The sequence below is a fragment of the Cognataquiflexum nitidum genome, assembly GCF_022538055.1.
Lineage (GTDB): Bacteria > Bacteroidota > Bacteroidia > Cytophagales > Cyclobacteriaceae > Cognataquiflexum > Cognataquiflexum nitidum.
The window spans coordinates 1-57,671 of record NZ_JAKZAM010000032.1 but is presented as its reverse complement, the minus strand read 5'-3'; the positions used below and the strand labels follow the sequence as shown (position 1 = coordinate 57,671).

The 57,671-nt window shown below is 40.5% G+C and carries 51 protein-coding genes and 1 pseudogene (1 of these 52 running past the window's edge); 21 read left to right on the top strand and 31 right to left on the bottom strand.

Annotated features, from left to right (window positions below; all coding sequences use genetic code 11):
• The 6 genes and pseudogenes from MMU07_RS18275 to MMU07_RS18250 all read right to left on the bottom strand — a co-directional run.
• Window positions 1-27 carry the 5' end (the start) of a hypothetical protein gene (locus MMU07_RS18275; protein WP_241128045.1) on the bottom strand. It extends 414 nt beyond the left edge of the window, so only the first 27 of its 441 coding nucleotides appear in the window; the start codon lies at window positions 25-27; its stop codon lies beyond the left edge, outside the window.
• Between the two features lie 7 nt (window positions 28-34).
• Window positions 35-325, bottom strand: a complete 291-nt coding sequence (locus MMU07_RS18270; protein ID WP_241128044.1) for a hypothetical protein — start codon at window positions 323-325, stop codon at window positions 35-37.
• A gap of 84 nt (window positions 326-409) precedes the next feature.
• Window positions 410-865, bottom strand: a pseudogene (locus tag MMU07_RS18265) (RHS repeat-associated core domain-containing protein); the annotation flags it as partial.
• A 326-nt stretch (window positions 866-1,191) separates the two neighbouring features.
• Window positions 1,192-1,557: a hypothetical protein gene (locus MMU07_RS18260; protein ID WP_241128042.1), complete on the bottom strand. Its 366-nt coding sequence runs from the start codon at window positions 1,555-1,557 to the stop codon at window positions 1,192-1,194.
• Between the two features lie 914 nt (window positions 1,558-2,471).
• Window positions 2,472-2,786, bottom strand: a complete 315-nt coding sequence (locus tag MMU07_RS18255; protein WP_241128041.1) for a type II toxin-antitoxin system RelE/ParE family toxin — start codon at window positions 2,784-2,786, stop codon at window positions 2,472-2,474.
• Window positions 2,780-3,016, bottom strand: a complete 237-nt coding sequence (locus MMU07_RS18250; protein ID WP_241128040.1) for a hypothetical protein — start codon at window positions 3,014-3,016, stop codon at window positions 2,780-2,782. The genes MMU07_RS18255 and MMU07_RS18250 overlap by 7 nt, the downstream gene beginning before the upstream one ends.
• Window positions 3,017-3,137: 121 nt before the next feature.
• On the opposite strand from MMU07_RS18250, the gene MMU07_RS18245 reads away from it, so the two are divergent.
• On the top strand, window positions 3,138-3,662 hold the full coding sequence (locus MMU07_RS18245) for an NADPH-dependent FMN reductase (RefSeq protein ID WP_113924064.1): 525 nt from the start codon (window positions 3,138-3,140) through the stop codon (window positions 3,660-3,662).
• A gap of 2 nt (window positions 3,663-3,664) precedes the next feature.
• Here MMU07_RS18245 and ftsZ read toward each other — a convergent pair whose 3' ends face one another.
• The 13 genes from ftsZ to mraZ all read right to left on the bottom strand — a co-directional run bounded on the left by ftsZ (window position 3,665) and on the right by mraZ (window position 19,045).
• Window positions 3,665-5,299, bottom strand: a complete 1,635-nt coding sequence (ftsZ, locus tag MMU07_RS18240; RefSeq protein WP_241128039.1) for a cell division protein FtsZ — start codon at window positions 5,297-5,299, stop codon at window positions 3,665-3,667.
• Between the two features lie 111 nt (window positions 5,300-5,410).
• Window positions 5,411-6,733, bottom strand: a complete 1,323-nt coding sequence (gene ftsA, locus MMU07_RS18235; RefSeq protein WP_241128038.1) for a cell division protein FtsA — start codon at window positions 6,731-6,733, stop codon at window positions 5,411-5,413.
• 11 nt (window positions 6,734-6,744) lie between these two features.
• Window positions 6,745-7,503 (bottom strand): cell division protein FtsQ/DivIB, encoded by a 759-nt coding sequence (locus tag MMU07_RS18230; protein WP_241128037.1) that lies wholly within the window; start codon window positions 7,501-7,503, stop codon window positions 6,745-6,747.
• A complete protein-coding gene (gene murC, locus MMU07_RS18225) occupies window positions 7,500-8,891 on the bottom strand; it encodes a UDP-N-acetylmuramate--L-alanine ligase (protein WP_241128036.1) in 1,392 nt (463 codons plus the stop codon). The genes MMU07_RS18230 and murC overlap by 4 nt, the downstream gene beginning before the upstream one ends.
• Complete coding sequence (murG, locus tag MMU07_RS18220; RefSeq protein ID WP_241128053.1) at window positions 8,888-9,970, bottom strand: undecaprenyldiphospho-muramoylpentapeptide beta-N-acetylglucosaminyltransferase; 1,083 nt, start codon at window positions 9,968-9,970, stop codon at window positions 8,888-8,890. The genes murC and murG overlap by 4 nt, the downstream gene beginning before the upstream one ends.
• Before the next feature lie 33 nt (window positions 9,971-10,003).
• A complete protein-coding gene (locus MMU07_RS18215; protein ID WP_241128052.1) occupies window positions 10,004-11,176 on the bottom strand; it encodes an FtsW/RodA/SpoVE family cell cycle protein in 1,173 nt (390 codons plus the stop codon).
• Window positions 11,176-12,528: a UDP-N-acetylmuramoyl-L-alanine--D-glutamate ligase gene (gene murD / locus MMU07_RS18210; protein ID WP_241128035.1), complete on the bottom strand. Its 1,353-nt coding sequence runs from the start codon at window positions 12,526-12,528 to the stop codon at window positions 11,176-11,178. The genes MMU07_RS18215 and murD overlap by 1 nt, the downstream gene beginning before the upstream one ends.
• Window positions 12,529-13,740 carry a phospho-N-acetylmuramoyl-pentapeptide-transferase gene (gene mraY, locus MMU07_RS18205; RefSeq protein ID WP_241128034.1) on the bottom strand — a complete coding sequence of 404 codons (1,212 nt, stop codon included), beginning with the start codon at window positions 13,738-13,740 and terminating at the stop codon, window positions 12,529-12,531. It abuts the gene before it with no gap.
• Window position 13,741: 1 nt separating this feature from the next.
• The gene (locus MMU07_RS18200; RefSeq protein WP_241128033.1) at window positions 13,742-15,205 is read right to left on the bottom strand and encodes a UDP-N-acetylmuramoyl-L-alanyl-D-glutamate--2,6-diaminopimelate ligase; all 1,464 of its coding nucleotides are present in this window, start codon (window positions 15,203-15,205) and stop codon (window positions 13,742-13,744) included.
• Window positions 15,206-17,317, bottom strand: coding sequence for a penicillin-binding protein (locus MMU07_RS18195; protein ID WP_241128032.1), 2,112 nt, complete (start codon window positions 17,315-17,317; stop codon window positions 15,206-15,208). It lies immediately after the preceding gene.
• Window positions 17,318-17,695 (bottom strand): FtsL-like putative cell division protein, encoded by a 378-nt coding sequence (locus MMU07_RS18190; protein ID WP_241128031.1) that lies wholly within the window; start codon window positions 17,693-17,695, stop codon window positions 17,318-17,320.
• A 1-nt stretch (window position 17,696) separates the two neighbouring features.
• A complete protein-coding gene (rsmH, locus tag MMU07_RS18185) occupies window positions 17,697-18,602 on the bottom strand; it encodes a 16S rRNA (cytosine(1402)-N(4))-methyltransferase RsmH (protein WP_241128030.1) in 906 nt (301 codons plus the stop codon).
• Window positions 18,603-18,604: 2 nt separating this feature from the next.
• The gene (gene mraZ, locus MMU07_RS18180) at window positions 18,605-19,045 is read right to left on the bottom strand and encodes a division/cell wall cluster transcriptional repressor MraZ (RefSeq protein WP_241128029.1); all 441 of its coding nucleotides are present in this window, start codon (window positions 19,043-19,045) and stop codon (window positions 18,605-18,607) included.
• A gap of 446 nt (window positions 19,046-19,491) precedes the next feature.
• Here mraZ and MMU07_RS18175 point away from each other — a divergent pair, with 446 nt between their 5' ends.
• Window positions 19,492-20,721, top strand: coding sequence for a peroxiredoxin family protein (locus MMU07_RS18175; protein ID WP_241128028.1), 1,230 nt, complete (start codon window positions 19,492-19,494; stop codon window positions 20,719-20,721).
• Between the two features lie 123 nt (window positions 20,722-20,844).
• Entirely contained in the window at window positions 20,845-21,105 is a 261-nt protein-coding gene (locus tag MMU07_RS18170) for a hypothetical protein (protein ID WP_241128027.1), read from the top strand.
• A 124-nt stretch (window positions 21,106-21,229) separates the two neighbouring features.
• Here MMU07_RS18170 and MMU07_RS18165 read toward each other — a convergent pair whose 3' ends face one another.
• A complete protein-coding gene (locus tag MMU07_RS18165) occupies window positions 21,230-22,204 on the bottom strand; it encodes a polyprenyl synthetase family protein (protein WP_241128026.1) in 975 nt (324 codons plus the stop codon).
• Window positions 22,205-22,416: 212 nt separating this feature from the next.
• On the opposite strand from MMU07_RS18165, the gene MMU07_RS18160 reads away from it, so the two are divergent.
• The 4 genes from MMU07_RS18160 to MMU07_RS18145 all read left to right on the top strand — a co-directional run bounded on the left by MMU07_RS18160 (window position 22,417) and on the right by MMU07_RS18145 (window position 27,656).
• Window positions 22,417-24,114: a 1-acyl-sn-glycerol-3-phosphate acyltransferase gene (locus MMU07_RS18160; protein WP_241128025.1), complete on the top strand. Its 1,698-nt coding sequence runs from the start codon at window positions 22,417-22,419 to the stop codon at window positions 24,112-24,114.
• Entirely contained in the window at window positions 24,092-25,150 is a 1,059-nt protein-coding gene (locus MMU07_RS18155) for an NAD(P)H-dependent glycerol-3-phosphate dehydrogenase (protein WP_241128024.1), read from the top strand. The genes MMU07_RS18160 and MMU07_RS18155 overlap by 23 nt, the downstream gene beginning before the upstream one ends.
• Before the next feature lie 454 nt (window positions 25,151-25,604).
• The gene (locus tag MMU07_RS18150) at window positions 25,605-26,891 is read left to right on the top strand and encodes an APC family permease (RefSeq protein ID WP_241128023.1); all 1,287 of its coding nucleotides are present in this window, start codon (window positions 25,605-25,607) and stop codon (window positions 26,889-26,891) included.
• A gap of 84 nt (window positions 26,892-26,975) precedes the next feature.
• A complete protein-coding gene (locus MMU07_RS18145) occupies window positions 26,976-27,656 on the top strand; it encodes a hypothetical protein (protein WP_241128022.1) in 681 nt (226 codons plus the stop codon).
• Between the two features lie 159 nt (window positions 27,657-27,815).
• On the opposite strand, the gene MMU07_RS18140 is transcribed toward MMU07_RS18145, so the two are convergent.
• On the bottom strand, window positions 27,816-28,973 hold the full coding sequence (locus tag MMU07_RS18140; RefSeq protein ID WP_241128021.1) for a PQQ-dependent sugar dehydrogenase: 1,158 nt from the start codon (window positions 28,971-28,973) through the stop codon (window positions 27,816-27,818).
• A 129-nt stretch (window positions 28,974-29,102) separates the two neighbouring features.
• Here MMU07_RS18140 and MMU07_RS18135 point away from each other — a divergent pair, with 129 nt between their 5' ends.
• On the top strand, window positions 29,103-30,227 hold the full coding sequence (locus MMU07_RS18135) for a sugar phosphate isomerase/epimerase family protein (protein WP_241128020.1): 1,125 nt from the start codon (window positions 29,103-29,105) through the stop codon (window positions 30,225-30,227).
• Between the two features lie 499 nt (window positions 30,228-30,726).
• Here MMU07_RS18135 and MMU07_RS18130 read toward each other — a convergent pair whose 3' ends face one another.
• A complete protein-coding gene (locus MMU07_RS18130; protein ID WP_241128019.1) occupies window positions 30,727-31,968 on the bottom strand; it encodes a dipeptidase in 1,242 nt (413 codons plus the stop codon).
• Between the two features lie 401 nt (window positions 31,969-32,369).
• On the opposite strand from MMU07_RS18130, the gene MMU07_RS18125 reads away from it, so the two are divergent.
• The 3 genes from MMU07_RS18125 to MMU07_RS18115 all read left to right on the top strand — a co-directional run bounded on the left by MMU07_RS18125 (window position 32,370) and on the right by MMU07_RS18115 (window position 36,342).
• Entirely contained in the window at window positions 32,370-34,085 is a 1,716-nt protein-coding gene (locus MMU07_RS18125; protein WP_241128018.1) for a hypothetical protein, read from the top strand.
• A gap of 168 nt (window positions 34,086-34,253) precedes the next feature.
• The gene (locus tag MMU07_RS18120) at window positions 34,254-35,255 is read left to right on the top strand and encodes an acyl-ACP desaturase (RefSeq protein ID WP_241128017.1); all 1,002 of its coding nucleotides are present in this window, start codon (window positions 34,254-34,256) and stop codon (window positions 35,253-35,255) included.
• Window positions 35,256-35,466: 211 nt separating this feature from the next.
• On the top strand, window positions 35,467-36,342 hold the full coding sequence (locus tag MMU07_RS18115) for a pirin family protein (RefSeq protein ID WP_241128016.1): 876 nt from the start codon (window positions 35,467-35,469) through the stop codon (window positions 36,340-36,342).
• A 160-nt stretch (window positions 36,343-36,502) separates the two neighbouring features.
• Here MMU07_RS18115 and MMU07_RS18110 read toward each other — a convergent pair whose 3' ends face one another.
• The 9 genes from MMU07_RS18110 to MMU07_RS18070 form a co-directional block, all read right to left on the bottom strand.
• The gene (locus MMU07_RS18110; protein WP_241128015.1) at window positions 36,503-37,279 is read right to left on the bottom strand and encodes a Rossmann-like and DUF2520 domain-containing protein; all 777 of its coding nucleotides are present in this window, start codon (window positions 37,277-37,279) and stop codon (window positions 36,503-36,505) included.
• 96 nt (window positions 37,280-37,375) lie between these two features.
• Window positions 37,376-39,907 carry a cytochrome c biogenesis protein CcsA gene (ccsA, locus tag MMU07_RS18105; protein ID WP_241128014.1) on the bottom strand — a complete coding sequence of 844 codons (2,532 nt, stop codon included), beginning with the start codon at window positions 39,905-39,907 and terminating at the stop codon, window positions 37,376-37,378.
• A gap of 28 nt (window positions 39,908-39,935) precedes the next feature.
• A complete protein-coding gene (locus tag MMU07_RS18100) occupies window positions 39,936-40,352 on the bottom strand; it encodes a cytochrome c maturation protein CcmE domain-containing protein (protein WP_241128013.1) in 417 nt (138 codons plus the stop codon).
• 68 nt (window positions 40,353-40,420) lie between these two features.
• The gene (locus tag MMU07_RS18095; protein WP_241128012.1) at window positions 40,421-40,666 is read right to left on the bottom strand and encodes a CcmD family protein; all 246 of its coding nucleotides are present in this window, start codon (window positions 40,664-40,666) and stop codon (window positions 40,421-40,423) included.
• Complete coding sequence (gene ccsA, locus MMU07_RS18090; protein ID WP_241128011.1) at window positions 40,663-41,343, bottom strand: cytochrome c biogenesis protein CcsA; 681 nt, start codon at window positions 41,341-41,343, stop codon at window positions 40,663-40,665. The genes MMU07_RS18095 and ccsA (MMU07_RS18090) overlap by 4 nt, the downstream gene beginning before the upstream one ends.
• A gap of 526 nt (window positions 41,344-41,869) precedes the next feature.
• On the bottom strand, window positions 41,870-42,658 hold the full coding sequence (locus MMU07_RS18085) for a hypothetical protein (RefSeq protein ID WP_241128010.1): 789 nt from the start codon (window positions 42,656-42,658) through the stop codon (window positions 41,870-41,872).
• A 461-nt stretch (window positions 42,659-43,119) separates the two neighbouring features.
• Window positions 43,120-43,365: a hypothetical protein gene (locus MMU07_RS18080; RefSeq protein ID WP_241128009.1), complete on the bottom strand. Its 246-nt coding sequence runs from the start codon at window positions 43,363-43,365 to the stop codon at window positions 43,120-43,122.
• 351 nt (window positions 43,366-43,716) lie between these two features.
• Window positions 43,717-44,382: a heme exporter protein CcmB gene (locus MMU07_RS18075; protein ID WP_241128008.1), complete on the bottom strand. Its 666-nt coding sequence runs from the start codon at window positions 44,380-44,382 to the stop codon at window positions 43,717-43,719.
• Window positions 44,383-44,461: 79 nt separating this feature from the next.
• Complete coding sequence (locus MMU07_RS18070; protein ID WP_241128007.1) at window positions 44,462-45,277, bottom strand: formyltransferase family protein; 816 nt, start codon at window positions 45,275-45,277, stop codon at window positions 44,462-44,464.
• A gap of 218 nt (window positions 45,278-45,495) precedes the next feature.
• On the opposite strand from MMU07_RS18070, the gene htpG reads away from it, so the two are divergent.
• From htpG to MMU07_RS18020, 10 genes are all read left to right on the top strand, one after another.
• A complete protein-coding gene (gene htpG / locus MMU07_RS18065; protein WP_241128006.1) occupies window positions 45,496-47,379 on the top strand; it encodes a molecular chaperone HtpG in 1,884 nt (627 codons plus the stop codon).
• A 457-nt stretch (window positions 47,380-47,836) separates the two neighbouring features.
• Window positions 47,837-48,976, top strand: coding sequence for a 6-bladed beta-propeller (locus tag MMU07_RS18060; protein ID WP_241128005.1), 1,140 nt, complete (start codon window positions 47,837-47,839; stop codon window positions 48,974-48,976).
• A 564-nt stretch (window positions 48,977-49,540) separates the two neighbouring features.
• A complete protein-coding gene (locus tag MMU07_RS18055; protein WP_241128004.1) occupies window positions 49,541-50,701 on the top strand; it encodes a 6-bladed beta-propeller in 1,161 nt (386 codons plus the stop codon).
• 544 nt (window positions 50,702-51,245) lie between these two features.
• Window positions 51,246-52,388, top strand: coding sequence for a 6-bladed beta-propeller (locus MMU07_RS18050; protein WP_241128003.1), 1,143 nt, complete (start codon window positions 51,246-51,248; stop codon window positions 52,386-52,388).
• A gap of 297 nt (window positions 52,389-52,685) precedes the next feature.
• Window positions 52,686-52,898: a hypothetical protein gene (locus tag MMU07_RS18045; RefSeq protein WP_241128002.1), complete on the top strand. Its 213-nt coding sequence runs from the start codon at window positions 52,686-52,688 to the stop codon at window positions 52,896-52,898.
• Window positions 52,899-53,023: 125 nt separating this feature from the next.
• Window positions 53,024-54,097, top strand: a complete 1,074-nt coding sequence (locus tag MMU07_RS18040; RefSeq protein ID WP_241128001.1) for a DUF4221 family protein — start codon at window positions 53,024-53,026, stop codon at window positions 54,095-54,097.
• Entirely contained in the window at window positions 54,094-54,483 is a 390-nt protein-coding gene (locus MMU07_RS18035; protein ID WP_241128000.1) for a hypothetical protein, read from the top strand. Before MMU07_RS18040 ends, MMU07_RS18035 begins: the two co-directional genes overlap by 4 nt.
• A 664-nt stretch (window positions 54,484-55,147) precedes the next feature.
• Window positions 55,148-55,546 carry a hypothetical protein gene (locus MMU07_RS18030; RefSeq protein WP_241127999.1) on the top strand — a complete coding sequence of 133 codons (399 nt, stop codon included), beginning with the start codon at window positions 55,148-55,150 and terminating at the stop codon, window positions 55,544-55,546.
• 315 nt (window positions 55,547-55,861) lie between these two features.
• The gene (locus tag MMU07_RS18025; protein ID WP_241127997.1) at window positions 55,862-56,044 is read left to right on the top strand and encodes a hypothetical protein; all 183 of its coding nucleotides are present in this window, start codon (window positions 55,862-55,864) and stop codon (window positions 56,042-56,044) included.
• A gap of 62 nt (window positions 56,045-56,106) precedes the next feature.
• Window positions 56,107-57,153: a BF3164 family lipoprotein gene (locus MMU07_RS18020; protein WP_241127995.1), complete on the top strand. Its 1,047-nt coding sequence runs from the start codon at window positions 56,107-56,109 to the stop codon at window positions 57,151-57,153.
• The last annotated feature ends 518 nt before the right edge of the window (window positions 57,154-57,671 follow it).

The following is a 57,671-nucleotide window of genomic DNA, read 5'->3' as shown; positions in this document are numbered from 1 at the left end:
GATGTGTTTTATAAAATTCTGTTCCATTTCAATATTATTTTTTAATCATTCTTGAAAAATCGTCAGTCCATGAATATCCATATCTTTGCAAATACCTGATCTCTTGTGCAAGTACAGAATTAGGATCAAGTTTTAATGGATTGTATTTCCCTGAGAATATCACATCATCTCCTCTTTTTACTACCCCTTGTAAAAACTCTACGTTCTTACGCATCGTCCATGCTTCATCAGTCACATTAAGAAAATTGGCTCCTATCTTTTTAGCAAATTCTCTGTAAGTTGCTCTTGGTCCAATCACGATTACCCCCTTAGCGGCATTAAACAAGTTTCTTAAATTTTTAAATGCTCCGAAAAAATTCCTAAGATTGCTCCAGCTACCAAATCCTCCAGGAAGAAATGGGAGAGTTCCTCAAACAACACGAGGTTCATAATTTACAATTACATCTAAGTCATTTGGATTCGTATTTCCTCCTCCCCAGCCCGACATCGACCTTTGATTCTGACCGTTTATGTCCGAAAGTGAAGGGTAGTTTCCAGAACCAAAAGTAAATACAACTTCATCAAGTCCTAATACATCTGTATCAGTTTTAAAGTTTTTCCAATCGACATTATTATAATTGACAGTATCCATTCCTGTCGGATCAATAATACTAATCGGATTATTTGCCCCCCAACTATAAGGTGATAAATCTAAATAATTCTCGGCATGTGGATCCATCTGCATGGTCCTGCCGATAGCAGGATCATATCCACGGGCATGAAAATCATAAATATTTAAGTTTAAACCATCTTTGAACTCTTTTTCTTGATAGAGATACTTATTCGCCTTTATCCCTGCCTGCTGATATCCCAAGCCCTGCAGCTCTACGCCCCAAGGCTTCCCGAATCGCTACGCTTTCGGGACAGGCGCCGTGCGTCTCCTGAAGGATGACCGGAGTGGTAGTCTCTATCCTGAACTGATCGAACCAGACGTTTTCTGATGTTTCGTTGACGAGGAAGGACTATTAACGAAAGGTAATTCTTGGTAATTTGAATTACAAATTCTAAATATAAAAAAGTGTAGATACAATCTACACCTAGCGGTTACGCCTAGCGGTTACGCCAGGCTATTCCCAGATGGGGTTACTCCATTCTATACCCAGAAGAGGAATTTTTTACTCAGTCTATAAATATAGACAATTCACAATCTTTCTATTTACATCCATAGTTTAAAAAAAATACCTTATTTTCAGAATCCTTGTTTACAACTACCTCCAAATTATTTTTTTCTTTATTAAGTATATCGCCCTCCTTAAGCTGATCGAAAATGAGATTAATTTCTCCATTGAAAATCAAACTTTTACGAACCTTATCATTAAAAAGATATTCGATAGTTTCATTGTTGTGATTTTCAGAATCCCTATATACTCTGACTAAGACCCACTGGTTCATTTCAACTTGAAGTGCAGATTTTTCTTTTCTACAAGCTGTCTTTAAATTAAAATTAGAAAGCATATAAAGAGATAGGCAAAAAAACAAAATAAAGAAGAACGCAAAGTAAATTTTCTTATTTTTCATTTCATTCTTTCATTTTTTCCAAGATGAGATTTAGTTTACATTTTCTTAGAAGTATAAATTGCTAAACTAATTATTACGAAAACAAGAATCATGATATAAAGAATCACTTTTAATTCAAAAACAAAAATACTTAAAGTGGAAGTTACTAAAGTGCCGGAAACCATAATAAACAATCTACTAGGTCGTATTTGCTTCTTAAAAACTGCGAAGATTAATATTTCCGCAATTGTTTTCGAAAGAAAAAAAACAGTTCCGAAGAATAGTAAAATCCAAAATAAGCCGTTGATACCATGAAAAAATAAAATTACCATTGCGGAAATCATATAAATAATCAAACTCGAAAAATTTTCAGTTAAGAAAATTTTCAAATTTTTCGATTCAGAAATCTTCATCAAATTTATCAGTTGTTTATGTAATTCCCGGAATTGTGATATTAATAACAATTATTAAGAATTTGTGTGATTTGAAATTAAGCCCTTGTATCTTTTTCTTCCAAAATATAGCCATCGGGAGGAAATTTGAATTCAAATCAGAATACTCCACTTGAAAGGTAATTCTTGGTAATTTGAATTACAAATTCTACTAAATAAAAAGGTGGAGATACATCCCGATGATAGTTGTGGATACACCTATCTGATGATGCATGACCCTTTTCTTTGCGTCTTTGCGTCTTTGCGAGAGATATTCTTTATCCGTCTTTGCTGTCTTCGCAACTTTGCGGGACCAATCAACGACAAGACTTTGTCGTCTTTGTGCCTTCGTGGGAAATTATCGATTTTTGCGTCTTTACGAGAGATATTTTTATCGGTCTTTGCTGACTTTGCGATTTTGCGGGACCATCCAAAAATCAAACTTTTGCCTTCGTGAGACATATCCGATCCTGTCCAAATCTTACTTTTCTCATCCGCTTATTTTTACTTTTTAATTTCGGATGGGTCTCTACTGGTATGGAAAATATCCAGGATAAAAATTGATTCTTCTGTTACCTCATAGATGATTTTATAGCTCCATATCACCTTGTAGCGAAAGTTTCCGACTTCATCTTCAAGATGGTGTTCTCTTTCAAATTTTTCAGGAAAGTCATGGAGGGATTTCGCTTGGGTGAATATTTTATTTCGGACCTTTTTTGCCACTTCAATAGATTCCCTCCCCTTGATGTAATTATAAATATTTTGTAAGGACTTTTTTGCTTCATTATCCCAAATGATCTTCAACTTCCTTTTTACCATATTTCAAACTCTTTCTCCAGGTCTTCATGAGTGGTAAATTGACCAGACTTGATTCTTGACTTGGCATTGAGGATTCTCTTTTTAAGGGCTTCTTCACTCAAAGGCTCTCCCGGTTTTGTAAAATCCTCTTGCTTATATTCTTTAGCAACGGCATAAAGCAATTTTAAGAGTCTTTCATCAGCTTCGTCTATAAATTGATAAAGTTCATGTCTGATTTGTGTTTCTCCCATAATTATTTCTCATTTTATCAAAGTTAACGAATTCAAACAATAATTTGATTTTTAAACATTCCTGAAACTTATTGACTTTCTAGATTGTATTTACCTCAAACCCACAGAAAGCACCCTTTGCATGATCAAGATCATCGTCGGTACCAACCGCAGAAATTCCGTCTCAGAAAAAATAGCATTGATATATCAGGATCTTTTGGCCAAAATGGATACGCCATCGGAGATTTTATTATTGGAAGATTTGCCGCATGATTTTATTTTTTCGGCCCTTTACCATAACAACGGCAAAAATGAGGGCTACAACAGCTTTCACCAAAAAGTCAAAGAAGGGACAAAGTTTGTCTTCGTAGTACCGGAATACAACGGTTCTTTCCCCGGCATATTGAAAGGATTTATAGACGGGATGACTTATCCCAACTCTTTCCGCAATAAAAAATGTGCCTTGGTCGGCATTTCATCCGGAATAGGCGGGGGTGGCATCGCTTTGAGCCACCTCACCGACATCTTCCACTACGTGGGTATGCATGTACTTGCCCTCAAGCCCAAACTAGCCAAGATCGAGGACAATATGTCAGATAACCTGCTCACCAACAGGCTGTACATGGAATTACTCCATACCCAGGCAGAAATGTTGATCAACTTTTAGAGTTAATCGACATTGTCATGCAAAAACCTGTTGTTCTTCAGAAATTCATTTTCATCAGTCAGGTTGTACCTTGAAATGTTCCTTTCGGAGCTGTGCTGTACATCTGATAACTTCACTTCTTTTCTGAGATAAGCGGGGGTCTCTAATTTATCTTTGAATTCCTCAGGATGCTGGTTGTAGGTTTTGATGCTTTTCAGCTTTTCAAAACGCTCGTGTGCCCTTTGGATTGCTTTCAATTTTAATTGCTCATAATAATCATTGCTATGAGAAGGTTTTGTTTCTTCGGGAGTTGTTGCAGTTGCTTTTGGTGCTTCCTCTGTGATTTCTTCCTCAGTATCTAGGGTAAAAAACACCTTGTTGCTTTCAGGCTTGGCTGGAACAAATTCAAACTGAGGCTCCAATCCAGGTTCTTCCTTATTTTCCATTGCAGGCACAGGAACCTCCACTTTTGGCTTGATTTCTTCAGGCTTGCTTTCATTGGCCGGAGTAAACAAGGGCTTGTTGAAAGTAAAGGTGAAAGTCTGACCCGGGGCCGAAGTAGTATCTTCCTCTACTTTGGAAGTTTTGCCTGATTCGAGGTCTATCACTTTTTTGCTATTGTCCTCCTCCATGGCAGCGGCAACAACCACCTCTTCTTTCTTACCTGAAGGGGAAGCTGTAGTCAGTCTGTCCATTTCAAAACCTGTGGCAATGACGGTAACACGGATACCTTTGCTCAGTTCAGAGTCTATACCCTGACCGAAGATCACCTCGGCATCGTCACCGGCCCTTTCCTGTATGTACTCAGTGATTTCGCTCAATTCGTCCATGGAGAGTTCGTCGTCTTCACCGGACATGATCGAAAGCAATATTTTCTGGGCGCCTTTGATGTCGACATTGTTCAATAACGGAGAGGCAATGGCTTTCTCGGCTGCACGGATGGCACGTCCCTCACCTTCTTCGGTAGCAGAACCCATTACTGCAGCGCCGGCATTTTTCATGACTGTTTTCACATCTTCGAAATCCACGTTGACATCCTGATGGATGGTGATGATTTCGGCGATAGACTTGGCAGCAGTTGTCAATACGTTATCGGCTTTGGCAAATGCCGAACGAATAGCAAGGTTGCCATAGATTTCTCTCAGTTTGTCATTGAGGATGACCAAAACAGTATCACAGCTTTCTTTCAGAGCTTCGATGCCTTGCTGTGCGGCGATCATTTTCTTTCTTCCTTCAAATACAAAAGGGGCGGTAACAATACCCACGGTAAGGATGTCCATGTCCTTGGCGATTTTGGCGATCACCGGTGCAGCACCTGTACCTGTACCACCACCCATGCCGGCAGTGATAAATACCATCTTGGTATTGTCCGAAAGCAATTCTCTGATGTCTTCTTTGCTTTCCAATGCCGCACTTCTTCCTTTTTCAGGATTGGCACCGGCACCTAGTCCTTCGGTTAGGTTTGCACCTAATTGAAGCCTCAAAGGAACCGGGCTGCTTTTCAAAGCCTGGGCGTCGGTGTTGACCACGACAAACTCCACGTCCTTGATTCCTTGGTTGTACATATGGTTCACAGCATTGGAACCACCTCCTCCAACACCAATCACCTTGATGATTGATTTATGGTTTTTTGGAAGATCAAATTTGTAATCTTTCATGTTATCTGACATTTTTTATCTATTGGTGAACTTGTTTTCCTTTTTAGTATGGTTTTTGTAAATGAAGGGAAGTAGAAGACATGGTCATCTACCTCCCTAGTATGATAAGCCCTAGTAATTATTGTCATCATGAATATCATTGGTGATGATATCCTTCAATTTCTTACCGATGCTGGAGAAAATGTTTGGGCCAAATTCTGTTTTTACAGGTTTGGCCTGTACTTTTTGTGTGTTATTGTTTACGCTTTCCTTTCTGAGTCTGTAAAGGTTTTCCCTCTCGTCAAGAGACTTGAATCCCGCCAATACCAATCCTACAGAAGTGGCGTACATCGGACTTTTCACTTCTTCGATTTTGGATTTGCCTAAGTGCTCATTTGGATAGCCGATCCTGGTATCGAGTCCTGTCATGTATTCAAACAGCTGGGAAACTCCCTGCAGCTGTGAACCACCTCCGGTGAGGACAATTCCTCCTGTAAGTTTTTTATAATGGCCACTTGCTACCAATTCATTCTGTACATATTCGATGATTTCTTCCATCCTTGCCTGAATGATGGCCGCGAGGTTTTTGATAGAAATTTCTTTTGGCTGTCTGTTGCGAAGCCCGGGAATAGATACGATTTCATTAGGATTGGCTTCTTCGGCGATGGCTTTACCAAATTTGGTCTTGAGCAATTCGGCCTGATGGTGAAGGACCATGCAGCCTTCTTTGATATCAGCTGTAATGATATTTCCTCCCAAAGGAATGACCGCGGTGTGGCGTATGATATTGTCGTAGAATATGGCAATGTCTGTCGTACCGCCTCCGATATCCACCAAGCAAACTCCGGCTTCTTTGTCCTGCTCGCTAAGTACAGACAGAGAACTCGCCAAAGGTTCCAAGATCAGGTCTTGAGACACGAGATTGGCACGCTTTACACAGCGGTTGATGTTGTTGATGGCAGTTGTTTGTGCGGTGATGATGTGGAAATCAGCCTCAAGCCTGGAACCGGACATCCCGACGGGATCTTTGATCCCATCTTCATAATCCACTATGTAATCCTGTGGCATGACATGGATGATGGTATTTCCGGGAGGCACGACGATGTTTTCCATGTCATTGGAAAGTCTCCTGACATCCTCTACGGTGATTTCATCTTGATTGGGCTGACGGATGATGACGCCATGGTGGATGGTGCTACGGATATGCTGTCCGGCAATCCCGACGATCACTTCGACAATATCCACGTCAGCCATGTCTGACGCATCCTGCATCGCCTTTTGGATGGCGTTGACAGTCTTGTCGATATTGGTCACAATACCGCGGATGACCCCGTCGGATACAGCCTTGCCCATGCCGAGAACCTCCAACTTTCCAAATTCGTTTTTGCGACCGATGATCGCGCAGATTTTGGTGGTTCCGATGTCAAGTCCTACAATCAATTTGTTATTTTCCATAGCGATTTCAATTATTCACAAACAATCTGGCCCTTATATTTTACATTCACTCTGCTGTATGCATTCCATCCTTTTGCAGGGATGATTTCTTCATAAAACAGGTTTATCTTCTCAAATTTTTCTTCTAAATCCTTGGCTTCCCCAAACTCAATTACCTGCTTGCCTACCTGCTGGTAGAGTTTGATATCCGACTTTCGGGAAATATCCATCCCGGAGATCTGCGCTTTCCAAAACTCGTCGGCATTGATAAAATTGATCATTGCCATGAGGTCGCTGTGGCTTTCGGAAATATCCTGAAGCTTCAAAAGACTTTCAGCATAAGCCCCCTCAAGCGTCATTACCCTTGTGGTGTATGAATTGGATGTAGGTAATATTTTTCCTTCCGAAGAAATGTAGCCGTCTGCTGCACTTGGTCTCACTATCCTCGCAATGGGAATGTGCTGGGTAATTTCGACCATCACACGTCCCTTGAGGTCAGCGAACACTTCGGCATTGCGGACAAAAGCATAGGTCTCCACCTTCTTTTCTATTTTATTCAAATCCACTTCCTGCATGGACACACCATTTTTCAGGATTGGAAATTCAGTCTGTATGTTTTTCAAAATGTCTTTTTCATTCACGAAATAGACATCTGCAATTCCTTTTACCCTGATCTCAATACCTGTGAAGACTCTTTCGGAATCCTTCTTCTCAATGAATCCGATAAAACCGATCAGAACCAAGGTCAAAGCGGTGAAAATCAACGATTTTTTGATCCTGAATTTTTTCATAGCGATTTCATCCAGTTTGCAATAGGTGATACCAATCTGTCAATGTCTCCTGCACCGATGGTCACCAATACCTCAGGCTTAGCTGATTTGAGGTAATCCAACAATCCTTCTTTGGATTGGAGGGATTTTTTGGCGGAAGTGATTCCTTCCAACAGCATCGTTGCATTTACTCCCTCGATGGGGAGTTCCCTTGCCGGATAAATCTCCAGCAATACCACTTCGTCAGCAATAGAAAGGCTCTCTGAAAATCCTGCGGCAAAATCCCTAGTCCTTGTGAAAAGATGTGGCTGGAAAATCGCCGTCAACTTTTTGTAAGGATACATGGCTTTGACCGACGACAGAAATGCGCGGATCTCTTCAGGATGGTGGGCATAGTCATCGATAAATACCCTATCCTGTTCCTGAATCCAGATTTCAAACCTTCTTTTTACTCCTTTATAGCTTGCCAACCCTTCTCGAACGGCTTCTTCTTCGATCCCATAATCCAAAGCGACCGTAATAGCCGGCAGGGCATTTTCCACATTGTGAAATCCCGGCATGTATATATTCAATCCCTTGATTTCTTTGTCTCCACTGACATAATCAAATGTGAAAGCCGCAGGCCCTGCTACAATATTTTTGGCTTGGATCTCTCCGATGTTGATTCCGTATTGCTTTACAGTAACCGATTTGGATTTCGGAGCTCCGAGTTTTTGGAAGGCCTTTGCATGGATATACAATGACCCGTCGGCAGCAATCAGGTCAATAAATGCCCTGAAGCCATCCATCATCTGTGCGTCATCTCCATAGATATCCAAATGGTCGGGATCCGCACTCGTCACTACAGCTAGATTGGGATGAAGGTGCAGGAAAGAACGGTCAAACTCATCCGCCTCTACGACCACCATTGCGTCTCCACTTTCCTCGTCATGGAGGATGAGGTTGGAATTGTAATTTTGTGTCAAGCCTCCCAAAAAGGCAGCGATGTTTTTTCCTCCTGATTTCAATAGGTGGGCGACCATGGAAGAAGTTGTCGTCTTGCCATGTGTTCCCGCTACGGCTATCGTCGGAAGGTCAGCAGTAATCATCCCAAGAACAGCAGCTCTTTTTTTGATGCTGTAGCCGTTGTTTTGGAAGAAGTTCAGTTGGATAGAATCCTTTGGCATCGCCGGAGTCCAAATGACCAAAGTATGGACTTTGTCATAGCGGATCCTGGAGGGGATATTTTCCAAAGTATCTTCAAACACAATCTCCATTCCCTCTGCCACCAATGCATCTGTCAATGGAGAAGGGGTACGGTCATAGCCGGAGACTTTGATGCCGACATGGTTAAACCACCTCGCCAAAGCACTCATACCGATGCCACCTATTCCAAGGAAATGGACGCTATGTAGGTTTTTCAGATTCATTGAATGATGCTTTCCAATACTTTTACAATTTCTTCGGCTGCTTTTGGCTTGGCCAGTTTCTTTATATTTTCACCCAATGACCGGACTTTGTTACCGTCTGCCATGAGTTGGTTTACTGTTGATTTCAATTTTCCGACTGCTTCGCTGTCCTTCAAAAGGACCGCTGCATCTGCCTGTACAAAGGCCATGGCATTTTTGGTCTGATGGTCTTCAGCCACATTGGGAGAAGGGATAAATACCACCGGTTTGCCTACAAGGCTGAGTTCGGAAACCGAAAGCGCTCCGGCCCTCGATACCACGACATCTGCGGCTGCATAAGCCAAGTCCATTTCCCTGATAAATTCAAGGACATGGATGTGTTTCAGTCCGGAAGCCTTTACTTTTTCCGACATTTCGGAGAAGTAGAACTTTCCGCTTTGCCAGAGAACTTGGTAGCCATCTTTTTCGAGACCTTCCATGTCAGCCAATACCGCCTGATTGATGGTGCGGGCGCCAAGACTTCCTCCCAATACCAACAGGACTTTCTTGCCTTCTTCCAATCCAAAGTGTCGGAAAGTCCGTTCCTTTTTTCCATCCAAGTGAAGGATGTCCTTGCGGACAGGATTACCGGTGTATTGGATTTTATCAGCGGGGAAAAACTTCTCCATACCCGGATAAGCCACACAGATCTTTTTGGCTTTTTTTGCCAAAATCTTGTTGGTCAATCCTGCATAGGAATTTTGCTCCTGAATCATAGTGGGGATTCCTTTTCCTTGGGCAGAATACAAGAGTGGACCGCTTGCATAGCCACCGACTCCGACCACGGCATTGGGTTTGAATGTTCTGAGAAGTTCTTTGGACTTGTTCAGACTTGCCAATAATTTGAAAGGAAAGCTGAGGTTGGAAAGGCTGAGACTCCGCTGTAATCCTGCTACTTTGAGTCCTTCGATGCGGTATCCGGCTTCAGGCACTTTTTGCATTTCCATTTTTCCTTCTGCACCGACAAATAGAATCTCCGTATTAGGATGCTTCTCCATCCAGGCATTTGCGATCGCAAGTGCCGGATAGATATGGCCTCCTGTGCCTCCTCCGCTGATCATGATTCTATATGGTCTGTTATTTCCCAATTTCTCTTAAGCTGTTTGAAATGTCTTCCTCACTTTATTGCTTCCCTCAGAGGGGCTGTCCAAATGTTCCTGATGATCGCCCCTGCTTACACTCAATATGATTCCCAATGAAAATCCTGTAAATACCAATGATGTCCCCCCCATACTCAGCAATGGCAATGGCAAACCGGTAATCGGGCCCAATCCCACGGCAACCGCCATGTTGACCATGGCCTGCAGCACCAGCGCAAAACTCAGTCCTGCCGAAAGCAATCCTCCAAACGGCTTGGTCGAGGAGGCGACAATCCGCATTCCCCTGAACAAGAGCGCGAGATAAAGGAACAATACCACCGCACCCCCTACCATTCCGTATTCTTCGATGATGATCGCATAGATGAAATCAGAATAGGGATGCGGAAGTGTATTTCTCTGTTCGGATTTGCCAGGGCCCTTGCCTGTGATTCCTCCTGTGGAAATGGCGATAAATGATTGCTCTGCCTGGAAAGGAATTTCATCCCCTGACACAAATTTTTCTATCCTGGAAAAGAAAGTTCCGCCTCTCTGTCCCAAGAAAACCGAAGTAGTCAGAAACAATCCACCTACCAAAACCACCATCAGGATATATTTCATCGGCACTCGGCCAATGAAAAGCAGCAACAAACAAGTCGACAGCAACAAGACTGCGGTGGACATATTGGCCAATCCGATCAATCCGGAAACCAAGCCAATGACCACAATCATCGGAAGGAAAGCGTTTCTGAAGTCGTCAATATTTTTTTGCTTTCTGGCGAGTAAAGAAGCCAAGGTTGCTATCAATGCCAATTTTGCGATATCCGAAGGTTGGAATGCCTTGTTGATGACAGGAATGGTGATCCACCTGTTGGCTTCATTGACAGTCGAGCCAAACAAGAAGGTGAACAACAGCAACGGAATGGAAACCACCAACAAAAACCTTCCGATAAGACCATAAGTCTTGTATGGGATTTTGTGGGCAACCCACATCACCAATAGACCTGCAAGCACCATCATAGAATGGTCGATCAGGTATTTTTCCGTATTGCCACCGGTGTATTTGTACGCCAAAGAACCCGTAGCAGAATACACTACCACGATGCTGATGACAGAAAGAATGATCACGATGCCCCAAATAATCGGGTCACCCTTCAGATTTCTGTCAAACCATATTTTTATGTTCTCCATCATGATGCTGTAGCGGTTAATGCTGCCACTGCGGCTTTAAACTGATTTCCTCTGTCCTCATAATTCTTGAACAAGTCGAAACTTGCGCAAGCCGGGGAAAGCAAAACCACATCGCCTTCCTTCCCAAATTCCAATCCCAAGGCCACTGCCTCAGCGATACTCTGCGTTTCTTTGATTTCAGGAACCCTGCCTGAAAATGCTTTTTTCAACTTCTCATTGTCCACGCCCAGACAGACCAGCATTTTTACTTTTCCATCTGTCAAATGATACAATGCTGAATAATCATTGCCCTTATCAACCCCACCGGCAATCCAAATCAAGGGTTGTTTGAAGCTGTCAAGCGCATAGGCTGTGGCATCGACATTGGTTCCCTTGCTGTCATTGATAAAGGCGATTCCATTGATCGTAGCCACCGGTTCCATCCTGTGGGCTGCATTTTGGAAATCCTTCAATCCTTCCCTGATGGCTTCCTCGGACACGCCTGCCAATGTTGCGGCCAAAGAGGCGCACATGGTGTTGAGCATGTTGTGGGTTCCTTTCAGGATAATATCTTTTGGGTTTATTGTTAATTTCTTTCCGATAGCTTGTACTGTGATGGCATTTCCATCAAAATACCCGCCTTTGTTCTGTGCTTCTTTGAGTGAAAATGGAAAGCGATCCGCTTTCAGATTCACTTTATCAAAACCTGATTGGATCAGTTGGTCGTCAAGCCAATAAATCGCCGCATCCTTTTCATCCATGTTTTTGAACAGAGAAACTTTGGAAGCGATATAATTTTCAATTTTATAATTGTACCTGTCCAAATGGTCAGGAGTGATATTGGTCAATACTGCCACGGAGGGTTTCAGAGATTTGAAGCCGTCAATCTGGAAACTGCTGACTTCCAATACCCACCAATCTTTGTCTCCGTCCACCAATTGGGCGGCCCAACTTTCACCGACATTTCCTCCCAATCCGACATTCAACCCTCCTTTTTGGAGCAGGTGATAAGTCAGGAGCGTAGTCGTGGTCTTGCCGTTTGTACCGGTGATCGCGATTACTTTTCCTTTGGAATACCTGAAAGCAAATTCCAATTCATCAATTACCGGAATTCCTTTTTCCAAAGCCTTTTGGACAATGGCTACTTTCTCCGGAATCCCGGGACTCTTTATGATTTCGCCGGCAGAAAGGATTTTTTCCTCAGAATGCATTCCTTCTTCAAAGCCAATCCCGTTTTCGGTCAAGGTTTGTTTTCTGGATGCGCTGATGGTTCCGGCATCAGATACCCATACTGCATAGCCATGCTTCTTGGCAAGCAATGCTGCTCCCAATCCGCTTTCACCTGCACCCAATATGGCTATCTGTTTTTCCATTTATCTCAGTTTCAATGTTGCCAAAGTGATGATGGCCAGAAGGATTCCTGTAATCCAAAAACGGGTTACGATTTTGGCTTCATGGATATTTTTCTTCTGGTAATGGTGGTGCAAAGGAGACATCAGGAATATCCTGCGGCCTTCTCCATATTTTCTTTTGGTGTATTTGAAATAGCTCACCTGCATGATCACAGAGAGGTTTTCGACCAAGAAAATCCCACAAAGAATCGGGATCAACAGTTCTTTTCTTAAGGTCAAAGACAGGACAGCGATCACGCCACCCAACATCAAGCTTCCTGTATCTCCCATAAAAACCTGAGCAGGAAAGGCATTGTACCAAAGGAATCCAACACAGGCACCCACAAAAGCAGCACAGAAAATCACCAACTCGCCCGAGTTGGGAATGAACATGACATTGAGGTATTGGGAGAAAATGGCGTTACCGGATACGTACGCAAAGATGGCAATCGTCAGTCCGATGATCGCGGATGTCCCAGCTGCCAATCCATCAATCCCGTCGGTAATATTGGCACCGTTGGAAACTGCCGTGATGATGAAAATCACCAATAGGATGTACAGCGCAGGAGTGATACTTTCCCCCATAAAACCCAGGAAAGTCTCGTAGTTCAGTTCGTTGTTTTTGACAAAAGGAATGGTGGTCTTTGCGACTTTGACATCTTTGAAAGCCGGGGTTTCGACTACACCTTCCTCGATGGAAACAGGATTGGTAAATTCACGGATCACGACATCTTCATGAAAGTAAAGGGTAGCACCCACGATAATCCCGATGGTAACCTGACCTACGATTTTGAACCTTCCTGCGAGGCCGTCTTTGTTCTTTTTGAATACTTTGATATAATCATCCACAAATCCAATAGTCCCTAACCAAACTGTAGTGATCAGCAGAAGGATGATGTAGACGTTGTTGATGTTGGCAAAAAGCAAAGTCGGAATAATGATACCGGCCATGATCATCAATCCGCCCATAGTCGGCGTTCCTTTTTTGGCGGCTTGTCCTTCGAGACCCAAGTCGCGGACTGTTTCCCCGATTTGTTTGTTTCTGATCCAATTGATAATTCTATGCCCAAAGGTGATGGTGATGATCAATGAAAAAAGTGCCGCCATCCCTGCCCTGAAGGAGATATAGCGGAAGACACCCGTTCCCGGGATGTCCAATACTGAGTCCAAATAATCAAAAATCGGATATAGCATATCAGTCTTTATTCAACAGATTAAGTAATTCGGTCACAACCTGACGGTCATCAAAAGGATATTTCACCCCTTTGATTTCCTGATAGGTTTCATGTCCTTTACCGGCAACCAGGATGATATCTCCTTTTTTTGCCATGATAGCAGCTGTCTTGATGGCTTCTCTTCTATCTTCTATCACCAGTGTTTTTTTGAAATCCACCGGATTGATTCCTGCTTCCATTTCCCGCAGAATAGTCATAGGTTCTTCATCCCGGGGATTGTCCGAAGTCAGGATCACTTTGTCAGAATATTGGGTTGCGATCTTGGCCATTACAGGTCTTTTGGTTTTGTCCCTATTGCCGCCACAGCCGACGACCGTGATCACTTGTTCGCCGCCGGTCCTTACACCTTGTATGGTTTTGAGGACATTTTCGAGTGCGTCAGGTGTATGGGCATAATCTACGATGGCAGTAATGCCATACATGGCGATTTTGTCAAACCTACCCTGCGCTCCGGGAACTTTGGATAGCTGCATCAGCACTTCCTCCTCATCTTCACCCAAGAGTACCGCGATGGCAAATACCCCAAGTAGGTTATAAGCATTGAACTGACCGATCATCCTAAACCAAACCTGTCTGTTGTCAATATCCAACTCCAGTCCTTCAAGGGTATTGGAAATGATTTTGGCTTTGAAGTCAGCGGGGAATTTCAGTCCGAAAGTATGGCCTGAACCTTTGAAGTTTTGAAGCATGACCATTCCTCGCTTGTCATCGGCATTGACTAGTGCAAAAGCATCTTTTGGAAGTTCATCAAATAGCTTTTTCTTGGCTTTGATGTATTCGTCAAAAGAACCATGGTAATCAAGGTGGTCATGGGTGATGTTGGTAAACAAGGCTCCGGCAAATGTCAGACCCGCGGTCCTTTCCTGCACGATGGCATGGGAACTTGCCTCCATAAAACAATGGGTGCAACCAGTGTCTACCATTTGACGGAGGAGTTTCTGAATACTCAGCGCATCAGGAGTTGTATGTGTGGAAGGGATGGTCAGCTCGTTGATTTTGTTTTCCACGGTGGAAAGCAAACCTGTCTGATATCCCATTTCCATAAATAACTGATAGAGAAGCGTGACGGTAGTGGTTTTCCCATTGGTACCTGTTACCGCCACGAGCTTCAACTTTTCAGATGGATTTTCGAAATAATTGGATGCCATGATTCCCAATGCTTTGGAGGAATTGACTACCTGAACATAGGTGACATTTCCTTGGAGCTTTTTAGGCATCGTTTCACAAACTATGGCTACAGCTCCTTTTTCTATGGCTGTTTCGATGAAAGCATGGCCGTCAACCTGCGTGCCTGAAATGGCAACAAAGCAGGTTCCCGGCAGGACTTTGCGGCTGTCAAAGACAATATCGCCAACTTCCACTTCCATGTTTCCAATGGTAGAAGTCAGGGAGACTTTATACAATATGTCTTTCAGTACTTTCATTTATCCCAATACTAAATTGATTACATAAGCATTATTGACTGGCGTACCGGGATTGATGGATTGGCCCCTGACCCTTCCTTTACCCTGATAGACCACGCGTATTCCTTTGTTTTCCAATACATACAAGGCATCCCTTAAGGACATGCCCGTCACATCAGGCACAGTAGGCGAATCCACTTTATTGGCTTTCCAGATGACAGCTTTGTTGACCGGGGTAGATTTTACCCATTCTTCTTCCGTCTCACCTGATATGTGGTTGGAGATTCCAAACTTGTTGCAAATCATCTGAAGCTCGTCTATTTTGCCTGCCTGTATCAGTGGAAAAGTCCCTGAATTGGAAGCCAAATAGGTTTTGTCATTTCTCTTTTCATTCAATTCAAGATCCTGCGCATAGATCTTGTCGGCAATTTCCTTAAACACAGGAGCTGAAACATCTCCACCGTAGGCAGCAAAACCTTTGGGACTGTCAATCACTACAATGGCTGAATATTTTGGATTGTCTGCAGGAAAGTATCCGGCAAAAGAAGTGTAGTACCGCTGAGTATATCGGCCCCCGATGAGCTTTTGGGCAGTACCAGTTTTGCCGGCGATCTTGTACTCTTGGGTGTAGACATTCTTGGCGGTTCCGTTTTCTACCACCCCTTCCAACAATATCTTCAATTGGCCAATGGTTTTGGAGGAAGCAATGCTCCTACGTACCACTTCTGTTTCGTATTTTTCTTCGATCTGATTGCCTCTAGCTACTGCCTTCACGATCATGGGTTTGACCATTTTACCGTCATTGGCCACAGCATTGTACAGCATGAGGGTATGCAAAGGCGTCAACTTGGCCTCATATCCGATAGACATCCAAGGAAGCGTGGTGCCATACCAATTCTTCTCTCCGGGTTTTTTGAAGTAGGGTACTCCTTCGCCTTTCAATTGGAAATCAATTGGCTTGTCGAGTCCTGCTTTTTCGATGTAAGCGACAAACTTGCTTGGATTATGTCCAAAATTGTCTTCCACAAGTCTGGAGATGGCCACATTGGAGGATTTTTCAAATGCTTCTTTGATCGTGATTTTGCCATAGCCACCTTCTTTGGAATCATTCATATTCCTGTCATAGAATTTGAAAGTACCTTTGCCGGTATCTATAGAATCTTTGAGGTTGATTTTGCCTTCTTCAAGCAAGGCAAGCATGGAAAGCAATTTGAAGGTCGAACCAGGTTCTGTCAAACCCTGGTCACCGATGGCAAAATTGTAGTTCTCTCCATATCCCAATCCGTCCCTATTTTTTTGGAGATTGATCAATGCTTTGATTTGGCCGGTAGCTACTTCCATCACGATGACGCACCCAAATTCGGCATCTTTGTTTGTCATTTGTCTCAAAAGTGCAGATTCTGCCACATCTTGGATATTGACATCCAAGGTGGTAAGGATATCATACCCGTCGTCCGGTTTGATATCTTCCGCATCAAAAACAGGCTTCCAAGAACCGCCGGCAATTCTTTGAAAAAGGGCTTTGCCATTTTTTCCTTCCAAAAAATTATTGAAGCTGTATTCTATTCCGGCGCCGTTTTTGTCTTCATTGACAAATCCCACTGTCCTGCTAGCAAGGTTATTGAAGGGTCTGTATCTTTTTTCTACTTTCTCGAAGATAACTCCGCCGCCTGAACGTCCGTTTCTGAAAATCGGCCATTTCGCCATTTTTTGCATGGCCTGATAGCCGATTTGGGTACGGTTGAGGATGACATATCTTTTCTTATCTGAGCGCGCATCCCTGATCATTCTTTTGTAAGAATTGGCAGATTTGTCTTTGAAGTGGGAAGACAGAAAGTAGGACAAAGAGTCAATTCCTTTTGAAAACACGTCTTCTTTGGCCACCATCGGATCGATGACAACCCTATAAAAAGGAAGGCTGGTCGCCAATAAACTGCCGTCAGCTGCATAGATATTTCCCCTTGTAGCGGTAACCTGCTTGTATTGGAAATTGAGCGTCTCAGACTTTGCCTGCCATTTTTCACCCTCCATAAACTGCAAATGGACAATCCTGTAGAAGATTGCCCCTGCAAACAAAGCCACCAAAATGAAGGCTATCCTTACACGCAGTACTATGGAACGTTTTATATTCACTTATTCGACTATGATTTTAATCGGTGGTTCTTCTATTTCTACGATGCCCAAAGGCGCAATTTTCTTTGCTACTTCGGATTGCTTGCTACTCAGCATAAATTCCGCTTCGAGTGTGGTGACATCTGCCCTGACGTCTTCGACTTCCTGTTGCAGTTTTTCGATCTTGCGGATCATGTTGTCTGCACGGTGGTTGCTCCATATATAAATGAGCGCCAAGAAAGCCGCAAAGAAGAAAGGCGGTGCAAAATGGACCGGAACACCTTCTCCGAGAATACCGGTCACGTTGAGCTTCTCTTCGATCATGGTAAAGATGTTTTTACCATTCCCTTTTGGAGAAGAACCTTGTTGGATTTTCTTCTTGAAAGTATTTTGGCTCATCTTATTTCTTTTCAGCTATTCTCAGTTTGGCACTGCGTGCCCTGTTGTTTCTCTGTATTTCTTCCTCATCAGCGATGAGTGCCTTTCTATGTATCGGTTCCAAAGGCCTGAGTAGGTTGCCGTAGAAATCTTTTTCAACCTCACCCTGGAATTTTCCTTTGTTGATGAAGTTCTTGACCAACCTGTCCTCCAATGAATGGTAGCTCATCACGACCAACCTTCCTCCGGGTTTCAATGCCTCCACAGTTTGTTTCAGCATGTCTTCCAAAGCTCCCATCTCATCGTTGACTTCAATCCTCAATGCCTGAAACACCTGGGCGAAGTATTTGAACTCTTTGCCTCGCGGCGCATATTTTTGGAGCAAAGCCTTAAAATCTGCTGTTGTTTCAAATTGCGCTGCGGCTCTTTGGGAGACGACCGCCTGTGCAAGGGTCTTGGCATTTTTGATTTCACCGTAAATGCCAAAAATCTTGTGAAGCTTTCCTTCTTCGTAAGTATTCAGGACATCCTTTGCCGAAATGTCCATCCCGCTACTCATCCTCATATCAAGTTCGCCTTCGAAACGCGTCGAAAAACCCCTTTTGGGTTCGTCTATCTGATGGGAAGAAATCCCCAGGTCAGCAAGAATTCCGTCCACTTGGCTGACACCATAGAGGCGGAGGTATTTCCTAAAATCCCTAAAATTGGCCTGAATAAATGTGAAGCGCACATCCTCAGGAATATTGGCTTCAGCATCCAGGTCTTGGTCAAATCCATACAAATGCCCTTTATCCAGGTGTTTGAGGATTTCCCTCGAATGCCCGCCACCACCAAAAGTCAGGTCTATATAAATCCCATTGGGGTCAATAGCCATGCCTTCAATGCAAGGGCCAAGCATCACGGGGATATGATAAGGAAGTGCTGTCATGGTCAGGAAAGGTATTTATCCATCAGGTTAGACAGCTCATCCTGGTCTTTTATTGAATTTTGACCGTATTTCTCAGGATTCCATATTTCGATAAATGAGCCATATCCCAAGACAGTAGCGTCTTTATCAATGCCTGCTTTTTGGAGAAAAGTTTTGGGGATCAAAAAACGGCCCGCGCTATCCAGCTCCACTTCAGTCATGCTTTCAAAAAAACCTCTCTTGATCCTCCTTTGGATTGGATCACGGTCTGAGAGCGCATTGATCTGATGTAAAAGTTTTTTAAACTCTACTTGGGTGTACAACGCAAGACATCCATCGTCTCCATGCCTCAAAATGAGGGTATCACCGTTGGACTCAGGTATTGCTGCCTTCATTTTGGCAGGCAATGCCAGACGACCTTTCGGATCCACCTTGCATTCATACAGACCGTTGAACATTCCCATGGGCTTATCTTGGATTTACTACAAAGACAAAAGTAAGAAAAGCAATCACACAATCCACCACTTTTCCCCACTTTTCTCCACTTTTTCTTAAAACTATTTAAAAGTTTGATTTATTACAATAATTCTTGAAAAAAATAGCCCTTTTTTTATTTGGTGCTCAATGACTTGAGGAAAATCATCCTTAGAAAAAAACATTGAAAACAATTCAAATTTGAGGTTTTTTGATAAAATGAACTGAAAAAAAAATGAAACCAAATACTCTTTTCCCATTTTTGGAGAAAAGTGGGGCAATTTCCCAAGGATTTTGGCATTTTTGGAGGATTTTGGAGAGCCTGTTTATTTTCTGAAAGACTTTTGAACCTTTTGGCCAAAAAAATTCTTACCACACAAAACCAGTAGATTTATAGTTAATCAGTTTTCATCCAGAAAAACCGCCACAACCCATCATGAAAATTAACCCAGTTTTAGCCCTCTTTATTTCGATTCTTTTTATTACTTCATGCGGAAATAAAAAAACAGAAAAACCGGATCTTCAGGGTAGGTGGCATGCCGAACTGAACCTCACCGGAGACCTTCTCCCATTTGAAATCGGTTTTGTAAAAAATGGTGAAAACTGGATCATGGAAGCTTACCATGGAGAAGAGGTTTTGAGCTTTGATGAGGTGGTAGCCGCAGGTGATTCTATTGTAGTGACCATGGGAACATTTGACGCTGAAATCCGGGCAAAAATCATTGGTAACAATCTGATTGAAGGGGTTTTCACAAAAAATTATGCAAAAGATTACTTCGTGCCGTTCAAAGCTGAAAAGGGCGAAATCAGCAGGTTTGAAGTGACTGAAAAACCATCGACAGATTTCTCAGGAAAGTGGAAAACAGAGTTTCTCGAGGAAGATGGAGATACCTATTCTGCTGTTGGGATTTTTACCCAAAACGGAGATAAGATCACCGGGACATTCCTTACCAAACTCGGAGATTACCGCTACCTCGAAGGCAACGTATCGGGCAATTCTTTTTACTTGAGTACTTTCGACGGCAACCATTTATTTTTGTTTTTGGGAGAACTTCAGGCTGACGGCACCATGGCAGGACGCTTCCGTAGCGGTCCCAAAGTGAAAGAAACTTTTCAGGCTATCCGCGATGAAAATTTTGAACTTCCCGATGCTTTTTCTCTCAATTACCTCAAAGAAGGTTACGATACTTTTTCATTCACATTTCCGGATGTGAATGGAAAAATGGTTTCTCTCGAAGACGAAAAATTCAAAGACAAAGTGGTATTGGTGCAGATTTTTGGGACTTGGTGTCCAAATTGCGTGGATGAAACCAAGTTTTTGGCTCCATGGTTTGAGAAGAACAATAGCAGAGGGGTAGAAATTATCGGCTTGGCATTCGAAAGCAAGCCCGAATTTGACTATGCAAGCACACGGGTAAAAAAGACAATTGACAGGCTCAAAGCCAATTATACATTCCTAATCGCCGGGGTCAGTGACAAGGAAAAAGCTTCAGAGGCCTTGCCTGCTTTGAATGAGGTTTTGGCATTTCCGACTTTGATTTATATTGACAAAAAAGGTAAAGTAAGAAAGATCCACACGGGATTTACCGGTCCTGGCACGGGAGATTATTATGACCGCTGGGTAGCGGAACATGAAGCGTTGGTGAGTGAATTACTTTCAGAGTGAGGTTTTCTTTTTCGTGATCTTAAATTGATGGCATAAACAAAGTAGATAGGTTTAAATTTATCGAAAGAGTAATTTTGCCTATAAAAATCTTTTTAGGAAATTGACATTATAAACTTCCTTGAGATGCAAAGATCAATTAACATGGCATATTACAGAAAAGAAGACCGGAACATGTTCATCGCGTCTATTGATGACAGGGCAAAAATGCATGATAAATGGGAAGATTGGCATGCTGAATATTTAAAGGCAAAAACCAGGTTTATTTTACATGGATTTACAGTTAAAGATGTAATTGTCGATATCAATGAGTTGAAAGAGTATTGCAAAAAAAGAGGAATTAAAAATGATGGAAGTGCCCGTTCGCAGTTTGTGATTGGGAAATGATTTGATTGTGAAGAAACAGGGGTTTGGGTGGAAATAATGCTTCTTCAAACTTTGCAATATAAAACTAAGATTGAAAATCCTTTGCACCGGCTATGGACTGTCGACCGTGGACCATGGACTGAATCTACTTCTTCCGCTCGATGGTGTACCTGACGAGGCCTTCTAGAGAGCTCTTGTATTCAGAATCAGGGAATTCTGTCAAAAGCGCCATTGCTTCGTCAAAATACCTGTTCATGGCTTCATTTGCATAAGCCAAGCCGCCTGACTTCTTTACAAAAGTAATGACTTCATTGACGGATTTTTTGTCCTCGTTTTTGTTGCGGACGAGATAGATTATTTTCCTTTTGTCCAGCCAAGAGGCATTATTGAGGGCATAGATAAGGGGAAGGGTCATCTTCTTTTCTTTGATGTCAATACCCAAAGGTTTTCCGATCTCATCTTCACCATAGTCAAAAAGGTCATCTTTGATCTGAAAAGCCATTCCGATCTTCTCTCCGAAAGTCCGCATCTTATCAATGATCTCTTCTGTAGCCCCGGAAGTAGATGCGCCTACCGCACAACAAGAAGCAATCAGGCTTGCGGTTTTTTGACGGATGATGGTGTAATAGACCTCCTCGGTAATGTCAAGTTTCCTGGACTTGGCCATTTGGAGCAATTCACCTTCAGACATTTCGCGTACGGCATTGGAGACGATTTTGAGCAGGTCAAAATCACCATTGTCCACGCTGAGCAATAGACCTCTTGACAGCAAATAATCACCTACCAAAACTGCGATTTTGTTCTTCCAAAGGGCATTTATCGAAAAAAATCCACGTCGGTAATTAGAATCATCCACCACATCGTCATGTACAAGTGTCGCAGTGTGCAACAATTCAATCAAAGCCGCTCCTCTATAGGTTGATTCAGAAATCCCACCGGTCATACCTGCTGTCAAAAACACAAACATAGGACGCATCTGCTTGCCTTTGCGTCTGACAATATAATTGGTGATATGGTCGAGAAGTTTGACTTTACTTTTCATAAAGTCACGGAATTTGGTTTCAAATTCCTCCATCTCTGTGGCGATAGGTGCTTGAATCTGTTTGAGGTCAGGCTTCATAAAACAATAATGCTGCAATAATACAATGGATTCTTAGCAGCACAAAACCCATTAGGAAATATTACCAATCAAACTCCTCTGAGTAAAAAACGTTTTCGTTATTCTGATATTTTATTGTGTACCTACCAAAAGGGATTATATACCCACAATTCTGCGAGTACCAACGTGGTGATTTTTGTTATCTTTGCTACTCATCCAAAATAAAGAATCACTTGGCTGATACTTATATCAAACACAAATACGAACCTATCCTTCCCAAAAAGGACGAGTGGCCGGTCGTCAAACTCAGCAAAAGCAGGAAGGATTTTATAAGGAAAGTGGCTGATGCCGGCAAAAGATCCGTTTTGGAAATAACGGGAGAAAACATGGATTTGCTGAGAGAGGAGCTGGAAACAACCCTTTATCGAGAAAAACTGAGGATGAAACAGAATCCTTGGGCCGTCGATCCGGATGATGAAAAAGAATTTTGGGGGAAAGTTAAATCAAGTCTAGTCCATCTCAGCGCTGAAGGAAGTCTGACCAAAACTCAAAAGAAGAAAAAATACCTTGAAATCCTCGATGACATTTCCATGAGGTATGCTGAGGAAATCGCCAGCAACTTTATCCACACCCATTATAAAGTAACCCGAAGGATTGTCACTTTTGGTTTTTCCAGGCTGCTCAATGCTGCCAGGGTAAAGGGTTTTAAATCAATATTTAGCAACCAATTTAGCCTCCAAGATAAAATCCAAATCGTGGGAGAGACGGATCAAATCCGTGACCTCGCCTCCAAAGGGACTATCGTGATGGTTCCTACCCATTTTTCTAACCTTGACAGCATTTTGATTGGTTGGATTATTTCCGTGTTAGGATTACCACCGTTCATTTATGGAGCCGGATTGAACCTGTTCAACATCAGCATTTTTTCTTACTTCATGAATGCCCTTGGTGCCTACAAGGTAGACCGAAGAAAGAAAAACCTCATTTACCTCGAAACTTTAAAAACCTATTCCTCCGAGGCCTTGCAGTTTGGCGTACATAGTCTTTTCTTCCCGGGAGGAACACGTTCCCGAAGTGGGATGATAGAGAAAAAACTCAAACTTGGGTTGCTGAGTACGGCTGTTGAGGCCCAAAGGGCAAATTTCGAAAGAGGAGAAGATGATGTCAGCGGAAAGATTTTCATTGTCCCTGTCACCATCAATTACCACTTCGTCCTTGAAGCGCCAAGTCTCATCCAAGAGCACCTTGCTTTGACGGGACAAGAACGATACTATAAGGAGTCGGATGAGTTTTCCACCTCTTACAAAATCTCCAAATTTCTTGTCAAGTTCTTTACCAAAGGTTCCGATATCTCAGTGTCTGTAGGAAAGGCCCTTGACGTCTTGGGTAACTATGTCGACAATGAGGGCAACAGCATAGACCGGAACGGAAGAAAAATAGATACCAAAGATTACTTTCTTTATAATGGCAAAGTCACCGTCGATGCCCAAAGGGAAGAAGAATATACTTACCATTTGGGAAAAAGGATCGTAGAGGAATTCCATAAAATCAACCGGGTTTTCAGTTCCCATTTGGTGGCATTCACTGCTTTTCAGATGATCAAAAGGGAAAATAAAAAGTTGGACCTGTACAATCTCCTCCGACTTCCGGAAGAGGATGTAGTGCTCATTTACCATGAATTCAAAGAAGAATGCCAAAAAGTGCTGAACATAATCCAAGAACTCGAGGCAGAATCCAAAGTCCAGATCGCGCCACACATGAAAAGCGATATTGACAGCATCATCGACCATGGTCTGGCCAATGTGGGGATGTATCATGCCAAGCGTCCTTTGGTCAAAAACAGCATGGGCAACATAGAAACCCAAGACTTGAACCTATTGTATTATTACCACAACCGACTTCACGGATATGACCTCGAAAAACTCTTCTAAAGAAAAATCAGTCGGAGTCGTAGGCATGGGGAGTTTTGGGACTGCCATTGCCAATATCCTCTCTGAGAAAAGTAAGGTAATCGCTTATGTCAGGCGGGCCGAAGTGGTCGACGAAATCAATCAAAAGCATACTGTGGATGGGGCTGCGATCAACCCCGAAATATTTGCTACCCAAGACCCGGAATATTTGTGCAAATCGTGCAATACCATTTTTTTTATGGTTCCTTCTTCAGCATTCCAGGAGGTAATCCGCTCTTTTTCTCCTTTTTTATATCCATACCACCTGATCATTCATGGTACAAAAGGGCTTTGTCTCAACCTTCCCAAAGGGAAAACCCTAGAGGAAATGGGGAAAATAAGTAGGGAAAATATCCTTACGATGAGCGAAGTCATCATGAAAGAAACTGTTGTAGTCAGGGTAGGCTGTCTAGCAGGTCCAAATTTGGCAAGGGAGCTTTATCTCGGTCAGCCAGGCGCCACAGTGGTAGCCAGCAAATACAACGAAGTGATATTGGAGGGACAACGCCTACTCCGTACAGATAAATTTCAGGTGTACGGCAATTCGGACATCGTCGGAGTCGAGCTGAGCGGGGTACTCAAAAATATCATCGCCATTGCAGCAGGTGCCTTGGCAGGTATGGGTTTGGGAGAAAATGCAAAAGGACTGCTGATTTCCAGAGGAATGGTAGAACTTGTTTACCTAGGAAATGCCTTGGGGGGAAGTCTTAAATCCTTTATCGGCCTGGCAGGAATCGGAGATCTTGTTGCAACCTGCAATTCCACCCTTTCGCGAAACTATACAGTTGGATTCAGATTGGCAAAGGGAGAAAAACTCGACGATATTCTGGATACCATGGAAGAAGTGGCGGAAGGTGTCAACACCATCAAACTTATGAAAGCATTTGTAGAAGGTACCGGAAAGAGGGCACCCATTACTGAAAACCTTTACAAAGTCCTTTTTGAAGATCTCAAAATTGAAGAAGCACTCCAATATTTGATGAAGTATCCATTTAGTGTGGATGTGGATTTTCTTTAATTGCTTATTGGTTATTTGGTTAAAGGTTAATTGGTTATTGGTTTAAAAAACATGCATATCCGCCTTCTTACCAGTATAGGATTACTAACAGAATGGTCTCGTCCACGATATATATCGGGATCGACCCCCGGAATTTATTGATATTGAAGGGGGGTGGTAGAAATGCGGCAAAGCCGCATTTCTACCACCCCCCTCTGATCTCACGATATCCGTTCACCGAGCTTGCCGAGGTGGAGAAAAATGATATTCGGCTACTAGTATAAAAGCGGATAATCATATTAAAAAAAATTATCATTCCTCAATCCAAAAAAATTTCTTGGAAAAATCTAAATGAAAAATTGAAGAGATTGATTTTTGATCTGTGTTTATCGGTGAAAATGTGTGGTAAAAACATAAATTTTCCTAAATAAACAAACCCAGCGTACGATTAAAATTTCAAGTAAAAAAAGATAAATTGGCAAATTCACCCACAACACTCAAGCGCGGTATCCAAAGATGGGACTTGGTTTTCCTCATCATCAATTCGGTAATTGGGGCTGGGATTTTTGCACTGCCGGCCAAAGTTTTCGCCCTTTCGGGAGTCTATTCCATTCTGGCATTTGTGGTTTGTGCCTTGGTAATGGCCGTTTTGATTTTGGTTTTTGCCGAAGTCAGTTCCCGATTTGAGCAAACAGGCGGTCCTTACCTGTATGTCCATACTGCTTTTGGGCCAATTCCGGCATTTATCATCGGGTGGCTGCTGATGCTGACAAGGTTGTTTAGCTATGCCACCCTGATCAATCTGATGGTCTTATACCTATCATTTTTTTCTGAAAGCTTCAACCAACCTGAAGTAAGGATAGCCATCATCATTTTCATTACTGCCTTGATTGCCTACTTCAATTGGATTGGGGTAAAAAATACAGCAAGGGTCAGTAATGTCCTGACAGTGGCAAAGCTTTTTCCTTTAGCCATATTCATCATTGTAGGATTATTTTACATTGATTTTGACCTGATGAAAGGCCAAGCAGTTCCTACATTGAAAGATTTTTCCGCTTCGACCTTATTGTTGGTGTTTGCTTTTGGAGGTTTTGAGGCTGGCTTGGTCAATAGCGGCGAGATCGTCAATCCAAGGAAAAATCTCCCTTTTGGATTATTGACGGCAGCAGCGGTCATAGCAGGATTTTACATCCTCATTCAGGTTGTTTCTATAGGAACACTTCCAGATTTGGCTTCTTCCGAAAAACCTCTTGCTGATGCAGCTTCAATATTTATGGGTTGGTATGGAGGACTCTTCATTACGGTCGGTGCGGTTATTTCCATTTTGGGAACCTTGAATGTTCAGATTCTGAGCGGGTCGAGACTACCCTTTGCACTCAGCCAGGAAGATCAGCTACCAAGGTTGTTCGGGAAAATACATCCAAGATTTGCTACTCCGTATATTTCCATTCTTTTCTTCTCTGCGTTGGTAGCCTTTGTAGCCATTGTATGGGGATTTATGAGTTCATTGGCTGTTTCAGTAATTTCAAGGCTGATTTTGTATGCTTTGGTCTGCGCTTCCCTGATCAAACTTAGAAAAAGCAATCCCGAAGGAGAATTTTTCAAAATACCTTTTGGCAATTATTTCGCTTTGGCCGGAATTGGGGCCACAATTTGGCTGCTATCTGGAACCAAATCAGAAGAAATTTGGGATACGGTTCTTTGGACAGCGTTGGGATTTGTGATTTTTGGCATCCATGTCACCGTAAAAAAATATTTCTAAATTATATCAATTATTCACAATAAAGACTCATGCATTTATTTAAGTTTTAAGATATTTGCCGTTAAACCATATAAACTACAGGCTATGAAAAAACTCTACACAACTTTATTTTTACTTTCTTTGGTCCTCTCGGTTTCCTTTGCACAGACCAAAACTGTGATCAAAGAAAATAAACCTTATTTCACTTCAGGCGGAGAGTGGATTTTTTCAACAGGGACACTTCAAAACAATAACAACGTGCTCAGGTTTTCTCCGGTCATCAACTTACAGACACTCCTCAATTTTGACCAAAGTGAGTCCTTTGGCTGGTTTACTGGTGTCAATATCCGAAACGTGGGATTTATTTTTGACGAATCGCCTTCTATTCGGAAAAAAGTTAGAAATTATAACTTAGGTATTCCTGTTGGTGTCAAATTAGGCAACTTGAATGACCGTTTTTTCTTTGCAGGATATGAACTTGAAATCGCGATGAATTACCGCGAAAGGACCTTTGTGGACGAAAGAAGGACAGAGAGATTCAGCGTATGGTTCAGTGACAGGGTGAACACCCTACAACACGCCCTATTCATCGGTTATACTTTACCTAAAGGAACAAGTATCAAAGCTAAATATTACCTGACCTCGTTTTTCAACCAAGGGTTTACTGCTTCTGATGGGAATGGGGGCACTTTTCGACCCTATGCAGGATTGGATGCCAACATCTTTTATGTTTCTCTGAATTTTGCTTTGTTCAAAAAATGGGAATTGGTGGCTTTGGAGGATTGATTTAAAAAATATGAGTATCCTCAATGTTGCACGTAAGGCTATAGGAGGTTGTATAGAATGCGGATAATCAGATTACGAAATTCCTTCAAAAAAAAATCCCTGTCAGAATCTAGTATCTGACAGGGATTTTTCAGTTTTATAAACAATGACATTGTTTCCTTATCGCTGAGGAATGAGTTTGACCATAAGACCGGTGGCTTCAGTCACTGCATACAAATAGCCATCAGGACTTTCCGATACCTGTCTTACACGGCCGATATCCTTCAACAGCGTTTCCTGGCCAACATACTTGGTTCCATCCAATTCAACCCTAGCTATTTGCATTCCTGCCAATCCAGCTACCAGAATATTGCCTTTCCACTCAGGATACTTATCAGAAGTCACCAATGCCATCCCACAAGTAGCAATCGAAGGCACCCAATAGGTAACAGGCTGCTCCATTCCTTCTTTTTCTTTCAATTCGGTAAGGATAGTTCCGTCATAATTGATCCCATAGGAGATCACCGGCCAACCGTAGTTTTTGCCTTTTTCGATCAGGTTCAGTTCATCACCACCTTTTGGTCCATGTTCGACAGCCCAAAGTCTGTTGTTAGCATTGTCATAAATCATGCCCTGTGGATTTCTGTTTCCATAAGTCCAGATTGATGGAGAAGCTCCGGGAGTATTGACAAAAGGATTGTCCTCAGGAATCCTGCCGTCATCATAGATCCTGTGGATTTTTCCGTGGTCATTGTCGAGTTCCTGTGCATTGGCAGGTCTGGAACCTTTATCTCCATTGGAGAAAAAGAGGTAGCCATCATTGTCAAATACAATTCTGGAACCAAAGTGTCTTCCACCTTCCCATTCCGGTCCGCATACAAAAACTTCTTCAAGGCCTTCAAGTGCATTACCGTTCAGCTTTGCCCTTGAGATGACCAAGACCTCACCTTTACCTTGCTTTTTGGCATAGGACATATAAATCCAACCATTATCCGCATGTTTTGGGTGAACGGCGATATCCAAAAGACCCGCCTGATTGACATCACTGATGGCAGGGACGCCAGTTAATTTTTCACCTGTGAATTTATCGTCTTTGAAAACGAGGATTTCTCCTTTCTTTTCTGTCACCAACATCCTTCCATCAGGCAGCCAGGTCATGCCCCAAGGATTTTCAAATTGGGTAAATAGGGTATCCACCTGTATGGTAAGTTTTTCTGTTACCACAGCATAGGGACTAGGTTCGATTTTTTCGGCTACCCCTGCTTTTTCCTCGCAAGAGAAAAGTCCCAGAGCAAGTCCTCCTGCCAAAATAAAAGATAAGTTCTTCAGTGTTTTCATTATTTTATGAATGGATTTTGATCAAATTTAATCATTTCAACATATAATCCTTCCTTGCTTTTTATAAACGGCCATCTTTAGGCTTTTAAAACCAAAACAGGGTATTTATCTTTAAAAAAAACTACTACTATGAGCAATCAGATTTGGATCATGACCTCTGCATTCGATCAATTGGATTTGGATCAAACCATCACCAAAGCGACCGAAATCGGAGTTCAGGGATTGGATGTCTGTGTTTTCAGAAAAGACGGCATTCGGGATGATTTTGTGGCAACCCATATGGATTATGAAAACTTCGATCCAGAAGCTGCCAATAAGATGATCGACAAGTTCAATGCCGCCGGACTTCGGCTTTCCATCGGTGCTTTTGAAAACCTGATTGGCGGCGATCCTTTTCACAAGGTAAAAAACCAAAACCACCTGCTGAAACTGATCCGGATGGCCTACCTGATGGGAGGAGATGAGAATGATGTGAAAGTCGGAACATTTGTGGGATACAACCATGAATTGGGCATCCAAGAAAATGGTTTCGAGAAAAATCTCGAAGAATACCAAAAGGTTTTCACTCCGATCATCCGATATGCGGAAGACCTTGGCGTCACGGTCTTATATGAAAACTGCCCCATGGAAGGTTGGCGCTCTTCAGGATACTCTACGACATACAACAACCTGACCGGAGTCTTGGCCGCAAGGAAAATCATGTACGACCTGATCCCGAGCAAAAACCACGGGGAAATCTATGACCCTTCGCATGATGTCTGGCAGCATACCGATCCTGTGGAAGTGATCAGACATACAGATATGTCAAGGCTAAAACGCATCCATGTCAAGTCGACGAGAAATAATCCTGATCCATTTTGGGGAAATATGTACCCCATGCAACGGGTCAAACCCGAATGGGCGGCAAAAGCAGGAATCCCATCTAGTCAAAATGAATGGGACAGACACCATTACGAGGCGACTTTACCGGGATTTGGGTTGGGGGATAGCATGGATTGGAGAGCCTTTGTCAATATCCTGAAGGAAAAAGGATTTACCGGACCATTCGAAATCGAGAATGAAGCCAAATTGTCCAAACAAACAGGAAAAATGGGTGCTATTGTACAAGGCTGTAAAGCAGCGGTCCAGAATTTGGCGCCTTTGCTTTGGGAATTGTCAGACAATGGATTTGAATATCCAAAGTCAGAGATCAAGCCATTGAAGCAAATGGGGAATAAGGATATTCCGGTGGTGACGATGGATAAGTTAAAGTAGTCCATAGTCGATAGTCCACAGTCCACACCTGTCCGCCGTGGTGGAGCCGCATCAATTGAACTTCAAAACTTGTTATAGATTAAAAATCAATCCAATTTTCAACAATTTCAACCAACAAGAAAATCTAAAAAACTAAACATTTGCCTTCACGGTACCGACAGGGTAACAGGGCTTTCTCCCTCAGCAGTTACAGAACAGAATTCTTTTGAAGACAAGTTTTCCAACTTCCAAAGTGATTTTCCCTATCATTTCGGTGTAGAAGATTCTCCCTCTTAGAAAATCCGTGACCGAAATACAAAAAGAATCATATTTCTTTTAACCCCGTGCGACGGTGCACCGAGATTGGTGTAAGTATAAAATCAGATTAGCACCTTGCACGGGGCTACTGATATTTTGCCCCGATGGGGCTGCTAGTTTATGGTCCGGTCCAAGAAAATATCCCAATATCAATTTAGTATCAACCAATATCAGCGAGAAACAGAATATCTGATCTAATATTTTATTTCCCCGAAGCCGCAATCACCGCATCCCAAACCCTGAAAATATTCTTGTAACAGATTTTTTCAATGTCTTCTTTGGAATATCCACGCTTGAGAAGTTCAGCTATAAGGTTGGGGTACATCGATACATCCTTGAGACCGGTTGGCAGGCTATCCCCTACCCCGTCGAAATCAGAACCCAAACCCACATGGTCGATTCCAACCAAAGCCACTACATGGTCAAAATGGTCAGCTACTTTTTCCACATTGGGGAATGGATTATTCTCAGCGGAATATTTTTCGATATAAGCCACAGCTGCTGAATCGGTCCTGCTCAGGCCATTTTCTGCAAGCCAATTGACAATATGCTCCCGAACTGCTCCGGACTTTTCATTATATTCTCCATCGACAAAGCTTCCTCCGAAATTGATCATGATCACACCACCGTTTTTGCCAAGGGCTTTGATCATATCGTCATCCATATTCCTTTCAAATCCAGGAGTAAATTTCCTTGCTGACGAGTGGGAAGCGATGACGGGAACATCTGTTACTTTCATCACATCGTAAAATGTGCTGTCCGACACGTGTGAAATGTCCACCATGATCCCTACTTTATTCATTTCTTTGACAACGGCTACACCATAGTCACTCAAGCCATTGTGCGTACGCGTGGTATCGTAAGAGGAATCCCCGATCAGGTTGTCCGTGCCATGGGTGAGTGTGATATACCGGATGCCACGGTCATAAAAATATTGAACATTGTTGATGTCATCTTCGAGCGCAGCCCCATTTTCCATTCCCATCGGAAATGAAACTTTACCCTCTTTGGTGTTTTTCTCAATATCAGAAGGGGAATAAGCCATCGCAAATTTGTCAGGCCATGTATTCACCAACCTTTCTGTCATCAAAATCAATGAATCCGCCAAAACCTTTGCACCGCCTCTGTCTTGGTAGCCTGAAGGAATATAAATCGACATAAACGGCGCGTCCAAGCCCCCTTCTTTAGATCTCGGAAAATCAAAATTACCGCCATCTGTCCGGACTGATACATCCAAGATCTCCCGCTGAAGGGTAAAACCACCGACTTTCATCCTATAAGGAAGATCCACATGCCCATCTACCATGATGGTATTTTGAGCCATTTCTATAGCGGCAGCGAGTCTTTCCTCATCCGACAACAGGGTATAATCTATGAATTCAGTTTTTTGGGCACAGCCAAAAACGAAAGCCGAGGCAATCAACAAAAGCAGGGGTTTTCTCATAGCAAGTCAATCAATATTTTTTAGTTTGGGGAGATTGGATAAACTTTTCCAAAGTTCGCAATGGATGTTTTAAGATTCTTATGCTCTTCTCCCAACTTTGGAAAAGGTTTTCATAAGGCAACAACACTACATTGGGAAGTCAATATAAAAGATTAAAGTAAAAATTTAAGGATAATTTATACGGATTTACGCAATTCATTTTATTCTTAATGCTGACTGAAATGCCCGGTACATCCCTGCCCTCCGGCAACCGGGGTTCTTCCGACTTCTGTCTTTCTTATAGACAGACGGTCAGAATTTGATAAAAAAAGGATTTTCTATCCGCTTATGTAATAGATTTTTCTACTTGAATCCTATAAATGGAAATTTGGCTAAATTGAAAGAAACCAAAGAAGATTCCTATGAGGCTGCTGTCTTTCCTGATGTTATTGCTGATTGTTTCGTGCAATACCCCTACTACCCCATCCGCCAAGATTACTATCGAGCCAAAATTAGCAGAGGGCATAAAAGACGGTAGGCTGTTACTGCTTTTTCACCATGATGAAAAAAAAGAGCCGAGGTTTGCGGTGTCAGATGATATCACTTCGGCCCAGGTGATGGGAATGGATTTTGAGGATTATCAGGCTGGAAACTCATTATCTTTTGATTTTGGGACATTTGGATATCCCATCGAAAACTGGCAGGAAATCCCTGCAGGCGACTATTGGGTGCAGGCTTTTATTGTAAAACACGAGACCTTCAACCGGGCAGATGGGCATGTCATCAAGATGCCTGTCGACCAATGGGAAGGCAGGCAATGGGCGAGGACTCCAGGTAATATTTACAGTGTTCCCCAGAAAATCTCATGGGATGGGGAATCAGGTATTGAGATCAACATTGATCAAATCATCCCACCTGTCTCAGAACCTGAGGATACAGAATTTATCAAGCACATCAAATTCAAAAGTAAGTTGCTTTCTGACTTTTGGGGAAGGGATATTTATTTAGGAGCACATGTTTTATTGCCTAGGGATTTTGACAAAAACCCGAATGAATATTACCCTTTGATGATCTATCATGGCCATTTTCCTTCAGATTTTGGCGGATTCAGGACCACGCCACCTGACGAAAACATCGAAGAAACCTACAATGCCCGCTTCAATATCTATGGCTATGAAAAAATCGAACAGCAGGAGGCTTATGATTTTTACCAGAAATGGATTTCTCCTGATTTTCAAAAATTCATCATCATCGAAATCCAACATGCCAACCCATTCTATGACGACAGCTATGCCGTCAACTCGGAAAATATCGGACCCTATGGCGATGCGATTACCTACGAATTGATCCCACATATTGAGGAGCAATTCCGGGGAATCGGAGAAGGTTGGTCAAGGTTCACCTATGGCGGTTCGACTGGAGGGTGGGAAGCTTTGGCTGTACAGGTGATGTATCCCAAAGAATACAATGGCTGCTTTGCGGCTTGTCCTGACCCGATAGATTTCCGGGCATTTACTACGGTGAATATATACGAAGATCAAAATGCCTATTACCTCAACGGACCTTTCAGGACTACCGACCGGGTTGGAAAAAGAAATTACCTAGGGCATGTTTCGGCTATGGTCAAAGACATGAACCACAAGGAACTTGCTCTCGGCGGTACCAAAACAAGGTCCGGTGACCAATGGGACGTCTGGCAGGCGGTCTATTCACCTGTCGGGGAGGATGGCTATCCAAAACCCATTTGGGACAGGTATTCCGGAGAAATAGACAAAGAAGTGGCAAATCATTGGAAAGAAAACTTTGACCTGCGCTATATCATGGAAAGAGATTGGTCTAAGTTGGGGAAAGATTTAGAAGGGAAAATCCACATCTACTGTGGGGACATGGACAATTACTACCTGAATAATGCCGTTTATCTTACCGAGGAGTTCCTTGAAAAAACTTCTGAACCTTATTATGGCGGTGAGGTTAAATACGGCGATAGAGCCGAGCATTGCTGGAACGGCGACCCCACCCAGCCCAATTACATCACCAGGCTAAGATACAATACCATGTACCTGGACAAAATCGGGAAAAGACTCAAGGAGACCGCACCTTCTAATTTCAACCAAAAAACCTGGATACTGACAAAATAATCAATTGTAAAACAGAGAAACCCGTTTCAGAAATTGGGTTTCTTAGTACCTAATGACACTAAATGTGATTACCTTTACTTAGAACTTATACAAATAGTACGATTGCTGCCTTTATTGACACTTATTCTTTACTTGACAAAGGTTTTTAAAGGCAAAAAATAAAAAGTCATGAATAATTCAGAAAATATCAATTACGAACTAGAAAAAAACATGGAGGTCATTTCCCAGCTGGATGGCTTCGTCAACAATGCCGTAGAAACAATATTGGTAGACCCGGATGAATGCTGGCAACCTTCTGATTTTTTACCCGACATGGGTCAACCTGATGCTTTTGACGAGGTCAAAAAACTTCAGGAAAGAGCAGCCGGAATCCCTGATACCATCATCACTTCCCTCATCGGAAATATGATCACCGAAGAGGCGCTCCCAAGCTATCAGACCTATTTCAATTTATTGGAAGGAATCAATGTAGAAGGAAGCCTTCTGAGCAATTCAGGATGGGTAAAATGGTCTAAAGCATGGACTGCAGAAGAAAACCGTCATGGTGACCTGCTCAACAAATACCTCTACCTATCCGGTCGCGCAGATATGAAAAAAGTAGAACAGACCATTCACAGGTTGATTTACAACGGTTTTGATCCAAAATCAGAAAAGGATCCTTATCAGGCAATGATTTACACTTCATTTCAGGAGAGGGCTACAAAAATCTCCCATGTGAATACAGGGAAATTGGCTGATAAAGCCGGAGATGATGTGCTTTCAAGAATCTGCAAAACCATTGCAGGAGATGAGGCAAGGCATGAAAAAGCATACAAAAGCTTCATGAGTGAAATTTTCGAAATTGATCCCAACGGAGCGATTCTGGCTTTTGAAAAGATGATGCGCAAGCAAATTGTCATGCCTGCAGTTTTGATGGGAAAAGGCAGTAGCAACCCTACTCTTTTTGATCAATTCTCTGCAATCACCCAAAAAATCGGTGTTTACACAGGTTGGGATTATGCCAGAATCATCGAACACCTGGTCAAACTTTGGGACATCCAAAACCTTACAGGACTCAATGATGTGGCTTCCAAGGCTCAAGATTACCTGGCAAATCTTTCCGACAGGTATATGAGGCTTGCCGACAGGATGAAAGCACCCGATGAAATATCTTTAGCTTGGTTGAAATAAAAATATGATTATCTGCTACCCTGCTGCATAATTAAGAAGGCGCTCAGAGTTTCAGATAATCGACCACAGTCCATAGCAACTGAAATTGAACTTGGAACCCAGTTTTTATATGGACTCGGAAAAGGAAGCCTACATTTTAAAATAAGGAACCTGAAGAAATTCAGGTTTTTTTTTGCCCTAAGGGGAACATTTATGAAGGAAATCATATTGAATGTTTATACATACAATAGAATCTATGACCATCAAAGAAATACATCCTGCAAGCTACCAACCTATTGCAGATCTCATTACTTACAACCCGCTTCCCTCTCCGAAGCTTAGGCAGATTGATCCTTTTATTTTTTTGAACCACCATGGTTTCCAGACTTACCCAAAAAATAACCGAGGACTTCCTTTTGGGCCACATCCCCACAGAGGGATGGAAACGGTTACTTTTATCCTTGCCGGTGATATTATGCATCAGGATTCAAGTGGTCATGAATCTGTGATCGAATCGGGTGGGATTCAATGGATGACAGCAGGTAGAGGTCTCATTCATTCGGAGGTCTCTTCTTCCTCATTCAAAAAGGAGGGTGGTGATCTGGAAATCCTGCAACTTTGGATCAACCTTCCCGCAAGATTGAAAATGACTGAACCAAGGTACATCGGTCTGCAAAAGGAGGAAATCAATCATTTCGAACTGTCAGGAGGAAAAGTTTCTGTACAGATGATTGCCGGCGAATGGGATGGGCACAATGGATCTTTTGAAACATTGAGTCCGATGTTCCTGAGCACCATCACTATGGAAAAAGGAGGAAAATTCAATAAAACAATTCCTGTTGGAGAAAATGTATTTTTCTATATAGTCCGAGGAGAGGTCAAGATTTTGGGGGAGAAAATCCCTTTTAGAAACCTAGTGGAATTTACCAACGATGGCGGAAATTTATCTGTAGAAGCTTATAATGATACAGTCCTGATTCTTGGCCATGCAAAACCTTTCAACGAACCGATGGTGGCCCAAGGTCCATTTGTTATGAATACGCAGCAGGAAATAATGGAAGCTTACAGGGATTACCAGCAAGGGAAATTTGGAAGCTGGCATCATTAAAAAAGAGTGGCTGTCATTTTCCGGACAGCCACTTGATATAGTCAAAAATTCAAATTCTGAATCATTATACGAAACAATAAAGCTCAAAAAGTTGCTTAATCACCCATATCAAATATACGGGATCTGCAACCTCTGAAAAATACCCTAAAGGGGGTATTTTTCAGTAGGAATCAATAATATCCTGAGAAATGAGCTTATAAATTTCAGCGATCTGTTCATTATAATTCAAAAATTGGAAGTGGGTATCCAATGTATTTAAGTCTACCCGCCTTGCAGGACCTGTCTGTGCACGTTTGGCTCCCAATTCGAGACTTTTACTTATGGTTTCTATGATAAGTGGCTTGAGCATTTCAAAATCCAAACCTTGCCTTGCCATAATTTCTTCAGAAAGCCTCAGCATATGATTGGAAAAATTGCTTGCAAAAACTGCAGCCACGTGCAATGCCATCCTGTCCCTGGATTTGATCAGGTATTGATGGGGGGAAAGTGATTTTGCAAGTTTCTTTAGTTTTTGAAGCGCAGCTTGATCCTCAGATTCTAAGAGAAAGGGGACATCTCCAAAGTCAACTTTCCTGTCTTTGCTGAAAGTCTGCAATGGGTAAAAAATACCTGTATACGAAGCTGAACTGTAACCCAAAATATCCAAGGGAACGGAACCTGAAGTATGGACAAGGATACTTTCTTCCGGCAAAATAATTTCATCTGCGAGTTCAGAGATGACTTGATCACTGACCGCTAAAATAAAGACTTCTGCCTCTGAATCGGAAAAATCAAGGTCACTCTTGGCCTCTGCAGTATACAACCTGCCAGTCAGTTTTTCCGCTTCCATGATATCTCTCCCGTAAATTTCTGTCACAGTATGCCCTGCCTCTTCCAAGGCCGGGGCCAAATGCCAGGCAACGTTGCCGGTTCCCAATATTGCAATCTTAAATTTCATAGATGAAATATATATCTTTTGCCGTGATTCTAAAAAAACCAAAAGCCCTAAAGGAGATATCTTTAGGGCTTTTGGGTCTTGAACTTAGTCGGGGATTTAGGCTTCCAGACCTTTGTCCCTCATTTTTTTGAATTCATCATACCTTCTGTAGATGGCAACACAAAAACCTATCAGCACCAGGATGGTCCCGACCCATAGGATATTGATCTGCGGCATCAGTATCGCCTTCAATACCACATAGTCTTTTTGATACCTGTTGACTTTGAAAGAAAATGTATTGGTCTCCGGTTTGATATTTTCCAATTCCACTTTGACACCGAGTTCATTGTCTATGGCGGCAATCTTTCCGACCTGATTGTCACGGATGATAAAAATAGGCTCCAATCTTTTCTCCACATCATAATCCATAACTACCAACTTGGCTTTTACCGCGACATCACCTTCCCTCAAATCCAAGCCCTCAACCTGACTGAGAACTTCCCCTCCTTCAAAGGTGGTCACAAAGTCAGAAATATAGAATGTCTCCCCCGGGGCCACTTCATAGAATTCATCTTCCCTCCATTCCGGATCTTCATAGTCATTGATGGCGGAAACATAGGTATACAAATCCCTGTTGACGAATCTTTTGGAATCCGGCGAGGAGATCAATCCCATAGAAGAATTGAATTGCGACATAGGATTCAGAGAAAACTGGAAAACAGAATCTTTAAAGTAATCAATCTGGAAATAATCATTTTCCTCTAAGACAATATTGACTTTATCACCTTTGGCAAAGTAAGTTCTTCCTCTTGCTACAATATCTTCCAAGGCTGTGGCTTCATTGATTTCTCCGGTGGATTTGAGTTGCTTGACGTTCACAAATCCGGGTACACCAACCACTTTTTTCTGTCTGCCACGATAGACGGCTGTATAATCTTTGATTTGAGTGGGTTTGTTGATCCAAAGCAGGACGTGTTCCTTGTTCATTTCTTCTTCCCACGAATTGCTGTAAGTCAAGCCCGAAAGGTTGTAAGAAATGATTTCGGAATATCCTGAAGAAAACATAATCCCGATCAGCATCATCCCAAGCCCAATATGTGCCAACGACCCCCCTGCCAATTTGAAGCTGGACTTTTTTATGAGTTTAATCAAAATAGAAGAATTGGCAACAATGGTGAATACTGAGGCCAAAACCACGATGATGTAAGGAATATCATAAACCTTCCCAAAGACAATAATCAGCGCTGATATGACGACCGATATGATGTAGGGCATTACAAGTGCTTCTCTCAGGGCTTTAGGGTCCATTTTGTTCCACCAGAAAAACTGCCCTACCGCTGTCAGCAATGCCACTGCCACTGCAAACCAAAGCTGGAATTTGGTATAAAATCCAATCTGATCCGCAGGAGGTGCCATGTTGGAGATGCCTCCGAAACTTTCTACCAAAGCATTCCAAACAGGAATGGAAGTAGGAAGGATTACCTGGAAAGCCATCAATGCCAAAGTAGTTGCCCCAATAAAAATCCAGAATTCACGAGAATAGACAGATGCCTCTTTTTCTGAAGTAGGAATATGTTTCCAATTTTTAGCTGCCAAGAAAATGGCGACAAAAAGGAAAAACAACATGTAAATCAACAACTGACCTGACAAACCCAAGTCAGTAAAAGAGTGAACAGAAGAATCACCCAATACCCCACTTCTCACCAAGAATGTTGCATACAGTACCAAAATAAAGGAAGCAATGACCAAGACGATGGAAGACTTCAAAGCAGTACTGCTTTTCTTGAAAGTGATCATCGTATGAATTGCCGCGACCATGATCAGCCATGGGACATAAACGGCATTTTCGACAGGATCCCAATTCCAATAGCCTCCAAAATTCAAGGTAACATATGCCCAATAAGCCCCCATGATGATCCCCATTCCGAGGATCATGGCGGAGAATTGTGCCCAAGGCAAAGCAGGACGAACCCACTCAGAGTATCTTTTGGTAGCCAGTCCACCCATCAAAAATGCAAAGGGAACTAGCGTGGAAGCATAACCAAGAAACAAAGTCGGAGGATGGATCACCATCCAGATATTTTGAAGCAAAGGATTCAGACCGGTTCCATCTTCCGGCTTAAAGTCAGGATTGATCTGGAAAATCGGCGCGGAGATAGCATCTCTCAAAAGAATAAACGGCGAACTACCGATCTTCAAATCTCCGATCACCACACCCAAAATCATGGATACAAGGAATGCCTGAACCAAAGCAAAGACGATCATCACAGGACCTTCCCAGAATTTGTTGGTATGGATCAGGACCAACCCCAAAACCACATTCCAAACAATCCAAAGGATAAATGCCCCTTCTTGACCTTCCCAAAAACTGGAGATCATATAATGGACCGGGAGCGCTTTGGATGAATGGGAATAAGAGTAGAAGTATTCAAACCGGTGGTTGTAAATAATCTCAAAAAGTGCAAATGCCACCGTCACACTTGCCAAAGAATGGACATAAAATGTAACTCTACTGAACCGCCTCCAATTGGCTTTGTCCAATTCCTGTGCAATTGTGTATTGATAATAAGAGTAGGCAGTAACCAAGGCACTGACAAAAGCTAGAATCAATGCAAAGTGGCCTAAATTACCTATAAAGGTATTGATCATGTTAAATGGAATCAGAGGGAAAACTAATTTACATTCCGGCTGTCTTGAGCTCGGTTTCCTGATATTTGGAAGGGCACTTCATCAGGATTTTGTCTGCTACAAAGAGTTCTTGGTCCTTGTAAGCACCGATGACCACCACTTGTTCAGCTCTTGAAAAATCCGGTGGCACCGGTTCATTGTAAAAGACCTTTTGTTCTGTGCCTTCATTATCCACCATCAGGAAATAGAAGGAGGTCTTATCCTCATTGACTTCGATCCCGACAACATCACCTGTTTGGGCCTTCTTCAGTTGACCCACCACGTGGATGGCCTTGTCATCGCCTTTGGTTTTCATGGCTTTGGCATTGGAAAAACTTTCGTAAGTACTTGCATCCCCTATCATTGACATGATGATGATGATCGCGACAGCAATGATTCCCAAACCAATTATATGTCCCTTTTTCATTTTCTATCGATTTACTATCTTGATTTCAGCTTATTAACTCTTTTTTACTGCAGGAGTTTTGCAATCGTTTATTCTTCTTTCAATGCCTTTTCCAATCGGCTGACTTTCCTATCCGTACTGATCACATAAACCAATAATCCCGCAAAAACGATCCCGATGATACCTACCAAAACGTAGATTTTTCCCTCGGACCGCATCACATCCGCCATTTCAACGGTGGAGTTTTGATAATCGTTTTCATTGATTTCAATTTTCTCCTGTCCGAAAGCACTCAGACTGAATGCCATGAACATTATTATGAGCCATTTTTTCATGATACCTGATTGAGCAATTTATCTTCAAACTTTCTTTCAATTCTTCTCAGCCTGACCCTTATGGTACTGATCCAAGTTCCCAATAGTGTCCAGGCAATGATCGCGGGATAAAACACCATCCTGAGTTTGCTGTCCAAGTCATAGGCATTGAATCCGGGATTGCCGCCGTTGCCGGGGTGGAGACTGTCTGTCAGTCTTGGTAAGACAAATATCAAGGGTATAAAGGCCGCGAATGCAAAAATGTTATAAACGGCACCGATTCGGGCCCTTTGATGGACATCAGTGAGTGAATTTCTCAAAATAAGGTAGGCAAAATACATCAAAAGCCCGATGGCGGAAGCATTCTGTTTTGGATCACCGCTCCAATAATCCCCCCAAGTGAATTTGGCCCAAAGCATGCCTGTGACAATTCCCAATACGCCAAACAAGATCGCCGCATTGGTAAACTCAAGCGCCATGTCATCATGCTTGAGGTCGTTGCTTCGGAGAAATTTGACGCTGTAAACCACCGCAACCATCAGCATCAATATCATCCCAAACCACATCGTGACATGGAAATGCAGGGCCCTAATCGTCTCATTCAGGATGGGTAACCTCGGTACGTCAAGGAGAAGTCCGGCTGTGAGGGTAAAGGCCAACAAGGCTACAGTCAGGATTTTCCACCAATATGCTCTCATTATAATGGGTTTGATTTTTCTAGCGCAAAAATAAGGCATAAGTTCCTCATTCCTGTGCTTTTTATAAGATATGTTGGTTTCTAATGTACAGTTTCTCGCAAAGACGATAAGGCGCGAAGATTCTAAGCGAATATAATCCCACAAAGACGGTAAGAACAAAGGAAATAAAAGGAACTTACTCAACGTGGCTGAGGCAAAAAGAAAAGAAATCTCAAAAAGACGCTAAAGAGGAAATTGGATGGTGGATGTGTTTCCCGCCAAGACGCTAAGGCGCAAAAGAATGATTTTAAGGAATAAACTGATACTAGCCTGTCTTTTTGAATGTAAACCCTTTGCGGTTTTTGCGGCTTTGTGGGGAAAAAATCCAGTTCCTCCGCTTTAGTCAGTGTCTTCACTGACTTTTGGGAATTGAATCAAAATCCCTTTGCGGTTTTTGAGCCTTTGTGGGAAATAAAACCGGTTCTTCCAACAAATCAGTATCCTCAACAAATATTGAAAATGAAAGCAAAAAAATAAATCAGGCTCCTCAATCTTTCTTCACATAATGTTCTGTCCATCCATTTGGCATATCACTTTTCAAAATCAATTCATTGCCCTTAAACTCAAAATAACTTGAAAACCCATCATTGCCCGAAAAACCTGGAATCGGCTTGGTAGGATAAAAGTTAACCTTATCGTTTATAATCCGCCATGACAGCATATTGGCGGCCTCAAACATTTCGGAACCGCTCATTCTGTATTCTGCCGGAATCTTTTGTTGGGCATCCCTAAATCCCCTGATATCCGGGACGTATTTCCCATCAGGCATATAGGCAAACATATAATTCTTCCCTGTCATCACACCCTTTACTATATCTCCTTTTTCGTCGATTTTATATTGTTCCTTCAGAATCCAAACTCTGGTCAGCTTGTTTTTAATGTCATCAAACTGCTCCGGAAAAAGCTTTGAAAAATCATAGGCCAAATTTTTGGAAACCAAGTCCATCGTAAAGACCTCTCCACTACTTTTGACTGTCAATAAAAGGGTTGATTTTTCGATTTTTGCTGACACTTCCATCTCCTCTCCCGATATTTCCATCACTCCCCTAAAACCTGACTTTTCTTTTGCCCCAAAAAATTCACTTTTGTTCATTTGTTTATCGTAAAGCTCACCATAGATCATCTCCCCTTTTTGTTCCAAAGTGATGACTGAAAGTTCCCCCGCTATATTGCCGGAATACACTCCCTGCATTGTCTGGGCAAGGCCAAAAGAAATGAAGAAAAAATAAACCGTTATACATGCAAAAATCAAGATAAGGGGCTTTGCTGCTTTCATGGGAAATTTGATTTGGTTGTGTTGGTTCAGGATAAACCACAGAAACTAAAAGTAGTTTTGGAAAAGGAAAAAACCAAGAGGCCAACAGAAAAAAGGAAGATCTCAAGCGAAGATGCTGAGACGCTAATTGAGAATGTTTGATTTGTTCCCCGCGAAGACGCTAAGGCGCAAAGAAATAATTATAAGTAAACAAACTGATGTTAACCTATCATTTTGAATTAAAATCCCTTTGCGATTTTTGCGGCTTCACGGGAAAAAGTTTCTTTGCCAAAGTCTACCGGCCTGTAGTCCTCCTACTTACTTTTTTTTCTTTGCATCTGAGTGAGGTATATTTTTTACTGCAAAAGAATAGTAGGTTCCGCTATGGTCTCAAAGGATTTTGAACGTCCTTGTTTTTGGCGGAAACCTCAATTCCCTATTTGCATTTCTTCGGCCAAAAACCGGAATCACGGTTTTCGTTTTTAACCCGAGTTGCTCCCGCTATCGGGATTACTCGGGGCTACCAATATTTGACCACTTCGTGGTCGGTCGACGCCGTTGTACGCCGTTGGTTTGATACGGTTTGGAAATATCAGCACTGAAAGTGCGAAAAATCTTAGCGATGGGTGAAGCCCATCGTTATCATGAGGAATGGTTTCATCAAAGCCCTGAAAGGGCGAAAGAAATTGATTTAAAAAATATCCTTCTTTTTCGGCAAAGGACTCCATGGTTTCGCTATGGTCTCAAAGGATTTTGAACGTCCTTGTTTTTGGCGGAAACCTTAATTCATAATTTTAATTTTCTCGGCCAAAAAGCGAAATCGTATTTTTTGTCTTAATCCCCGAGTTTCGTGCCTCACTCGGGGCTACCAATATTTGACCACTACGTGGTCGGTCGACGCCGCCAATGTTTGTGTCTCCACAAACATTCTAATTCTAAATAATTCATTCTCCTCTTACTCTCCTTTTCCTCTGCGGCTTTGCAGGGAAAAGTTTCTTTGCCAAAGTATACCGGCCTGTTGTCCTCCGACTTGCTTTTTTTTCTTTGCGCCTTTGCGTCTTTGCGTGAGCTAAGAATTGTTAACTCCTCCACAGGTATGGAAACAAGATATAAGCCGTCACGGCCACGATAACATTGATCGCCATAAGCGTTACAATCTTATCCATACTCACTGACCAATCCAACCCATCAATGGCATTCTTCGACACCCGGATGGCCATCAGTAAAATCGGGATGATCACCGGAAAACTCAATATCGCCATCAAAGTCGCATTGTTGCTCGCCTTGGACGCTATCCCTGATACCATCGTCAGACAGGCCGAAAAACCAACGGCTCCCAAAATGAGGTTCAACAAAAACATTCCCTGATCCTGTACGGGATTGCCCAAAATCACGCTGAAAACCAAATATCCCAACAAGGCCAAAACAAGTGTGAGGAGTGTATTGTAGATGATTTTGGAAATGATGATGGCCTCAGGAGAAGCGATCATGTAATAATACAGCTGTCGGCCCTGATGCTCCTGCACAAAACTTTTGGCCACTGCATTGACTGCCGAAAACAGGATAATGATCCAATACAGTGCATTCCACGTCGGAACTCCGATATTGCCCTGCTTCGCTCCCACGCTGAGATACGTGATAAAAACTGCCGATACGACATACAGAAGAATGCCATTGAGCGCATACTTCTGCCTCCATTCGAGGGTAATTTCTTTTTGGATCAGAACAGCAATTTCCTTGAGCATAGGGCAAAGATAAAAAGTTTGGTGATTTTGAGGATAATTCAAAAAAGCAGGAGTGAATGTATTTTAAAATTCCCGAATCTCATTTTGTAAAAAAAACCGTCTTTTCCTTTCTTGGATTTGGTTTCAGCATTCCAAGATACCATTGGATTAGATATTTCAAGTGGTGCAGGAGCGTCCTTTCATAAAGTTTGTAGTTCCTCCCTTTCTCTACCTGCACTTTTCCTGTAGGAATCTCGTCACAATTTTCTATGTCTTTCAAAATTTTGACTGCCGCCATAGCAAGCAATTCGGAAGTCTTGATATCTACGTGGACAAGGCTGTCCTTCGGATCCAAAGAAGGAAATACTTCAGCCAATATATTTCCCCTATCCACTCCTTTGGTGGTGTAATGCAGGCATCCGCCAAGGTTGTCAAAGTCCTTTTTGATATAGGCCCAAAAGAGTGTGTCATTGCCGCGGTAGTGCGGCGGCATCCCATAATGCACATTGATGGCTGCGATTTTGGGTATATTGAGAATTTCTCCTCTTAAAATAGGCGCATTACAAGTAAACAAAATATCAGGCTGAAGGGACTTCAAAAATTCAAGCCCTCTTTCTGTATTGATTTGGGCAAACGGTATGGAAACCTTTTCGAAATCGTGGCTTTCAATTTTAAGATGCTTGGTTTTATTTTCTATGGAAATCTTGGGAAACTTATGAAAAAATCTCAACCCATTTCTGTCAAAAAATGATTGTGACCGGGTCTTCTTTACCGCTCTCGATGGATTTTGTGGTTTTACAACCAAGCTCTGCCTTTGGCCTGATTGGACCAAAGTGACTTGGTCAAAGTTCTTTACAATTTCATGAACTACTATTTTTTCCCTTGGGGTGTACTGACTGATGATTACTATTTTCATTGGGTGAATCTAACTTTATACATACTTCCCAAGCACATAAAAAGTTTCCGTCGGTCTTATTGTTTTATGACTTAGTCCAATTTTTTTTGGAATTATATCCCAATTTATTTCCAAAGTATTTCCTTTTAAGACCTGCCAAAATGACATTTCTACCTAATTGGAACACGCCTTGATAAGGGTTCTATATCAATAAGTACTCACTAAAAACGTAAATAGCTATGCAGGAAAAAGGTACCATCTCGATACACACCGAGAATATCTTCCCGATCATCAAGAAGTTTTTATACTCTGACAATGAAATCTTCCTCCGTGAATTGGTTTCCAATGCGGTAGATGCCACACAGAAAATCAAAAGGTTGGCAACCCTAGGCCAATACAACGGCGAACTAGGCGACATCACTGTCGAAGTGGCTTTTGACAAAGACAAAAAAACCATCACCATTTCTGACCGTGGCCTTGGCATGACTGCCGAGGAAATCAAAAAGTACATCAATCAGATTGCTTTCTCCGGTGCAGCCGAATTCGTAGAGAAATTCAAAGATGCCAAAGACGCCAATGAAATTATCGGCAAGTTTGGTTTGGGTTTCTACTCCGCATTTATGGTGGCTGACAAAGTCGAAATCAACACCCTTTCCTATCAGGAAGGCGCAGTAGCGGCACGTTGGACCTGTGACGGCAGCACCGAATTTGAAATCAGCGCCGGGGACAGAAAAGACAGAGGAACTGAAATCACCCTTTTTATAAACGCAGATTCTGAGGAGTTTTTGGACAAGTGGAAGCTGCAAGGCATCCTCGACAAATACTGCAAATTCCTTCCCGTTCCGATCAAGTTTGGCACTAAAACCGATTCTGTAGAAGACGGTGAAGATGAAGAAGGCAAAAAGAAATGGAAGTCTGTCGAAAAAGACAATATCATCAACACCACTTCCCCGATCTGGACCAAGTCACCGAACGACCTGAAGGACGAGGATTACCTGAAATTCTACAAAGAACTCTATCCAATGGGTGAAGATCCCCTTTTCTGGATTCACCTCAATGTGGATTATCCGTTCAACCTGACAGGAGTGCTGTATTTCCCGAAAGTCAAAAACGACTTCGAAATGCAGAAAAACAAAATCAAACTCTTCAGCCGTCAGGTATTCATCACCGATGAGGTGAAGGACATTGTTCCTGAGTTTTTGATGCTGCTGCATGGGGTGATTGATTCTCCGGATATTCCGCTTAACGTATCAAGAAGCTTCCTACAGGCGGATAGCAATGTGAAGAAAATCAACAGCTACATCACCAAAAAAGTTGCAGACAAGCTCGGGGAACTTTACAAAAAAGACCGAAAAGTCTACGAAGAAAAGTGGAATGACATCGGCCTTTTTGTCAAGTATGGCATGATCAGCGAAGACAAATTTGCCGAAAAAGGAAAAGATTTCGCTTTGCTCAAAAATACCAAAGGTGAATATTTCACCCTGCCTGAATACAAAGAAAAAGTCAAGGCGATCCAGACAGACAAAAATGACCAAACCGTCTATCTCTATGCCACTGATGTTAACAAGCAGGACGGATTTATCCAATCTGCCAACAAAAAAGATTACGATGTCCTGGTGATGGACTCTCCGATCGACAGCCACTTCATCCAACACCTCGAGATGAAGGAGGAAAAAACCCAACTGAAGCGTATAGATGCGGATGTGGCGGAGAAGCTGATCGAGAAGGACGATTCCTATGCCAACCTCCTTACTGAAGACCAATCCAAAAAGGTGAAGGAAATCTTCGAAAAAGCGATCTCCAACGCCACCTACAGCGTGGACGTGGCAGGACTCAGCCCTGAGGAAATGCCTGTGACTGTGACCATGGATGAGTTTATGCGCAGGATGAAGGACATGGCGCAGATGGGCGGCGGGATGAGCTTCTACGGTTCACTTCCTGACAACTACAAAGTAGCCATCAACGGAAACCATCCTGTGATCGACAAACTTCTTAAAACCGAGGATGAAGAAGCGCAGACCAAACTTGCCAAGCAGGCATTTGATTTAGCCTTGCTGTCACAGGGTATGCTTACCGGCAAAGACCTGACAGCCTTTGTGAAGCGAAGTGTGGAATTGATTTAATCTTAGAGGTCTTCCAGACCTCGAAGATTTCATATACTATCTGAACCCTTGAGGTTTTTTTCTAAACCTCGAGGGTTTTATGTTTTCTTACAATTTACAATCCAATCCACTAATAGCATATTTGATCATTAAACCTTCGAGGTCTTGGAGACCTCAAAGGTTTCTGATAAATTCAATTCTTCACGGTTTTCAGAAACCTCAAAGCTCAATTAAGCCCTTGGAAATTCCGGTTTTCAAGGGCTTTTATTTTAAACTTAGAACGTTAGTAATTTTTTGATCTGAAAATCAAGCTGATATCTATTTGTTTATAGATAATGATACCTAAATCCATATTTTTACAGGTTTCTAGTTAAATTGGTTCAAAGATTAGGTTGAACGACTAGCCTCCAATCTTAAAAGGATACCTATAAATTAAAACAAGTAGATTTTCCTCTAATCTTAAAGAAAACTTCCTCTTATGAATTCAAAATGCACTTTGATATTGTTGTTTATTTTATTGGTTTCTTGCCAAAAGAATGGTGAGGAAGCTCTAAACAAACCTGTCAAAGTCTCTATATCTAATGAAAAAACTGAGATATCGGACCTTTTCTCTGAATTTGAATTCATCCATTTGAAGTATGATGAATTGATTCCTTCTATCTTTAGGGTAAAGGAATATAAGGAGGACCTATTTTTATTGGACGGAAGAAAAGACAGGATTTTCAAACTTGGCAAAAATGGGGACTTAGATATTTTCATTCAAGCCTCAGGAGAAGGTCCTGAGGAATACAAATCCATCGGAAACTTTGAATTCAATAAAGGTTCGGGTGAATTGATAGTATTTGACAATGGCAAAAGAACTATTTGTAGATTCTCTGACCGTAATCAATTTTCAGGTAGTTTTCTAATCCAACCGGGATTCACAGCATCTTATGGTGCTTTTATCCTCGGACCAGAAAATGAAATCATTTTGGACATTATTGGCGGAAAAAACCATAGATTTCTGAAAGTACTAATGGATAAAAATGAATACCAATTGTTCCAACCTTTGGATTCAGCTTACCTTGACCTGAATTATGGAGGCGACAGACAGGTTGTCCGAAATAAAGATGGATTTTCCTCAATCCACCCTGTTGAGAGTATGATCTTCCAAAATAACTTTGGCTTCCAAAAAACAGATTCAATTGACCTTGACTTTGGGGATTTTGAAATCCTGAAATCCGAAATCAAGAATATTAAGAATGACCCAAATCCATTTTTCGACCTAATTCAAAATGATGAAAAAAAGAAAGCGCATTCATTCGGTCTGTTGGAAACAGAGAATTATTATGTAGTCACGTATTATTTGGGTTCTTTTATGAATGGGGATTATTTGAATACCCTCATCCATAAAGATTCCAAAAATTCAAAAACATTTAAGGGTATTATAATCAGGGGAGTAGAACTAGAATCCATAATAATTGGGCAAATTTCTGACGACCGATTCATTTTAAGTTTGAATATCGAGTATATCAATAATCTCACGGAGGAACAAAAAGCTTCAATCTCTGAATATATCCCGGCTGATTACCTGGATGACAATCCGATTTTGCTGATTGGAAAAGTGAAAGCGTTTTAAATTTTGATATTTCAACTTTTGATAAATTCAATTCTTCGAAGTTTTCAAAAACCTCAAAGAACAATTAAGCCCTTGGAAATGTTGGTTTTCAAGGGCTTTTTTTTATTTATAATTTAGACATTAATAATGTAAATGATACTTATCAATTTTATTAATTGATTTTATAGTTATTTATTCACCTAACTCCTTGATTTCATCATTTTTTTTTTACATTAGATCAAGAATTAGTTTTGTCGACAATTTTTAATTCAAATCAGTAATAAAATCAATTTTCAATCTTAAAAAATTTAAAAAAATGAAAAAGCTTAAGATAGTTTTTGTTTTAGTATCTTCATTCATAGCATTTTCATATCCCAATGATGCAAATAGTTCATTGCAAGGTTATGAAATGGTAAGTGAACGTTGCTCTGGAGGTGGATTTCAAAAAAGATGCAGATGGAATGATGCTGCTTCATGCGATGTCAGTGCTCAAACCTCCTGTGGAGGAGGAGGCCCAATTCAATGATTAACTTAAACAAAGGCAAATTTACCATTTGCCTTTGTTTTATAAAAAACCAAAAAATCATGAGGAATTTAATAATAATTACATTTTGTACAATTCTAATCTCTTGTGGCCATGAAAATCAAAATACACCTGAAAGAATAGATCTTAATTTAAAGGAATCAAAAACATCTTTCTTATCTGAGAATTTTGAAGGAATCGAATACATTCTCCTCGATTATCAGGATTTCCTTCCGATGGTTCAACCCTACAATTTCATTTTTTACAAGAACTATATTTTTGTAAATGACCGGATATTGGAAAACATTTTTGTTTTCTCTTCCAATGGAAAAGTTTTGAAAGTAATCAAATCAACCGGAACAGGTCCTCAGGAATTCATACAAATCAACGATTTCCAGATTTTTAAGGACCAGATTCTAATTAAAGACAATAGGCTGATGAAAATTATTGCCTTCGACTTTGATGGGAACTTTAAGTTTGAAATGAAAGAGGATCTCCCTTCTTATAACTTTTACTTATCGGAAGAATTTACAACTCACTTTATGAATAATGACCTTTCAGGCGAAGGGTTTAATTTTTTGGTAAAAACCAAAGGCAATGTCATAGATAAACAAGTGAAAATAAAAGAAGGAATGGTTGGAAATAAGATGGCTGTTTCTACCGGCTTTAAAAAGAATAATTTCAAGAACGAGGTTGTCTTTACAATTCCTTTTTCTTATGAAATAGCTCTTTTTGATACTTTAGGAAAGTACAAAAAAACAATTGAGTTTGACCTGAAGGATACAGGAATTGACTTAGACAAAAGAGTTGAATTAATGAATGGAGCGCTTGATTATACAATTGTAAAGGAGGAAGGTTTGACAGAAATGATAACCAGTTTTTATCCTTTTGATCGTCAATATTTTGCTTTCTTTGAAAGAGGGGGAAATGAATTCAATTACGTTTTTTTGGATGAAAATTTTAAAGTTACCAGTCAATCTAACAGTTTAAAAAATGACATTGATGGCATGACAATCCGAAATGTTCCTTGGACCAGTACCAATGAACATCTTGTTTTTCAAATCAACTCCAATGAGTTCTTGGATGATTACAATAAGAAGTTTGACAAAGCAGAAAAAAAATTCCCAAATGCTTCAATCCATGAATTCATTTCTAAAAACTCTCATTTGCTTGATCAGGATAAAACCGTATTGGTTTTGTTAAAAGTCAAAAATCCAAAATAATTCAAGCACTAAAAAAATTAAATTCCCTTGGAAATTCTGATGTCCAAGGGCTTTTTTTTATTTATAATTTAGACATTAATAATGTAAATGATACTTATCAATTTTATTAATTGATTTTATAGTTATTTATTCACCTAACTCCTTGATTTCATCATTCTTTTTTTTTTACATTAGATCAAGAATTAGTTTTGTCGACAATTTTTGATTCTAGTTACCAAAGGTTGGTGACTCAAGTCTAAATTTTAAAATTTTAAAGAAAAATGAAGAAACCATATTTGATTTTCATGCTTATCCTTATACTGTTTCAAATTTCAAGTACAGTGAAAGCAGAAAGATGGTTTTGTACTGAAACTTGGTCAAATGGAGCTGGAACCTGGACAAGGGATAATTACTGTTACGGAACTCATACAAACTGTACAAGCATTTGTACAATTGGTCCCGACTGTACAAGGTCTTGTACTCCTGCTGTTCCATAATACCAAAATAAGGAGTCAAAATTGACTCCTTATTTCCATTATATACTACTAATAAAATGATTTTCAATATGTTCAATCCAAAGGTCACAATAATTTTATTTTGTTTTTTTTTAGTTTTTTGTTCACAGAAAAAGGAAGTTGAACTTTCCTCCACAATAAAAATTTCACCTGTGCCCAAATCCTTTGAAATAGAGGATTCTTTTGATGAATTCAAAATTATTCATTTAAAAAATATTGATCTAATAGCAAATTTATATCGGGCAAAATATTACAATGAATCTATTTATATTTTGGATGGAAGTAGATCAAAATTATACAAAATAGGAAAAGAAGGAAAATTAAACCTGATTTTATCATTTAAAGGAGACGGGCCCTATGAATATAATTTGATTAGTGACTTTCAAGTTTTGAACGAGAATGAAGAAATTTTAATTTATGATGGATCAAAAAAAACCATGATGAAATTTGCCCCTAGAAATAATCTAATTTCAAGCCAAAAGCTTGAAGGAGTGGAAGAAAAATCATTAGGCGCTTTCCAAGTCATGAAGGATGGAGAAATATTATTTAATTTAATTTCAGGTTCTCCAAACAGGTTCTTTATTTACAATTTGTCCGATAACAGTTTCTATGAAAATACTTTACTTGACTCTATATATCATGGTTTTGATTTTGGAAGCGATAAGGGGTTAACAATTGGCTCAAACAATTTTTCAACAATTTATCCATTTGAATATAAAATTTTAAGCTTTAATGAAAAGTTGGAAAATCAAAACTCTATAGCTTTAAATTTTGGAGTAAATTCTATTGCGGAAGAAGAATTAAAAGGGATAAAAAATGATCCAAACCAATTGTTTGATTTGATCAACAATGATATGAACCCTAAAGTCCATTCATTCATTCTTGAAGAAACAGAGAATTTTTATCTTGTCCAATATTTTTTAGGGTCATTTGTAGGTGGGAAATTTCTTAAAACAATAATAAGTAAGGACAGTAAAAAATCGAATACTTTCGATAGTATCAGACTTTCCAAAATAGACATACCTTGCACATTAATTGGTAAATTAAATGATGACCGATTCATTTTTAGCCTGAATATTGAGTACATCAAAAATCTAACAGAGGAACAAAAGGCTTCAATCTCTGAATATATCCCGGCCGATTACCTTGATGACAATCCTATTTTGCTGATTGGAAAAGTGAAAGCGTTTTAAATTTTGATATTTCGACTTTTGACAAATTCAGTTCTTCGAGGTTTTCAAAACCTCAAAAGAACAATCAAGCCCTTGGAAATTCCGGTTTTCAAGGGCTTTTTTTTATTTATAATTTAGACATTAATAATGTAAATGATACTTATCAATTTTATTAATTGATTTTATAGTTATTTATTCACCTAACTCCTTGATTTCATCATTCTTTTTTTTTTACATTAGATCAAGAATTAGTTTTGTCGACAATTTTTGATTCAAATCAGTAATAAAATCAATTTTCAATCTTAAAAATTTAAAAAAATGAAAAAGTATGTTTTCCTGATTATAGGTGCTTTACTGCTTGCAGCTTCTATTTCATTCACCTCCCACTCTGCATGTATTAATCCAAGCACAGGAGGTGAATATGTGATCCCAAATCCAAATGGTCCTGGATTTGCTGTTTTGTCTGCGCATGTAGGTGGAGGGGCTTGTATGGGTTGCGGTGGCTGTGTCATTCCAATTCCAATGGCCTAGTATAAATGCCCTTGGAGAAATCCAAGGGCTAAATTTTATAAAGTATGTTTAAGAGAAAGCTGATTATAATAGTTACGTTCATTCAATCTTGTTCACAGCAAATCACAGAAACTGACCATCTTTTCATGAATCATTTCGTAGAAGAAGTTGGATTAGTTTTGGATGATTCTACTTCCAATGAATTTATTTATTCGCAATATTTTAGAGATGGGAACGAAGAATTCTTGATCTCCCTAAATCCAATCACTCATTCCATTGATAAATATTCAATCGCCGATGGAACTCTTTCAAAAAGGATAAAATTTCCAACTGAGGGTCCAGAAGGAATAAATTCAGTAATGCAAGGTTTTACATATGCTTCTCAGGATTCCATTTTTATTTTTTTAAAAGGTAGCCTCAGGGGAAGTATCATTATCAATGAGAAAGGCGAATTTGTAAAAAGATTAAATCCCTCAGTTGATAAAACTGCACATTTTGGATTGGTCAATCATGTTTCTACATCCGGAAATCCTACCAGATTAATTGGAAACCGGCTTCACTTCATGCAATATCCGCTTTTCGACGTTCACAATCCGTCCAATATTAATAGCAATTACCCTTTGGCATTGGAATATGATTTGCAGAAAGATGAAATATTGTATGATTCCCTTTTAACATTTCCTGAATCATATAGGGATAAAATCTGGCCCGTTTATGACCTAGTGTTTTCGCGGGAAATTATTTCCGATTCCATTTACATCATTTCTTGGCCATTATTGGATTCTTTGAAGTGGATAGATAAAAAGAATCGAATAACCAAAAATATCTTAGCTAAAAGTCAGTATTTCTCTGGAGAACAGATTCCATTTAGCATCCCACCAAACCAAGAAGAAGAAAATAAAATGGTGTTGGGAAAATTTCGATATAAACAAATTCTATTCGATCCCTATCGAAAATTATATTATCGAATAATAATGCATCCTTTAAAAGAAACAGAGAACAAGACATTTATACCGAATATTGACGAACAAAAATTTTCAATATTAGTTTTGGATGAAAATTTCAAATTTAAAAAAGAGGTAATTTTTCCATCAAATACATACTCCCCATTCAATATTTTCATAGGAAAAAGTGGTGTCATTCTAATGAAAAATAACTATTTTGATGAAGATGTAAATGAAGATGAGTTAGTATTACATGTTTTTAATCTTGAAAAATGAAAAAGTACTTTTCAATCCTATTAATATTTTTACTGATGCATTCCTACTCTTGTAAGGAAAGCTACCAAAATAAAGCTTCGAGATTAAAGCAATTGCAAAAGAAAATAGAAACAAAGGAAACCAAACTGCTATTTATAAACTTGGATGGATGTCCTTCTAGCGCTACAATTTATCAGGATTTCGCAAAAGATTTTCTAGATTCAGGTGCGGTGGTTTTGGTTTCAAAAAATTCTAAAAAAGCAAATGCTTTTTTAGATTTATCCCATCCAAATGTATTTTATGACAGGAAGAATATATCTTCTGAACTTAAGTTAGCTAACGATTTACCAACAGTATATCAAATTAACGCTGACAATACTATTGATTCTCTGATTGTCGGTTTTTAAAACAAAATTTATGTGTAAATGGCTAAGTATCTTAACCTTCTTATTTCCTTTATTATCCTGTTCATTTCAAGATCAAAAAGATAACCTTTTGCAAGGTAGATCTTTGTTTATTGAAATAGATGATCCAAGTATTCATTCACCTCATCTTTATATCGGCAATCACATTTGGTCTGAAAATAAGCTTTGGTTTAGTACCAATTTTTCAGAAGTGATCTCAGTGGATACAACAGGAAAAATTCATGAAAGAATAAATTTGGGAAGGGTAGAAATAGACCCTACCGGAATGCCTGTTGAATACAAGGGAGGGGTGGTTACAGATTTTTTTATTGGTAATTCTGAAATTTATGCTTTGTATCTAGCCAGTGATCAATTAAAAAAATTGGGTTCAGGAAACAAGCAAAGTGTTGCCATAAACCTTCCTTCCAAAGAGGATTTGTTTTTTTTGAACTATAGAGCTATTGCACCATCTATAAGCCCGGACAGCAAAACCCTATTTGTACTTTCGGGAGTTTCGGGCGATTTCGATTCATATGACTTGAACTTTAAGACACATGAAACCAAACCCTTATTTAAAGGAAAGTTTATGCCCGAGGTCAGAAGCTTTGAGGTTACCAAATCACCCTCTGGAAACTATATATTATTCGATCTGGGCTGGAATGGAATCATGATTTTTGATCCTTCGGGTGTAAAAATCTTTGATTTCAAAATGCCTCAAAATTCTGACAGCATTAATCAAGGAGGGAAGGAGGATTTTGAAAAATGGTTCCGCTTAGGTTTTGAAGAATTGGGAGCAAGAATTATCAATGTTGTAGGTGAGCCGGAAGATTTATGGGTTTTGGTTAATTTAAATCCGAGCGGGAAAGCAAATGGTCCTTCTGATCCATTTTTTATTTTAAGGAAGAATGAGTCTGAATGGGATTTTTTCAAAATAAAAGGAATAGACCAAATCGATATCAATGACGAAGGTCTTGTTTTAATTACGAATTTGAAGAACAAAAAAGTTGTTTTTGAAATTATGGAATTTGATCATTTTATATCAAAATTAGATTATTCAAAAAATTGAATCCTTTGGAATTAGACTTTTTCTCTGACCAGTTTAAATATTTTATAACGATTTAGGAATCTTCACCCCTTCAAATACAAAAAATTCTAATCCCGTGGAAATTCCGGTTTTCAAGGGCTTTTTTTTATTTATAATTTAGACATTAATAATGTAAATGATATTTATCAATATTATTGATGGTTTTTTAGTTAATATTTCACCTAACTCCTTATTTCATCATTTTTTTTTTTATATTAGATCAAGAATTAGTTTTGTCGACAATTTTTAATTCAAATCAGTAATAAAATCAATTTTCAATCTTAAAAATTTAAAAAAATGAAAAAGTTAATAATGATTATTTCAGCAATTTTGTTTTCTGTTTCAATACCTTCTGACATTTTCGCAGCAGGTTGCACATTATGTGAAACAAGTGTGGATGAATGCCACAGAGTAATGATAGGTAATACCGTCCATATATTTCATGGAATAGAAAAGCCATGTCCTGAAGGTGTAGAATAAAGAAACAATTTTAAAGGCTATCTATTAGACAGCCTTTTTACAATACCGGCCAACTAAATCAAATGATGAAAACGAAAATACTTTTAATTTTACTTTCAATATTATTTATTGCAGGTTGCACAAAGGAGAAAAAAAACGAATTTAACAAATCACAAAATTCTGAAAAGCGAGAGATCGAACTTTTACCTTTTAGCGATGAGATAACCCGAGCATTTGATTTGTTAATTCTAGAAAATCACTTGATAGTTACTGATCCCGACCAAGAATTCCATTTTAAGGTGTTTGATATAGAAAGCCAAAAGCTCATTGGCAAGTTTGGAAAAATCGGTGAAGGTCCATGTGAGATTCAATTTCCATCTTCTGTACAAAGGATCATGGGTGAAAAACAAAAGATCGGAATTAATAACCGAAAAAGCTTTTCTTACTTAGAATTTCATTTAGATAAAACAAACGGAATTCTCAAAGATTCCTGTTTTCCGTTGGATGGTAAATTTGATTTCAACTATCAAAAATTTGTAAGAATAAATCAAAATAAAATTGTGGGCACCGGCCTTTTCCAAAGCAGGTTTGCTATATCCAACATGCAGGATAATAGAATCATTAATTTAATGGGTAGGTATCCGTTTGAGGAGGAGTTGAAGGAATATCCTCATGAGGCTTTAGCTATGGCTTTCCAAGGTGATTTATTGGTTCACCTTTCAAAACCTTGGGTTGTATCAACTTCACGAAATTCTTTCAATTTCGATATAGTTAAATTTGGGGAAGATGGTGTTATAAATCAAATTACAGAAAAACACTTTTGGCCACCCTCATTTGAAGGAGAAGCGGGAGGTTTTGTACAGGCCAGAATGAATGAAGACAATAAATATGGATGCTTGAGTACAACAGTTTCTGGAAATTTCATTTACGTCCTATTTTCTGGTAAAACTCTGGCAGAAAAAGGAAGAGAAAGTAATGAAATTCTTGTATTTGACTGGGAAGGAAATCTCCAAAAAACTATTGAAATAAATTCTCCTTTAACTCTTATAGCTGTTTCCGAAAATGATGAGTATTTAATCGGTTATTTGGATGATGGTAAAGCCAATATTTTCAAAATCGATTTAAAGTAAAAAACTATTGATTTAAAGTGAAATTTAGAAAAGCATAACTTCCTGCCCGCTATCTATGATTGGGAAGGTAATCCCATCAAAGTTTCGAATTGGACTAAGAGCTTGTTTTAACATCAGTTTCACAAAATGATGAATATCTAGTAGGATATGCTGACGATGGTCAAGCCAACCTGTATAAGTATAAATTGAAATAATAAGCCTTCTTGGCAATTTCCATTTGTTTAAAAATCATTTTGCTGATTGGAAAAGTGAAAGCGTTTTAAATTTTGATATTTCAACTTTTGATAAATTCAATTCTTCGAAGTTTTCAAAAACCTCAAAGAACAATTAAGCCCTTGGAAATGTTGGTTTTCAAGGGCTTTTATTATTATAAAGCAAGTATTTACCATACAGGAAAATAAAGGAATTTTGATCTATTATTAAAATGACAAAAACTAAATTGTAACTACTCAGGTTCTATTTAATTAACCGGAATTCAAGTTTTTTAATTGGTAACTGCTTTTGGGTTTAGCCTGTGT

Bases quoted from the DNA above. Each gene is read 5' to 3' on its own strand.
- MMU07_RS18215 (WP_241128052.1), bottom strand. From the start codon at position 11,176: ATGGAGAACATAAAAATATGGTTTGACAGAAATCTGAAGGGTGACCCG.
- MMU07_RS18230 (WP_241128037.1), bottom strand. From the start codon at position 7,503: ATGAAAAAATTCAGGATCAAAAAATCGTTGATTTTCACCGCTTTGACC.
- murG (WP_241128053.1), bottom strand. From the start codon at position 9,970: ATGATCAGCGGAGGAGGCACAGGAGGCCATATCTATCCGGCACTTGCG.
- MMU07_RS18175 (WP_241128028.1), top strand. From the start codon at position 19,492: ATGAAAATTAACCCAGTTTTAGCCCTCTTTATTTCGATTCTTTTTATT.
- MMU07_RS18045 (WP_241128002.1), top strand. From the start codon at position 52,686: ATGAAAAAGTATGTTTTCCTGATTATAGGTGCTTTACTGCTTGCAGCT.
- MMU07_RS18140 (WP_241128021.1), bottom strand. From the start codon at position 28,973: ATGAAAACACTGAAGAACTTATCTTTTATTTTGGCAGGAGGACTTGCT.
- murD (WP_241128035.1), bottom strand. From the start codon at position 12,528: ATGGAAAAACAGATAGCCATATTGGGTGCAGGTGAAAGCGGATTGGGA.
- MMU07_RS18075 (WP_241128008.1), bottom strand. From the start codon at position 44,382: ATGCTCAAGGAAATTGCTGTTCTGATCCAAAAAGAAATTACCCTCGAA.
- MMU07_RS18020 (WP_241127995.1), top strand. From the start codon at position 56,107: ATGATGAAAACGAAAATACTTTTAATTTTACTTTCAATATTATTTATT.
- MMU07_RS18025 (WP_241127997.1), top strand. From the start codon at position 55,862: ATGAAAAAGTTAATAATGATTATTTCAGCAATTTTGTTTTCTGTTTCA.
- rsmH (WP_241128030.1), bottom strand. From the start codon at position 18,602: ATGACAGCACTTCCTTATCATATCCCCGTGATGCTTGGCCCTTGCATT.
- MMU07_RS18200 (WP_241128033.1), bottom strand. From the start codon at position 15,205: ATGAAAGTACTGAAAGACATATTGTATAAAGTCTCCCTGACTTCTACC.
- MMU07_RS18145 (WP_241128022.1), top strand. From the start codon at position 26,976: ATGAAAAAACTCTACACAACTTTATTTTTACTTTCTTTGGTCCTCTCG.
- MMU07_RS18260 (WP_241128042.1), bottom strand. From the start codon at position 1,557: ATGAAAAATAAGAAAATTTACTTTGCGTTCTTCTTTATTTTGTTTTTT.
- ftsZ (WP_241128039.1), bottom strand. From the start codon at position 5,299: ATGAAAGATTACAAATTTGATCTTCCAAAAAACCATAAATCAATCATC.
- MMU07_RS18165 (WP_241128026.1), bottom strand. From the start codon at position 22,204: ATGAAGCCTGACCTCAAACAGATTCAAGCACCTATCGCCACAGAGATG.
- MMU07_RS18115 (WP_241128016.1), top strand. From the start codon at position 35,467: ATGTTTATACATACAATAGAATCTATGACCATCAAAGAAATACATCCT.
- ftsA (WP_241128038.1), bottom strand. From the start codon at position 6,733: ATGGAAAATAACAAATTGATTGTAGGACTTGACATCGGAACCACCAAA.
- mraY (WP_241128034.1), bottom strand. From the start codon at position 13,740: ATGCTATATCCGATTTTTGATTATTTGGACTCAGTATTGGACATCCCG.
- MMU07_RS18110 (WP_241128015.1), bottom strand. From the start codon at position 37,279: ATGAAATTTAAGATTGCAATATTGGGAACCGGCAACGTTGCCTGGCAT.
- MMU07_RS18095 (WP_241128012.1), bottom strand. From the start codon at position 40,666: ATGAAAAAATGGCTCATAATAATGTTCATGGCATTCAGTCTGAGTGCT.
- MMU07_RS18070 (WP_241128007.1), bottom strand. From the start codon at position 45,277: ATGAAAATAGTAATCATCAGTCAGTACACCCCAAGGGAAAAAATAGTA.
- MMU07_RS18125 (WP_241128018.1), top strand. From the start codon at position 32,370: ATGAGGCTGCTGTCTTTCCTGATGTTATTGCTGATTGTTTCGTGCAAT.
- MMU07_RS18085 (WP_241128010.1), bottom strand. From the start codon at position 42,658: ATGAAAGCAGCAAAGCCCCTTATCTTGATTTTTGCATGTATAACGGTT.
- MMU07_RS18245 (WP_113924064.1), top strand. From the start codon at position 3,138: ATGATCAAGATCATCGTCGGTACCAACCGCAGAAATTCCGTCTCAGAA.
- MMU07_RS18035 (WP_241128000.1), top strand. From the start codon at position 54,094: ATGAAAAAGTACTTTTCAATCCTATTAATATTTTTACTGATGCATTCC.
- MMU07_RS18250 (WP_241128040.1), bottom strand. From the start codon at position 3,016: ATGGGAGAAACACAAATCAGACATGAACTTTATCAATTTATAGACGAA.
- MMU07_RS18050 (WP_241128003.1), top strand. From the start codon at position 51,246: ATGTTCAATCCAAAGGTCACAATAATTTTATTTTGTTTTTTTTTAGTT.
- MMU07_RS18055 (WP_241128004.1), top strand. From the start codon at position 49,541: ATGAGGAATTTAATAATAATTACATTTTGTACAATTCTAATCTCTTGT.
- MMU07_RS18080 (WP_241128009.1), bottom strand. From the start codon at position 43,365: ATGGAGTCCTTTGCCGAAAAAGAAGGATATTTTTTAAATCAATTTCTT.
- murC (WP_241128036.1), bottom strand. From the start codon at position 8,891: ATGAATCTGAAAAACCTACATAGCGTCCATTTCCTTGGAATAGGTGGC.
- MMU07_RS18120 (WP_241128017.1), top strand. From the start codon at position 34,254: ATGAATAATTCAGAAAATATCAATTACGAACTAGAAAAAAACATGGAG.
- MMU07_RS18135 (WP_241128020.1), top strand. From the start codon at position 29,103: ATGAGCAATCAGATTTGGATCATGACCTCTGCATTCGATCAATTGGAT.
- MMU07_RS18170 (WP_241128027.1), top strand. From the start codon at position 20,845: ATGCAAAGATCAATTAACATGGCATATTACAGAAAAGAAGACCGGAAC.
- ccsA (WP_241128011.1), bottom strand. From the start codon at position 41,343: ATGAGAGCATATTGGTGGAAAATCCTGACTGTAGCCTTGTTGGCCTTT.
- htpG (WP_241128006.1), top strand. From the start codon at position 45,496: ATGCAGGAAAAAGGTACCATCTCGATACACACCGAGAATATCTTCCCG.
- MMU07_RS18155 (WP_241128024.1), top strand. From the start codon at position 24,092: ATGACCTCGAAAAACTCTTCTAAAGAAAAATCAGTCGGAGTCGTAGGC.
- MMU07_RS18100 (WP_241128013.1), bottom strand. From the start codon at position 40,352: ATGAAAAAGGGACATATAATTGGTTTGGGAATCATTGCTGTCGCGATC.
- MMU07_RS18030 (WP_241127999.1), top strand. From the start codon at position 55,148: ATGATTTTTGATCCTTCGGGTGTAAAAATCTTTGATTTCAAAATGCCT.
- ccsA (WP_241128014.1), bottom strand. From the start codon at position 39,907: ATGATCAATACCTTTATAGGTAATTTAGGCCACTTTGCATTGATTCTA.
- MMU07_RS18130 (WP_241128019.1), bottom strand. From the start codon at position 31,968: ATGAGAAAACCCCTGCTTTTGTTGATTGCCTCGGCTTTCGTTTTTGGC.
- MMU07_RS18255 (WP_241128041.1), bottom strand. From the start codon at position 2,786: ATGGTAAAAAGGAAGTTGAAGATCATTTGGGATAATGAAGCAAAAAAG.
- MMU07_RS18190 (WP_241128031.1), bottom strand. From the start codon at position 17,695: ATGAGCCAAAATACTTTCAAGAAGAAAATCCAACAAGGTTCTTCTCCA.
- mraZ (WP_241128029.1), bottom strand. From the start codon at position 19,045: ATGGGAATGTTCAACGGTCTGTATGAATGCAAGGTGGATCCGAAAGGT.
- MMU07_RS18040 (WP_241128001.1), top strand. From the start codon at position 53,024: ATGAATCATTTCGTAGAAGAAGTTGGATTAGTTTTGGATGATTCTACT.
- MMU07_RS18060 (WP_241128005.1), top strand. From the start codon at position 47,837: ATGAATTCAAAATGCACTTTGATATTGTTGTTTATTTTATTGGTTTCT.